49 protein-coding genes, 1 tRNA gene and 1 CRISPR repeat array (1 of these 51 only partly in view) are annotated in these 57,480 nt (G+C 63.9%); of the genes, 37 read left to right on the top strand and 13 right to left on the bottom strand.

From position 1 onward, the window contains the following. Window positions 1–212 carry the 3' portion of a CRISPR-associated endonuclease Cas2 gene (gene cas2, locus HMPREF1316_RS01395; protein ID WP_040650807.1) on the top strand. 97 nt of this gene lie to the left of the window's left edge, so the window shows 212 of its 309 coding nt (coding positions 98–309); its start codon lies off the left edge, out of view; the stop codon is at window positions 210–212. Then, on the top strand, window positions 209–889 hold the full coding sequence (csn2, locus tag HMPREF1316_RS01390) for a type II-A CRISPR-associated protein Csn2 (protein WP_040650778.1): 681 nt from the start codon (window positions 209–211) through the stop codon (window positions 887–889). The genes cas2 and csn2 overlap by 4 nt, the downstream gene beginning before the upstream one ends. Window positions 890–944: 55 nt before the next feature. Then, window positions 945–2,951: direct repeats of the CRISPR family, unit length 36 nt; unit sequence GTTTTGGAGCAGTGTCGTTCTGACTGGTAATCAAAC. Between the two features lie 116 nt (window positions 2,952–3,067). On the opposite strand, the gene HMPREF1316_RS01385 is transcribed toward csn2, so the two are convergent. Together HMPREF1316_RS01385 and HMPREF1316_RS12965 are read right to left on the bottom strand one after the other, a co-directional pair. After that, window positions 3,068–3,154: transfer RNA gene (locus HMPREF1316_RS01385), tRNA-Leu, on the bottom strand. A 75-nt stretch (window positions 3,155–3,229) separates the two neighbouring features. Continuing rightward, complete coding sequence (locus HMPREF1316_RS12965) at window positions 3,230–4,471, bottom strand: minor capsid protein (protein WP_021725075.1); 1,242 nt, start codon at window positions 4,469–4,471, stop codon at window positions 3,230–3,232. A 134-nt stretch (window positions 4,472–4,605) separates the two neighbouring features. Between HMPREF1316_RS12965 and HMPREF1316_RS01375 the strand changes: the two genes are divergently transcribed. After that, window positions 4,606–5,433, top strand: coding sequence for an SDR family NAD(P)-dependent oxidoreductase (locus tag HMPREF1316_RS01375; protein ID WP_021725098.1), 828 nt, complete (start codon window positions 4,606–4,608; stop codon window positions 5,431–5,433). 695 nt (window positions 5,434–6,128) lie between these two features. Here the strand turns inward: HMPREF1316_RS01375 and HMPREF1316_RS01370 are convergent. Then, window positions 6,129–6,836 carry an SDR family NAD(P)-dependent oxidoreductase gene (locus tag HMPREF1316_RS01370; RefSeq protein WP_040650801.1) on the bottom strand — a complete coding sequence of 236 codons (708 nt, stop codon included), beginning with the start codon at window positions 6,834–6,836 and terminating at the stop codon, window positions 6,129–6,131. A gap of 39 nt (window positions 6,837–6,875) precedes the next feature. Continuing rightward, entirely contained in the window at window positions 6,876–7,658 is a 783-nt protein-coding gene (locus HMPREF1316_RS01365) for a VUT family protein (RefSeq protein ID WP_021725102.1), read from the bottom strand. Between the two features lie 245 nt (window positions 7,659–7,903). On the opposite strand from HMPREF1316_RS01365, the gene HMPREF1316_RS01360 reads away from it, so the two are divergent. The 8 genes from HMPREF1316_RS01360 (at window position 7,904) to HMPREF1316_RS01325 (ending at window position 17,346) form a co-directional block, all read left to right on the top strand. Further along, window positions 7,904–9,493: a flotillin family protein gene (locus HMPREF1316_RS01360; protein ID WP_021725072.1), complete on the top strand. Its 1,590-nt coding sequence runs from the start codon at window positions 7,904–7,906 to the stop codon at window positions 9,491–9,493. 385 nt (window positions 9,494–9,878) lie between these two features. After that, a complete protein-coding gene (locus HMPREF1316_RS01355; RefSeq protein ID WP_040650776.1) occupies window positions 9,879–11,084 on the top strand; it encodes an FprA family A-type flavoprotein in 1,206 nt (401 codons plus the stop codon). A gap of 21 nt (window positions 11,085–11,105) precedes the next feature. Continuing rightward, window positions 11,106–11,987 (top strand): HAD family hydrolase, encoded by an 882-nt coding sequence (locus HMPREF1316_RS01350; RefSeq protein ID WP_021725099.1) that lies wholly within the window; start codon window positions 11,106–11,108, stop codon window positions 11,985–11,987. 19 nt (window positions 11,988–12,006) lie between these two features. Then, on the top strand, window positions 12,007–12,519 hold the full coding sequence (locus tag HMPREF1316_RS01345; RefSeq protein ID WP_021725103.1) for a very short patch repair endonuclease: 513 nt from the start codon (window positions 12,007–12,009) through the stop codon (window positions 12,517–12,519). A gap of 131 nt (window positions 12,520–12,650) precedes the next feature. After that, a complete protein-coding gene (locus HMPREF1316_RS01340) occupies window positions 12,651–13,451 on the top strand; it encodes a metallophosphoesterase family protein (RefSeq protein ID WP_040650774.1) in 801 nt (266 codons plus the stop codon). A 2-nt stretch (window positions 13,452–13,453) separates the two neighbouring features. Further along, window positions 13,454–13,984, top strand: coding sequence for a DNA-deoxyinosine glycosylase (locus tag HMPREF1316_RS01335; RefSeq protein ID WP_021725067.1), 531 nt, complete (start codon window positions 13,454–13,456; stop codon window positions 13,982–13,984). Continuing rightward, window positions 13,981–15,888, top strand: coding sequence for a GNAT family N-acetyltransferase (locus tag HMPREF1316_RS01330; protein ID WP_051332862.1), 1,908 nt, complete (start codon window positions 13,981–13,983; stop codon window positions 15,886–15,888). Before HMPREF1316_RS01335 ends, HMPREF1316_RS01330 begins: the two co-directional genes overlap by 4 nt. A gap of 216 nt (window positions 15,889–16,104) precedes the next feature. Next, window positions 16,105–17,346, top strand: coding sequence for a deoxyguanosinetriphosphate triphosphohydrolase family protein (locus HMPREF1316_RS01325; protein ID WP_021725062.1), 1,242 nt, complete (start codon window positions 16,105–16,107; stop codon window positions 17,344–17,346). A gap of 10 nt (window positions 17,347–17,356) precedes the next feature. On the opposite strand, the gene HMPREF1316_RS12960 is transcribed toward HMPREF1316_RS01325, so the two are convergent. Next, entirely contained in the window at window positions 17,357–17,800 is a 444-nt protein-coding gene (locus HMPREF1316_RS12960; protein WP_051332861.1) for a prepilin peptidase, read from the bottom strand. Between the two features lie 223 nt (window positions 17,801–18,023). Here HMPREF1316_RS12960 and HMPREF1316_RS01315 point away from each other — a divergent pair, with 223 nt between their 5' ends. Then, on the top strand, window positions 18,024–19,220 hold the full coding sequence (locus HMPREF1316_RS01315; RefSeq protein WP_040650772.1) for a coiled-coil domain-containing protein: 1,197 nt from the start codon (window positions 18,024–18,026) through the stop codon (window positions 19,218–19,220). A gap of 90 nt (window positions 19,221–19,310) precedes the next feature. On the opposite strand, the gene trhA is transcribed toward HMPREF1316_RS01315, so the two are convergent. Together trhA and HMPREF1316_RS01305 are read right to left on the bottom strand one after the other, a co-directional pair. Further along, window positions 19,311–19,988 carry a PAQR family membrane homeostasis protein TrhA gene (trhA, locus tag HMPREF1316_RS01310; RefSeq protein WP_021725064.1) on the bottom strand — a complete coding sequence of 226 codons (678 nt, stop codon included), beginning with the start codon at window positions 19,986–19,988 and terminating at the stop codon, window positions 19,311–19,313. Window positions 19,989–20,011: 23 nt separating this feature from the next. Then, window positions 20,012–21,556, bottom strand: coding sequence for a C69 family dipeptidase (locus HMPREF1316_RS01305; protein WP_021725080.1), 1,545 nt, complete (start codon window positions 21,554–21,556; stop codon window positions 20,012–20,014). A gap of 240 nt (window positions 21,557–21,796) precedes the next feature. Here HMPREF1316_RS01305 and HMPREF1316_RS01300 point away from each other — a divergent pair, with 240 nt between their 5' ends. Next, window positions 21,797–22,825: a 3-deoxy-7-phosphoheptulonate synthase gene (locus tag HMPREF1316_RS01300; RefSeq protein WP_021725065.1), complete on the top strand. Its 1,029-nt coding sequence runs from the start codon at window positions 21,797–21,799 to the stop codon at window positions 22,823–22,825. A 265-nt stretch (window positions 22,826–23,090) separates the two neighbouring features. Beyond that, complete coding sequence (locus tag HMPREF1316_RS01295; RefSeq protein WP_040650771.1) at window positions 23,091–24,230, top strand: CaiB/BaiF CoA transferase family protein; 1,140 nt, start codon at window positions 23,091–23,093, stop codon at window positions 24,228–24,230. A 79-nt stretch (window positions 24,231–24,309) separates the two neighbouring features. On the opposite strand, the gene HMPREF1316_RS01290 is transcribed toward HMPREF1316_RS01295, so the two are convergent. Next, a complete protein-coding gene (locus HMPREF1316_RS01290; RefSeq protein WP_198009538.1) occupies window positions 24,310–26,307 on the bottom strand; it encodes an acyltransferase family protein in 1,998 nt (665 codons plus the stop codon). Window positions 26,308–26,465: 158 nt separating this feature from the next. On the opposite strand from HMPREF1316_RS01290, the gene HMPREF1316_RS01285 reads away from it, so the two are divergent. The 6 genes from HMPREF1316_RS01285 to HMPREF1316_RS01260 all read left to right on the top strand — a co-directional run bounded on the left by HMPREF1316_RS01285 (window position 26,466) and on the right by HMPREF1316_RS01260 (window position 33,964). Then, a complete protein-coding gene (locus tag HMPREF1316_RS01285) occupies window positions 26,466–29,771 on the top strand; it encodes an ABC transporter ATP-binding protein/permease (RefSeq protein ID WP_021725101.1) in 3,306 nt (1,101 codons plus the stop codon). A gap of 64 nt (window positions 29,772–29,835) precedes the next feature. Then, window positions 29,836–31,215, top strand: a complete 1,380-nt coding sequence (locus HMPREF1316_RS01280; protein WP_021725104.1) for an MATE family efflux transporter — start codon at window positions 29,836–29,838, stop codon at window positions 31,213–31,215. Between the two features lie 77 nt (window positions 31,216–31,292). Continuing rightward, entirely contained in the window at window positions 31,293–31,874 is a 582-nt protein-coding gene (locus HMPREF1316_RS01275; protein ID WP_021725110.1) for a DJ-1 family glyoxalase III, read from the top strand. Window positions 31,875–31,886: 12 nt separating this feature from the next. Next, the gene (locus HMPREF1316_RS01270; RefSeq protein ID WP_040650769.1) at window positions 31,887–33,245 is read left to right on the top strand and encodes a Y-family DNA polymerase; all 1,359 of its coding nucleotides are present in this window, start codon (window positions 31,887–31,889) and stop codon (window positions 33,243–33,245) included. Between the two features lie 22 nt (window positions 33,246–33,267). Then, entirely contained in the window at window positions 33,268–33,597 is a 330-nt protein-coding gene (locus HMPREF1316_RS01265; protein ID WP_198009537.1) for a hypothetical protein, read from the top strand. Window positions 33,598–33,685: 88 nt separating this feature from the next. Then, complete coding sequence (locus tag HMPREF1316_RS01260; protein ID WP_156900961.1) at window positions 33,686–33,964, top strand: hypothetical protein; 279 nt, start codon at window positions 33,686–33,688, stop codon at window positions 33,962–33,964. A gap of 27 nt (window positions 33,965–33,991) precedes the next feature. Here the strand turns inward: HMPREF1316_RS01260 and HMPREF1316_RS01255 are convergent, their stop codons facing one another. Next, on the bottom strand, window positions 33,992–34,783 hold the full coding sequence (locus HMPREF1316_RS01255) for a DUF1295 domain-containing protein (RefSeq protein ID WP_040650768.1): 792 nt from the start codon (window positions 34,781–34,783) through the stop codon (window positions 33,992–33,994). Between the two features lie 108 nt (window positions 34,784–34,891). On the opposite strand from HMPREF1316_RS01255, the gene HMPREF1316_RS01250 reads away from it, so the two are divergent. Continuing rightward, window positions 34,892–35,116 (top strand): hypothetical protein, encoded by a 225-nt coding sequence (locus HMPREF1316_RS01250; protein WP_021725092.1) that lies wholly within the window; start codon window positions 34,892–34,894, stop codon window positions 35,114–35,116. A gap of 102 nt (window positions 35,117–35,218) precedes the next feature. Here HMPREF1316_RS01250 and HMPREF1316_RS01245 read toward each other — a convergent pair whose 3' ends face one another. The 4 genes from HMPREF1316_RS01245 to glgB form a co-directional block, all read right to left on the bottom strand. Continuing rightward, the gene (locus tag HMPREF1316_RS01245; RefSeq protein WP_021725105.1) at window positions 35,219–36,286 is read right to left on the bottom strand and encodes an alpha/beta fold hydrolase; all 1,068 of its coding nucleotides are present in this window, start codon (window positions 36,284–36,286) and stop codon (window positions 35,219–35,221) included. 10 nt (window positions 36,287–36,296) lie between these two features. Then, window positions 36,297–36,740: a hypothetical protein gene (locus HMPREF1316_RS01240; protein WP_021725061.1), complete on the bottom strand. Its 444-nt coding sequence runs from the start codon at window positions 36,738–36,740 to the stop codon at window positions 36,297–36,299. Between the two features lie 10 nt (window positions 36,741–36,750). Continuing rightward, the gene (locus HMPREF1316_RS01235) at window positions 36,751–38,763 is read right to left on the bottom strand and encodes a class I tRNA ligase family protein (RefSeq protein WP_021725106.1); all 2,013 of its coding nucleotides are present in this window, start codon (window positions 38,761–38,763) and stop codon (window positions 36,751–36,753) included. 75 nt (window positions 38,764–38,838) lie between these two features. Continuing rightward, the gene (gene glgB, locus HMPREF1316_RS01230) at window positions 38,839–40,650 is read right to left on the bottom strand and encodes a 1,4-alpha-glucan branching protein GlgB (protein WP_021725111.1); all 1,812 of its coding nucleotides are present in this window, start codon (window positions 40,648–40,650) and stop codon (window positions 38,839–38,841) included. A 336-nt stretch (window positions 40,651–40,986) separates the two neighbouring features. Between glgB and HMPREF1316_RS01225 the strand changes: the two genes are divergently transcribed. The 16 genes from HMPREF1316_RS01225 (at window position 40,987) to HMPREF1316_RS01150 (ending at window position 57,261) form a co-directional block, all read left to right on the top strand. Further along, window positions 40,987–42,402 carry a replication-associated recombination protein A gene (locus tag HMPREF1316_RS01225; RefSeq protein WP_084620796.1) on the top strand — a complete coding sequence of 472 codons (1,416 nt, stop codon included), beginning with the start codon at window positions 40,987–40,989 and terminating at the stop codon, window positions 42,400–42,402. An 85-nt stretch (window positions 42,403–42,487) separates the two neighbouring features. Next, a complete protein-coding gene (locus tag HMPREF1316_RS12955) occupies window positions 42,488–43,090 on the top strand; it encodes a DUF948 domain-containing protein (RefSeq protein ID WP_021725100.1) in 603 nt (200 codons plus the stop codon). A gap of 12 nt (window positions 43,091–43,102) precedes the next feature. Further along, window positions 43,103–43,480: a hypothetical protein gene (locus HMPREF1316_RS01215; protein WP_021725093.1), complete on the top strand. Its 378-nt coding sequence runs from the start codon at window positions 43,103–43,105 to the stop codon at window positions 43,478–43,480. Next, window positions 43,473–44,351, top strand: coding sequence for a SigB/SigF/SigG family RNA polymerase sigma factor (locus HMPREF1316_RS01210; protein WP_084620790.1), 879 nt, complete (start codon window positions 43,473–43,475; stop codon window positions 44,349–44,351). Before HMPREF1316_RS01215 ends, HMPREF1316_RS01210 begins: the two co-directional genes overlap by 8 nt. A gap of 49 nt (window positions 44,352–44,400) precedes the next feature. After that, window positions 44,401–45,783: an AI-2E family transporter gene (locus HMPREF1316_RS01205; protein ID WP_021725107.1), complete on the top strand. Its 1,383-nt coding sequence runs from the start codon at window positions 44,401–44,403 to the stop codon at window positions 45,781–45,783. A gap of 70 nt (window positions 45,784–45,853) precedes the next feature. Next, window positions 45,854–48,508: an alanine--tRNA ligase gene (gene alaS / locus HMPREF1316_RS01200; protein WP_021725076.1), complete on the top strand. Its 2,655-nt coding sequence runs from the start codon at window positions 45,854–45,856 to the stop codon at window positions 48,506–48,508. A gap of 6 nt (window positions 48,509–48,514) precedes the next feature. Then, entirely contained in the window at window positions 48,515–48,940 is a 426-nt protein-coding gene (gene ruvX / locus HMPREF1316_RS01195) for a Holliday junction resolvase RuvX (protein WP_021725089.1), read from the top strand. A 79-nt stretch (window positions 48,941–49,019) separates the two neighbouring features. Beyond that, the gene (mltG, locus tag HMPREF1316_RS01190) at window positions 49,020–50,087 is read left to right on the top strand and encodes an endolytic transglycosylase MltG (protein ID WP_232204386.1); all 1,068 of its coding nucleotides are present in this window, start codon (window positions 49,020–49,022) and stop codon (window positions 50,085–50,087) included. Between the two features lie 9 nt (window positions 50,088–50,096). Beyond that, a complete protein-coding gene (locus HMPREF1316_RS01185) occupies window positions 50,097–50,597 on the top strand; it encodes a YqeG family HAD IIIA-type phosphatase (RefSeq protein ID WP_021725074.1) in 501 nt (166 codons plus the stop codon). Between the two features lie 252 nt (window positions 50,598–50,849). Beyond that, on the top strand, window positions 50,850–51,398 hold the full coding sequence (locus tag HMPREF1316_RS01180; RefSeq protein ID WP_021725078.1) for a shikimate kinase: 549 nt from the start codon (window positions 50,850–50,852) through the stop codon (window positions 51,396–51,398). Then, window positions 51,395–52,555, top strand: coding sequence for a 3-dehydroquinate synthase family phospholyase (locus HMPREF1316_RS01175; protein WP_021725112.1), 1,161 nt, complete (start codon window positions 51,395–51,397; stop codon window positions 52,553–52,555). The genes HMPREF1316_RS01180 and HMPREF1316_RS01175 overlap by 4 nt, the downstream gene beginning before the upstream one ends. 54 nt (window positions 52,556–52,609) lie before the next feature. Continuing rightward, on the top strand, window positions 52,610–53,731 hold the full coding sequence (locus HMPREF1316_RS01170; RefSeq protein WP_021725063.1) for a M24 family metallopeptidase: 1,122 nt from the start codon (window positions 52,610–52,612) through the stop codon (window positions 53,729–53,731). 205 nt (window positions 53,732–53,936) lie between these two features. Beyond that, window positions 53,937–54,944, top strand: a complete 1,008-nt coding sequence (locus HMPREF1316_RS01165; RefSeq protein ID WP_021725077.1) for a PTS sugar transporter subunit IIB — start codon at window positions 53,937–53,939, stop codon at window positions 54,942–54,944. Window positions 54,945–54,959: 15 nt separating this feature from the next. Beyond that, window positions 54,960–55,778 carry a mannose/fructose/sorbose family PTS transporter subunit IIC gene (locus HMPREF1316_RS01160; protein WP_021725073.1) on the top strand — a complete coding sequence of 273 codons (819 nt, stop codon included), beginning with the start codon at window positions 54,960–54,962 and terminating at the stop codon, window positions 55,776–55,778. A gap of 20 nt (window positions 55,779–55,798) precedes the next feature. Beyond that, entirely contained in the window at window positions 55,799–56,713 is a 915-nt protein-coding gene (locus HMPREF1316_RS01155; RefSeq protein WP_021725071.1) for a PTS system mannose/fructose/sorbose family transporter subunit IID, read from the top strand. A gap of 140 nt (window positions 56,714–56,853) precedes the next feature. Beyond that, entirely contained in the window at window positions 56,854–57,261 is a 408-nt protein-coding gene (locus tag HMPREF1316_RS01150) for a DUF956 family protein (protein ID WP_040650766.1), read from the top strand. Window positions 57,262–57,480: the final 219 nt, after the last annotated feature.

Raw genomic sequence — 57,480 nt, 5'->3', positions numbered from 1 at the left:
TAATGCTTCAGGAGTCCGTTTATGCGAAGCTCGTTACGAACGATGGATCTGCTGGTGCCGCTGTGATGCGATTGAGGAAGAACCGTCCATCCAGTGGTTTGGTTCAGGTGCTTAGAGTGACCGAGAGTCAATTTGCCACTATGGAGTACATAACGGGCAATCGAAGTTCATATGACGAGGTAGATACCATGGAAGAGCTTCTGATCATATGAGGTTGTCGTTTTCAGGGCTTGACGACCCTCTGGACATTCCACCCGGTAGGGGCACAACGCTGGAGATTGCGAACGCCGAGCTGTTCTCTCGCATATGTCTTTCCCTGAGAGAAGGTGAAGGGAGGCAGGCGCTTGAACCCTACACACTTTGGGATGACGACAAGGAACTTTCGCCAAAGGATGCGATGATCTTCATCGAGAGTCCTCTAAATCTGCCGTGGAATAGCAAGCCTCTGCTTGGGACAGTGATAAAGAGATTCCAAGCTGCATTGATGGAAGATGAGTCACTGCGCACCTCTATAGAACAGTCGGCGGCTGACATTGTCTCGAAGTACATGTCTTTGGGCATGACGATGCATGCCGAGTATGATTTTGAAATAGAATGGGACATGCAGAGATTCGTTAAAGCGTTTGGCTTTGGCGTTGATCGCAGTTCACAGCAATCGGTCCTTGATAGCTGCATAGATTTTCTTTCGTTATCTCTTGACGCTGGTGTAACTCAGTGCATCGTGTTTGTCAATCTCAAGACATTTCTAACGAAAAGGGGGCTGGAAGTGTTCTTCGAGCACGTCTTTTTTACGAATATTCCAGTACTTCTTCTCGAGAGATGGACGGATGATATGATTTATGATCACGAGAGTAAAAGAGTGATTGACCTGGACTTTATAGAACGTTGAGTGATAGATACTAGCCAGAAGGGCCGTCCCTTGCAGAGGGGATTTCGCTTCAATGGTTTTGGAGCAGTGTCGTTCTGACTGGTAATCAAACGAGGTTTCCGAAGGCATAGAAGTTGTTTATGTTTTGGAGCAGTGTCGTTCTGACTGGTAATCAAACCATCAGGCCATGGTGAGGTCTTTCCAAGCGGTTTTGGAGCAGTGTCGTTCTGACTGGTAATCAAACCCCAGCTAACGATGCCGTGGTAGTGCGGCTGTTTTGGAGCAGTGTCGTTCTGACTGGTAATCAAACAGCGTCCCCGACTGGCTGCGTCATTATGGGTTTTGGAGCAGTGTCGTTCTGACTGGTAATCAAACCAGAATCACATAGGAGCACGTGACGATGAGTTTTGGAGCAGTGTCGTTCTGACTGGTAATCAAACACACACAACGCCACCGAAGCCGAGCTTATAGTTTTGGAGCAGTGTCGTTCTGACTGGTAATCAAACATGACTCGGACACCGTAAGCGCGTCCAAAGGTTTTGGAGCAGTGTCGTTCTGACTGGTAATCAAACTCGATGCCTGGCAATGATTTCGTTCTTCTCGTTTTGGAGCAGTGTCGTTCTGACTGGTAATCAAACTCGACGAGTCCTATCGACCTAAGCTTAACGTTTTGGAGCAGTGTCGTTCTGACTGGTAATCAAACGCAATCCATGGCCGACATCCCGGCGCGCGTGTTTTGGAGCAGTGTCGTTCTGACTGGTAATCAAACCGCCCGATGCGGTTGAGCAGGGTATTATACGTTTTGGAGCAGTGTCGTTCTGACTGGTAATCAAACCTACACTGACGGTAGGTGTGACGGACTAGGGTTTTGGAGCAGTGTCGTTCTGACTGGTAATCAAACCAGATACCGCTGATATCATGGAGATGGACAGTTTTTGGAGCAGTGTCGTTCTGACTGGTAATCAAACTCTGGATCGGTCGACACCATGACCGCCGGGTTTTTGGAGCAGTGTCGTTCTGACTGGTAATCAAACACGCTCAATATGCCACGCAAGGCGATTATGGTTTTGGAGCAGTGTCGTTCTGACTGGTAATCAAACGAGCGTGCGAGCTCGCCGGCGACCCTGTGGGTTTTGGAGCAGTGTCGTTCTGACTGGTAATCAAACCCGACTTGGCACGCTGATAGACAGCATTGGTTTTGGAGCAGTGTCGTTCTGACTGGTAATCAAACACCGAACGTGCTCTCATGGCATGGCCATACGTTTTGGAGCAGTGTCGTTCTGACTGGTAATCAAACCCCACACCTGCACGGCCTCATCATAGCACGGTTTTGGAGCAGTGTCGTTCTGACTGGTAATCAAACCCGACTTGGCACGCTGATAGACCGCATTGGTTTTGGAGCAGTGTCGTTCTGACTGGTAATCAAACTCTTAGTCTTAACGGCATCTACCCATGGCAGTTTTGGAGCGGTGTCGTTCTGACTGGTAATCAAACCTTTTGAAATATCGAAATCCAACCATTCCTGTTTTGGAGCGGTGTCGTTCTGACTGGTAATCAAACGCATCCACAAAGTCCAGTGGGCAGTGGATGTTTTGGAGCGGTGTCGTTCTGACTGGTAATCAAACATCTCGAGTAACCATCTCATAGTTACCCGTGTTTTGGAGCGGTGTCGTTCTGACTGGTAATCAAACACCTTGCGCCCACAGTAGACGAGCGTGTAGGTTTTGGAGCGGTGTCGTTCTGACTGGTAATCAAACTTATAGCCAAGGCACGTAGCCACCGCATCGCGTTTTGGAGCGGTGTCGTTCTGACTGGTAATCAAACTGGCCTGGCTCTCGCTATCGAAGGAATCAGTTTTGGAGCGGTGTCGTTCTGACTGGTAATCAAACTCGACGAGGCGCTCTCCTCTGACATGGCAGTTTTGGAGCGGTGTCGTTCTGACTGGTAATCAAACGTCGAGAAGGGTCAGTGGAACAGCTTCAGTTTTGGAGCGGTGTCGTTCTGACTGGTAATCAAACGTCGTGGGGCCGGACGCGTACGTGCTCGGGTTTTGGAGCGGTGTCGTTCTGACTGGTAATCAAACGTGAGCGGCTCTATGCCCTCGTCCTCGAGCTCGGGAACGAGGTCGCACAGCGTGCCCCTGCACGGTGCGCACCAGCTAGCATGCCAGATGGTGACCGTTGGCATGAGGTCCTCCTATGGTCGGGGCGGCGGGACTCGAACCCGCACGGCCGCACGGCCACGTGCTCCTGGGGCAGGCGCGTATGCCAGTTTCGCCACGCCCCGGAATCGGGTATACTGCCAATGACGCCGAACTCCACCCGGGTTGACTAGTGCCGGGGCAGAGAATCGGCGTCGTTTCTATTTGATAATCTCTACCAATCCGTTGTGCAAGACAATCAGCCCCTTGGTGTCGCGGAGCCTGAGGACAAAGTCCACAAGAGCCTTTTCGTCGTTCTTGCTAAGCGTCTCGAGAGAGAGGTCAATGACGATTCTCTTTGACTGGCTCAGGCCTGACCCGACGCGCTTCTTAGCCTTGGCAAGGCTGCTCGTCTCAATGCGCTTTATCTCCCATGGATTTCCGTCTATCGTCAGGTCTGGATTCTTCGAACCAGGCACGCTTGACTCGCAATTGAACCTCGCCGAGCTGCCATTCGCTGAAAGCCATGTGACTGCTTGTATCTCCTTGGCCTTGGGCTTTGCCTTGTATTCGGCGCTCACATGCCCGTCAGATATCGACGAGAGGTAGGCGTTGACCGTCTCGTCGTAGCCCTTGCGGCTCTTGCCGGAGGCCCTGTAGTCCCTCCAGACGCGCCCGAAGTCGCTATCGATGCGGCCGCATTCGTCCTGGACGGCGCGCGCCCTCTTCGCACGCTCGCCATCATCAGCCATGCGCCTTGCGGCAAGCTCGGCACGCTTGGCGTCCACCTGCTCGCGCGTCCATGCGTCCCAGTCGTCGACGGCCGGCGCTATCTGGCAGCGGCAGTTCGGGTGTATCGGAGGCAGGTTGACGCCGGGCATGGCGTCCTCGACGCGGAACGTCTTGCCCGACAGGCCCGAGCACTCGGAGCACGTGCGCTCGTCGCCTATCGGCTCGACGCGGTACTCCTCGAAGCCCTCGCGGGCGAGCTCCGCGAGCTGGGCCTGGCGCGAGACGTAGGTGCCCTCGGTATAGACCAGGCGCATGACGCTCGACTCGGAGACGCCCACGAACCGCTTTGACACGGCGTCCGCCAGGCGCTGGTATGACTCTCCCCGCGCCAGGGCCTTGGCCATGTCGTCCTGGACGTAGGCGGCCAGCCTGTCCGCGTTGCCCCAGACCCTCTGGCTGTAGCTCTCGCCAGAGCTCCACTTCGTCCCCACGAAGCGGCGGATCGTGTCGTCGTCCATCGAGTGGAACGACCTGCCGTAGCCCATCGCCTCTGCCACCACGTTGGCACCGCGCGCCGCCTGGCGGGCGCAGTGGGCGCCAAGGCCGTCCGTGGCCTGGGCCGTGGCCCGCGCAAGGTGGAGCCTGGCCGACGCCTGCAGCTCCTCGAGCCGGTCCAGCTTGTAAATGCTCTTGCGCTGTTCCCCGCACGCGCGGATCCTTGACAGCGCCAAAGATTATGTATAAAAGATGGAAGCGAGGAATGAGGGCGTTTCTCACACAAGACAAGGGCCACAGAATACTGTTCTGACCAAACCCCATTAGCAGTTTCGAGAGAAGATTATACATATGGAGAAAGGAGTGTCTTATGTCGATTGCAATTGATTTAGCCGGAAAAACAGCGTTAGTAACAGGGGGAGGGCGCGGATTGGGCAAGGCCGTCGCGCTCGCATTCGCAGAAGCAGGAGCAGATGTTTACATCGGAAATAGAAAGAAAGAGGAAGGGAACCAGACCGTCAGTGAGATCGTCAACATGGGACGCCGCTCAGGATTCTCAAGATGTGACGTATCGGTGGATGCGGATGTGAAACATCTTGTCGAAGATGCAGTCGAATTCGGCAGCGGAACGTTGAATTGCCTCGTCAACGTTGCCGGTGTCATTTCGACGGACGATTTCATGCTGACGACCGACGAAGAAATTCGGCGCATTTTCGACATCAACGTCATTGGCACACAGCATGTCCTGAAGTATGGACTGCAGGTTATGCAGAAGCAAGGCTTCGGCAATATCGAGACCTTCTCCTCTATCGCAGGACGCGGCGGAATGGGAATGCTCCCCATGTACTGCGCCACAAAAGCAGCGGTCATTAATATGACACAGAGCGCTGCGAAGAATGCCGCGCCTTACGGCATCCGCGTCAACAGCATTGCACCGGGAATCATCCGCACGAATATGTGGGAAGAAATTCTCGACGGCATGGCAAGCGGCGGCGATCCAAAGAGCAGAAGAAAGGATGTTTCCGAGGAGGAAAGGGAAGCTCTCTGGCAGGATTCGGTCAAGTCGCTCATTCCGCTCGGCAGAGCCCAGAAGCCCGAAGACATCGCCTATGCTGCCGTATTTATTGCATCGGACTTAGCACGAGAAATCACAGGCCAGGTCATTGCCATTGACGGTGGAACCACCATGACGTATTGACAGAGGCCGTATTGAACAGGTAGAAGAAACATCGACAAGAACAGGCATTCGGCCTGTTCTTTTCGTATGGGCTTTCCAAAGATTGGGGTACTGATCCCCGCGCGTGAATGATCCCATAGACCTAGAACGCGGGGGCGAAGGTCAGCTATGGGAGATGAAGAACGTTGGTGATGAAAGGCATTCCATCAAGGGAACCATGCGCAACGCCTACCACAAATGGCTGAGGCTCGGACTTGACGCGGACGCTGACGCCCGCGTGGTTGTCACATCATATGGTGCCAGCAGAGGAAGCGTCGCTAGCCTAGCGTTGTGGAACGTAACGTGTGGGTGTCTTTCTCCTCGATGTGGGTGCCAATCGATTCGTGTGGGTGTCTTTCTCCCGCATGCTGCCCATAAAACAGCAGGTCGCCGGGAGCTCGTCCGGGAAAAAGGCACCCACACGCGGCAGATGGCACCCACACGGGCGGAGAACCGAACCCACAGACGGGGCGCGTCCACCTACAGGTGGGAAGGGACTTCCTACGTCGGCGGGCAGAAGATGAAAGACCCCCAGAACCAGGTATCGTCACGCTCATCGCCTTCGTTCGCGCAACCTCCAAAAAAAGAGACCTTCGCCGCATTCCAGGGACACGATGCTTCGGGGCGCTCGAAGGCCTTAATCATTGTACAACGTGCTTGCCCGAGTCGTCCGCCCGCTACCACACAAACGTGTGGTTGTACATTTCGCCGTTGTCGATGACGATGTCCTGAGCTGTCATGGACTCGTTCCGTAGCGCGACGAACAGGATCCAATCAGCGGCCTCGCGTGCGGACAGCCACTTCCTCAGCGGTGTCATGCGCATGATCTTTGCCCACGTGGCGTCCTCGTACACCCGATCGTTCAGGGGCGTATCCACTCCGCCGAACGAGAGCGAGTTGCAGGTGGCGCGGGGAGCTATCTGCTTGGCGGTCCACTTGGTATATGACAGCACCGCCCCCTTCGAGGCTGTGTAGGCGCCAAGCTCCGCACCGGTGTGGGCCGAGGTGGACGCGAGGTTGACGACGGAGCGTATGCTTGGATTGTGGAGCGCGTAGCGTTCCGTGCAGCGCATGACGCTCATCACGTTGTTGGTCAGGACCTGCCGGTCGTCGCCCTCCTGGATGCCCGCATTGTTGATGAGGGTGGTCACGTCGTCGATGGCCGGCAGCGGATCGACGCTGACGTCAGTGCCCGCGTGTGGCACCAGTCGGAAGCCATCGCTCGCCACGCACAGAGCGGCCGTCTCGTCCAGGTCGCGCCTCATGTCGATGGCGTGTACGACGCACGTGTGGCCTTGGGAGTCCGCGCAGGAAAACAGCTGGGACAGCTGCGCGCAGGTTGCCTGGCCAATGCCCGATGCGGCGCCGGTGACCACGACTGTCATGTTCTGGGCAATCACAAGAGCCCCCTCCCGACGGGTTCGCTATCGAACGAGGTTCTGCCGATACGACTCATGGACATCGTTGCGGAAATACTTCGTGAGGTACTCCGTGCCGATGTCGTTCTTCTCCCAGGATCTCACGATGGCAAAGGCCCACGGCGAGAAGACGACCTCGCAGAGCAGTTCGAAGAGCATGCCGATGAGTGCGCCCCACAGGCACTGTTCGACCGACCATCCAAAGAAGCTGTAGCTGACGATGAAGGCGAAGACGCAGTTGTCAACAAACTGGGAGACGAGTGTCGATCCCCAGGAGCGAACGATGAAGCTGAGGAAGTTGTCGTGCCTGACGACCGTACGCAGGCCCCAGTTGGCGAACGCGTCGACGAAGGACGACACGATGTAGGCGGTGACGGATCCCAGTACGATGAACCACGTGCTGGCGATGGTGGCATTGAGTGCGTCATTGATGGCGGAGGTGGCCTCGGGATGGTCGAGGGACGCCGACCAGGCGCCGGGGATGATGGCTGCCACCGTCATGAGACCTGCGGCAACGAGATTGATGCCCACAGCAAACAGCGATACGAGCACCGAGGCTCGCGGGCCGAAGCGCTTGGCCACCGTGTCCTCGCACAGGGCCTCCTCCCACGAGAGCAAAAAGCCACAGTCCAGGCCGAGCCAGGGCGGAAGGCCGCTGATGGACTTGCTTGCGAACAGGTTCATCAGGACGACCGTGAGGCAGAGGAACGCGATGAGCGTGGAGGGGATGGACCTCAGGAGACAGGCGGTCTCCTTCACTAGGCGCTTTGCCGCTTGATACAAAGACATGGGATTCCCTTCTGCTGTTATTTTTTGTTTATGCGCAGTGGGTGACATGCAGAGGACAAACACTGCGAGCAAGATGCGTTAGCTACCATAGCGCTTGGCGTCGTGGCTTTCTATCGCGACAGATCGCATGCCTCTCTGTCTGCGCAAGGAAGGTGAGGACCTGAGCCTCTCCGGTCGGCCATATGTACCTTCGCTTTGTTCTATGATATGCAGCATTGTTAGCTCACCAGAGAGAAAGGGTAGATATGGGCCTCATGCAGGTGCTCTCTGCCGCTTTGATCATTGCTCTCGTCATCATCGTGCTGGCGATGGGGTACGTCAAGGCGCCACCAGACCACGTCTATATCATTTCGGGCTTTGGCAAGCAGCCGCGCTATCTCATCGGTCGCGCCGGCGTGCGCATCCCATACCTGCAGCGTGTTGACAGGCTGTCACTCAAGATGCTCTCGGTCGACGTTAAGACCACCAAGACCATCCCTACGCTCGACTACATCAACATCATGGTCGACTCGGTTGCCGTGGTGAAGGTCGCGAACACGAGCGAGGCCATCGCCCGCGCCGCCGAGAACTTCCTCAACCGCGACTCCGACTACATCAACGGCATGGTCGTCAACGTGCTTGAGGGCAACCTCCGCGAGATCATCGGTGGCATGCGCTTGGTGGAGATCATGAACGATCGTAAGACCTTTGCGGCCAAGGTGCAGGAGAACGCCAGTGCCGACATGCAGCGCATGGGTCTGGAAATCGTCTCGTTCAACATCCAGAACATCGATGACGCGGGGCTTGGCGTGATCGAGAACCTGGGCATCGCCAATACCGTGGCCATCCAGCAGAACGCCCAGATCTCCAAGGCCAATGCCGAGAAGGAGATCGAGGTTGCCCGGGCCCAGGCCAACAAGGTGGCCAACGATGCCCGCATCGAGTCCGAGACGGCCATCGCCGAGCGGAACAACGCCCTGGCCCTCAAGCAGGCTGCGCTCAAGACCGAGGCGGACACGGCTGCCGCCAAGGCCGACGCCGCCAAGGGCATCGAGGCGCAGCGGCAGCAGAAGGCCATCAACACCGAGCAGGTCAACGCCGAGATCGCCAAGACGGACCGCGAGGCCGAGCTCAAGTCGAAGGAGGTCTCCGTCAGGGAACAGGAGCTTGATGCCACGGTCAAGAAGCAGGCGGATGCCGACCGCTATGCCGTCGAGCAGCGTGCCCAGGCGGATCTCGCCCAGCGCCAGCGCCAGGCGGAGGCCGAGCTCTATACCGCCCAGAAGAAGGCGGAACAGATCAAGGCCCAGGCCGTGGCAGACGCCGAGGCAACCCGCGTGCGCGGTCAGGGCGAGGCGGATGCCGTGCGCGCCAAGGGCGAGGCAGAGGCGGAGGCGGCAAAGGTCAAGGGTCTGGCCGAGGCCGCGGCGGCAAAGGCCAAGGGCATCGCCGAGGCAGAGGCCATGGACAAGAAGGCCGAGGCGCTGCGCAAGTATGGCCAGGCCGCCCTTGCCCAACAGGTCATCGGCCTGCTTCCCGACATCATCTCCGCGGCGTCCAAGCCCGTCGAGGGCATCGACGCCATCAACATCTACTCGACGGTCGGTGGTTCGGGAGAGGGCGAGGGCGCACCCACGTCGGGCGTGACGTCCATCGCACCGCAGTCCATCAAGGCCGCCTTCGACATGGTCAAGTCCGTGACGGGCGTGGACCTTGCCGACGTCATGCGCGCGGACACCTACGATGCCAAGGTGAATCGCAACATCACCATTGGCAGTGAGGAGGCGGACGCCATGGCCGATGCCGCACAGGACGTTGCGAGTGCCGTCAAGGACGCGACCGACACGCAGCGATAGGCCCAGCCCTGCTCCCGGCGCACTGCAGCCGCCCCGTTTCCTGCGAGGCGGCTGCTTGTATGTTCCGTGTGATGCGGGCATGGCCGCGGCATGGGACTGCCGGCTGGAACGAGCTCTCATATCCTGAGGTGGCGCGAGGCCATCTGTGCGGAAACGCGGTTTCCCCCGTCGTGTGCCAGCAGCCGACATGCACGCCTCATCTGGTCACTTATGGACGTAGGGTCCCTATGATGTCCGCACGTGCCTCAGCGTACGAGAGTTCGTCCCGCGCTTGGGCCATGGTGCCCCGACTGGTCTGCGCGCCCCTCGTTCGGCTAAGATATGAGAATGGATGGGTGGCAATGACGTTCAACAGGTCGGCGCGGCCTGCGGAAGGGAAGTGCTCATGTACAACGTTCGCGAGGTAGGCAGGGACATCTGGTGGCTTGGCGCATCCGACAGACGCCTCGAGCTCTTTGAGAATGTCTATCCCCTTCCCGAGGGCATGGCGTACAACGACTATCTCATCATGAGCGAGAAGACCTGCCTTGTGGATGGCGTGGACGCCGCGGTGCGTGACCAGTTTGAGGAGAACCTCACCCACGTGCTTGCCGGCCGTCCGCTCGACTACATGGTGGTCCAGCACATGGAGCCGGACCACTGTGCCATCATCCCAGAGCTCCTGCGCGCACATCCCAAGCTCAAGATCCTTGCCAGTGCGCAGGCCATCAGGATGATGGGCCAGTTCTTTGATGTCGACGTGGCCTCCCGCACGCAGGCCGTCAAGGAGGGTGACACGCTCGATCTGGGCGGCCACGCGCTCTCCTTCGTGTCCGCACCCATGGTGCACTGGCCCGAGGTCATGGTGTCGTTTGACGCCGCTACCGGTGCGCTCTTCTCTGCGGACGCCTTTGGCGCCTTTGGCGCCCTCTCGGGCAACCTCTTTGCCGACGAGGTGGAGTGGGAGCGAGACTACGCCGACGAGGCGCGTCGCTACTATGCCAATATCGTGGGCAAGTACGGTCCCCAGACGACGGCGCTACTCAAGAAGGCCTCCGCCCTGGACATCAGGCTCATCCTGCCACTGCACGGCCATCTCTGGCGCCAGGACTTCGACCAGCTGGTGAACCGCTATGTCAAGTGGGGTAGCTATACCCCCGAGCTGGATTCCGTCTGCATCTTCTATGGCTCCGTCTACGGTCACACGGCTGCGGCGGCGGACATCCTCGCCTCCAGGCTTGCCGAGCGCGGCGTGCACGACGTCCGCGTGTATGACAGCTCCAAGACGCACGTGTCCGAGCTGGTCTCCCGCGCGTTCCAGTACTCCACGCTCGTGTTTGCGTCATCCACGTACAACCTGCAGATTTTTGATGGCATGGACGAGCTCGTGCAGGACCTCGCCAAGCACAACCTGCAGGACCGTACGGTCGCCATCATGGAGAACGGCACGTGGTCGCCGCAGGCGGGGACACTCCTCACGCGACAGCTGGAAGCCATGAGGGGCATGACCCTGCTCGATCCGATGGTCAAGATCTGCTCCGCCGTGAGGAAGGACTCGCTGGCGCAGATCGATGCGTTGGCGGACGCCCTCGTGGCGTCCCTGGGCACGTAGCCCTAAGGAGCGCGACCCCTCTTGATCAAGCTTGTGCTCTCGGACATGGATGGCACGCTCGTGCCGTTTGGCCGTGATGCCATCTCGCGCCGCACGGCCGACGCCATTCGCATGCTGCACATGGCAGGCATCGACTTCGGCCCCGCGACGGGGCGCGAGCCCGTCGACCTCCGGCGCTTCTTTCGGGGAGAGGAGCGGCTGTTCTCCACGGGCATCATGGCCAACGGCAAGCTCGTCTCGTACCGTGGCAGGCTCCTGCGTACCATCTATCTGGATCACGAGGGCCTTCAGCGGCTCGCCGGGCTTGCCTGCGAGCGAGATGACTGCACCCTCAACATCTATGTCCCCTGCAAGGACGAGCGAGGTCGCGCGAGTGCCCACGTGCAGTTTGTGGGCGTGAGCGATGCTGAGCTTGCCAGCGCGCGAGGGGTGACGGGCCTCGCCCTGATGGGGGAGGCCACCGACCGCCTGCCCTCCGTCCCCCTGATCTCGGCTGGCTTCATGTGCCTGGGATCCACGCGGCAGGACGCCGTAAGCCAAGCTCGGGAGATGCGCCCGCAGCTCTACAGGTTGTGCCCCCAGTTTGACTTCCTGCGTCCCTCCCCACCGTTCTTCGATGTGCTTCCTAAGGGATGGAACAAGGCGGCGGCGCTTGGCATTCTGGAGGAGTCGTTGGGCATAGCACGTGACGAGATTGCCTTCTTTGGCGACTCGGAGAACGATGTGGCGATGCTCGAGGCCGTGCCCAACTCGTTTGCCATGGAGAATGCCACGCCAGCCGCTAAGGCGGCGGCGCGCTTTCATATCGGTGATGCGGGGGAGGATGCCGTTGCCCAGGTGATGGAGGCCATTGCCAGTCATGGGGGAGAGCTTGTGATTCCTCCCTCCATCTCGCGCGACTAGCACGGGCGGTCAGGTTCCCATGGCAGAGGTGAGCGTAGCCACCCATCATGTGATGCAGGCCAACAAGAGCAAGGACACCAAGCCCGAGTTGGTGGTTCGTCATGAGCTGCGCGTGCGTGGCCTGTCGGGCTATCGCCTGCACTGGAAGAAGGCGGCGGGCAGGCCCGACATCTGCTATCCGGGGCGTAAGGTCGCCGTCTTCGTGCAGGGCTGCTACTGGCATCGCTGTCCCTACTGCGCCTTGCCCCTGCCCAAGAGCAACGTGGACTTCTGGGAGCGAAAGTTTGCGCGCAATCGGGCGCGCGACGAGCGTGACCAGAGACTCTTGGTCGAGGACGGCTGGACGGTCGCCGTGGTGTGGGAATGCCATCTCAAGCAGGGCCGCCGGGAACGCACCATGGATGACCTCGAGCGGGTCATCCGTACGGCAGGTGATCCCGCCCGCAGGGGAGGCCGTCTGGTCGAGGTGGGGGCATCCGCCCCCTGGAGGCTGCGCATGGTGCGCGAGCGCTTCGCCCGACCGCGGCGCTAGTGCCGGCATGCCCCTGCCGACGGAGGGCGCACGCTTGCCTAGGGGGCACAAAAGCGTCAAGCTAGTGAGGGAATGCAGGATGCGGTTCATATGGCCTTGGGCGATCCATCGTGATCGATGGGGGAGTGATCATGGTAACCTATGTGTTCTCTGATGTGCACGGCCACCTGGCACCACTTCAGAGGTTGTTCGAACGAGTGGCGCCCAGTGCCGATGACACCATCTTCATGTTGGGTGACATGGTCGACCGCGGTCCCGATCCGGTTGGCGTCATGCGGTTCTGTCACGACCTTCCGGGCGCGCACGTCCTCATGGGCAACCACGAGGACCTCATGATGTCCTACATGCATGCGCAGAACGATCCCGTTGCCCGTATGAACTGGGAGATCAACGGAAGCGGCCCCACGATGGCGGGACTCCAGGCGCTCGATGCCATGGTGCGCGACGAGCTGCTCGATTGGGTGGGCTCGCTTCCCGTCAGCGCGCTGGCGCAGGTGGGGGAGAGGTCCTACATCCTGGTGCACGCCGGCATCCGCTCGGAGGGGCTGAAGCCTCGTCCGGCGTGGACGCTCGACGACCTTCGGCAGCTCATCGCCGAGCAGGACATCGAGGACCTGCTGTGGATTCGCGAGGAGTTCTGGGGCGCACCAACGGGCCTGCTCGACAGCGAGGGCAAGGGGCCCATTGTCATTGCGGGCCACACGCCCACGGTGTACCTCGAGGGCATGGCTGACGTGCTCGAACGTTCCCCGCGGGACGAGAACGGCCTCTGCCGCCAGGTGAAGGTGGGCGCGGTTCCGGCGACGTCCATGGTCGCCGACCGTTGGGACATCGATTCTGGTGCGGCGGGTGGTGCGGGCTTTGGCCAGGTGTCCATGGTCCGCCTCGAGGACGGCGAGGAGTTCTACGAGCCCATCCGCGAGGGCGAGTAGCCATGGATCGCCGTCCAGGCGCTGCGTCGGAGCTGGTGGCATCGCCCCTCCCCGCGGTGTTCGACCGCGAGAGTCGCGTCCTCATCCTGGGGACGCTCCCCAGTCCCGCGTCACGGGAGCGCGGCTGCCACTACGGCAATCCACAGAACCGCTTCTGGCGCGTGCTGAGCGCCCTCTGGGACGAGGAGGAGCCCAGGGACAACGAGGGGCGTCGGTCGCTCCTGTGCCGCCGTCACCTGGCCCTGCACGACGTGCTGGCGAGTGCGCGCATCACGGGCGCCTCCGACGCATCCATCCGGGATCCCGTTCCCAACGACCTCGCCCCCCTCCTTGCCACCACGCAGGTCCGTGCCATCTTCTGTACGGGACAGGCTGCAGGCAGGCTCTATCGCACCTACCTCGAGCCGCAGGTGGGCATGACGTGCACCGTGCTGCCCTCGACGAGCCCTGCCAATGCGCGATGGCGCCTCGAGGACCTCGTGCGCGCTTACGCGCCGGTGCGCGAGGCCGCCGAGAGGGGCATGTGCCCATGAGCGGCGGGCGGGTGGCCGGCGGGAGCGGGCCGTCCCATGGGTCCACGCTGGTGCGCCGTCCTGCGGCGGAGCTGCTCCATGGATGCGTTCACATCGAACGCCAGCGTGAGGGGTGGGTACGGCCGTGGCGCCTCACCCCTCATCAGATGCGCGCGCTGGGGAGCTGCCAGGCGTGGCACCCAGGGCTCTTTCGCCAGATGGCAGCGGCGACATCGGGCATCTGCCTGGAGCTTGAGACAGACTCCTCCGAGGTTGCTCTGCAGCTACGACTCGACGAGGAGCCTTCGGGCACCGCGCGTGCGCTTGACTACGTGCCCCAGACCCGGGGCGAGGGGATGCCCGCCCCACACGATGGCCTGAGCGTGGAGGTGGATGGGCGCCGGCTGTCCGCACGCATGCCTGCGGTGGGCGAGTGTGAGGTGCGCCTTGCCCTGGACGATCCCGCCCAGGCGCCCGCTGCAGGGGCCATCATGCAGCTGCCTGGCTTGGGGGGCACCCATCACGTACGCGTGTGGCTACCGCTGTTGCGTGGTTGCTCGCTCAGGGAGGTGCTGGGCAACGGTACCAGCATCGAGCCCGTCCCCCAGCGCAGGCAGCTGCTCGTGCTGGGGGACTCCATCGCGCAGGGATTCGTCGCGGGCGAGCCCGCGCACAGCTGGACGGTGCGTGTCGCAAGGCGCCTGGGGCTCGATCTCGTCAATCAGGGGATCAGTGGGCAGGTGTTCCAACCGGGCACGGTCCTGGGCCTGCAGGGGAGGGTCGACCCCGCCTGCATCGTGGTGGAGCTTGGCGAGAACTACCGCTACGAACCCTGCCGCGCGCGTTTGGTGGCGCGGGACATCCGTTCCTACCTGACGGAGGTCTCGCGGCTCTGGCCACAGGTGCCCACCTTTGCGCTCACGCCGCTGTGGCATGCGGAGGACGCATGGCCCTCGCATGCCATGAGCTGCTGGAAGGAGGTGCCCAGGCTCATCTGCGCCCATGCGTTGCCACACGAGCAGATGCATGTGGTGGATGGTGCCACCCTGCTCGAGGCGCGCACGTCGCTGCTGGCGGATGGCTACGAGCACCCAGGAGCGCAGGGCAACGCGCAGATCGCCTCCCGGCTGGGCGCCTTCATCACGGCGCACACGGAGCGTGACGAGGACCTGCGCGCCCGGGCGGTCCGAGCGCTTGAGGGGGCGCCCCGCAGGACGCTGCCCCTGCGCGAGATGCTGCGCCGCGGGCTGGGAGCCGTCACCTATGCGAGTGCTGGCTGCGTCCTGATGACGACGTCTGATGGCATCCAGACCTTCTGGGCACGCGACCGCGATGAGGGGCGTGACGTCATAGCCACCCTTGTGGACGCTCCCGTGGTGGTGGCGTTGGAGCCCGCGCTCGTGCGTGACATCGAGCTCATACGGGGGCTCACGGAAGTGCGTCCCTATAGCCTCTCGTACTACGAGGACGAGCCGCTGCCCGTGGACGTGCACCATCCCATACGGGTGCTGGACGAGTCACATCTGCCCCAGGTGTGCGAGGAGTACCTTCCGCTGGGCTTTGCCACCGAGGACGAGCTGAGGACGCTGCTGCGTGCCGGTGGGATGCTCGGTGGCTTTGATGGTGGGAGGCTCGTGGGGTTCGTCGGCGAGCATCCTTGCGGCTCGTTGGGCATGCTGCAGGTGCTTAGGCCCTTTCGACGCAGGGGGTGGGGACGCGCCCTCATGGCTGCCAAGATCAACGAGCAGCTCGCGCGGGGCTGGACGCCTTGGAGCGAGACATTCCCAGACAACAAGGCGTCGCTCGCCCTCCAACGCTCACTGGGCCTCCACGTGACTCCTGCCAACGAGCAGTGCTACCTGTCAGCCCCCACCAATCCCACCTCGCCGTCCTGTTCGAGTCGTACGCAATTTGTCGGCGACTGATGACGAGTCGTTCGCAATTCTTGCGAGCGACCATTTCTAAGTTCCCTGCTACATGAGTTGTTGATATCGTATTGTTCGTATTCTCATGCGAGAAAAATGCGAACGACTCCCAGCGAACTCGGGTGGGATTGCATACGACTCGTCAGCACCCACGAGGATTTGTTGTCGCGGGGCTCTGCTAGGCTGGGATCCCACGACCAGAGGGCAGGAGACACCATGAGCAACTTCACCAACCCCTATGCGCCCGACCTCACGGGCACGCTTTCTCCCAAGGCATCCAGGCAGGTGCAGGATCAACGCGCGTCCGGCACGCTTTCGCCCTTTGCCACACGGGACGCCTCCATCATCCGTCGAGACCGCACGCATGACGTGGCCACGCCCCTGCGTCCCGCCTTCGTGCGCGACACCGAGAAGATCATCCACACGCCGGCCTACAACCGCCTCAATGGGAAGACGCAGGTCTTCTCGCTGCGTGCCGACGATGACATCACGCGCCGCAACCTCCACGAGCAGCTCGTGGGCAGGGTTGCGCGCGACATTGGTGCGGCGCTCGGCTTGAACCTCGACCTCATCGAAGCCATCTCCCTGGGGCACGACATCGGCCATACGCCCTTCGGCCATGCGGGCGAGCACTTCCTCAATGACGCCTATCACCGGCGTACGGGTCGCTGGTTCTTCCACAACGTGCAGAGCGTGCGCGTGCTCGACGTGCTCTACGGGCGCAACGTCTCGCTGCAGACGCTCGACGGCGTCATCTGCCACAACGGCGAGTTCGAGCGGCAGGTGCTCAGGACGAGTGGCCTGGCGGATCTTGACGCCTTCGATTGCGTGGTCGAGAGCTGCTGGCAGCATGGGGACGAGACCATCAGCCACCTGAGGCCCATGACGCTCGAGGGCTGCGTGGTGCGCGTGTCGGACATCATCGCCTACGTGGGCAAGGACCGCCAGGACGCCATCCGTGCCGACCTGGTGCAGGAGGACAGCTTCGACGACGGCCTGGGTGGCGCGTACAACGCCTGGGCACTCTCCGCCCTTGTGGCCGACGTGGTGGAGAACAGCGTGGGGAGGGATCGCATAGCGCTGAGCGAAGAAGGGTTTACCGAGCTCAAGCGCGCCAAACGCGAGAACTACGAAAAGATCTACGGCTCGGCGGAGGTCAAGGGAGACGTGCCACGGCAGGTGGCGCATCTCTTCGAGAGGCTCTTCGAGCACGAGCTCGAGGCGCTCCGGGCGGGCGACCGGCAGTCTGCCATCTTCCAGCACCACGTGCTGCCTCTCGAACGCCACCTTTCCCACTATGGCTGCACGTACGACTGGCAGGGCGACCCCAACCAGACGGTGTGCGACTTCATCGCCTCCATGACGGACGCGTACTTCATAGCCACCTGCGGGCAGCTCTTTCCCGAGACGGGCGAGCTCTTCCCCCGCTATGGCTACGTTGATGGCGTGATGGCATAGCACAGGCCATCTAGGGGGCCACGAGTGCGATCATCAGCGAGACGGACAGCGCCGGCCCCCAGGGAAAGGTATGGTCCGCCCGCGCCTGTCCGCGCCACCGCAGCACCAGCCAGGTGGCGATGCCCAGTGCGCTCGCCATCATGAGGGCGCACACGAGCCTGCAGGGATCCAGGCAGAAGGCCATGGCAGCCATCAGCTTGATGTCCCCGCCGCCGAGGGGGCCGGTGCGCGCGTGCCTGCCCAGTAGGGACGAGAGGGCCAAAAGCACGAGGAACAGGCCGCTGGCCCACAGGATGCCCGCTGCCAGTGCCCACACGTTTCGACGGGCCAGGCAGCCTGCGGCATGGATGCCCATGACAAGCAGCACGCAGGCAGTGGGTATGCGCCGGGCCCTCAGGTCGGTGATGCTGAGCCATATGAGCGGCACACACAGGCACGCCACTTCAGGATCCATACATCCTCCCAGCATGCGCGTCACATCGTGCATGGAATGCCACAGCCTATACCACCTGTGGGCACCTGCGGCATATTGGCAAGATTCCAAACCATTTCAGCTAGCGAGACGTGCTACCTGCCACCGCTTGCCTCGATGCTCCTGTCCGTTTGGTGAACTGGGGCACCAAAGTGGGCGAGTGGGTATAGAATTTGGCCACTTGCAGGCAAACGAGGAGACACTTTTGAATCGTAGCAACCTTACGCGCAGGCAGGCACTGAGGCTCACTCTTTCCGCGGGTGCCCTTGCCGCTCTCGTGCCCCAGACTGCGGCATTCGCAGATGCGGCAGACGATCTCGCACAGACCGAGTCGGAGCTTCAGGATGTCCAGAACCAGGTGGATGAGGTCCAGAAGGAACTGGATCAGATTGCCGCCGATTACGAAAAGCTGGCCGAGGAGAACTCACAGACGCGCAACGACATCGATGCCACGCAGAAGGACATCGATGCCAAGGAGGCCGACCTTGCGGAGAAGCGCAAGAGCCTCTCGGATCGCGTGTCCGAGGCGTACAAGTCAGGCGACGATGACATGCTCGCCGTGCTGCTGAGCTCCACGAGCCTGGATGAGCTCAGTTCCAACATCTACTACCTGAGCAAGATCTCCGAGAGCGATCGCAAGCTGATCCAGGACGTCAAGGACGCCATGGATCAGCTCACCCAGAAGAAGAAGGACCTGGATGCGCTCAACGAGACGCAGCAGCAGCAGATGCAGGAGATGGAGAGCAAGCAGGACGAGGCGTCCGACAAGCTCAATAGCCTCACCGACCAGCAGAAGCAGCTGATGGAGCAGCGTGACGAGGAGATGGTCGCCGCCGCGAAGGAGAAGGCCGAGCAGGAGGCCGCCGCGAAGGCTGCCGCCGCAGCGGCGGCAGCCGCCAACAGTAGCTCCAACAGCTCTGACAGTGGCGGCTCGTCGAATGGCGGCGGCTCCAATGGCAGAGGCGGCTCCAACGGGGGCGGTAACGGTGGCTCAGCCAGTGGCGGCGGCAACAACAACAAGAGCGGAAGCCAGCAGCGTGTCGTCAGCGCGTGCTACGCCACGCCCTCGCCGGGCGCGGGCCTCTGTGCCATGTGGGTGAGCCAGGTCTTCCAGAACGCCGGCCTCGGCTATCCCAGCGGCAATGCCTGCGACATGTACAACGCCTGGTGCACCAGCGCCAGCAAGTCGGCCCTCAAGCCCGGCATGATCGTTGCCGTCTCCAGCCACAGCTCTACTCCCATGGGCCGCATCTATGGCCATGTGGGCATCTACGTCGGCGGTGGCATGGTCATGCAGAACATCGGCAGCGTGAACACCCAGAGCCTCGACAGCTGGATTGCCTATTATGGCGACACGGTCACCCCACGCTGGGGTTGGTGCATGGGCATACCACTGACCTAGCAACCCTGCACGTCTACCCCGCGTCGCGCAGGCCCGCCCCATCGCAGCAGCGATGGGGCGGGCCCCTTTGCTTGGGTGCGCTGGGGGAGCCTAGACCACGTACAGCAGGGCGGAGAGCGTGATGCAGGTGGCGCCCGCCACCACGAACAGGTGCCACACGAAGTGCAGGTACGGTACCTTCTTGGCCACATAGAAGCACACGCCCACCGTATAGCAGATGCCGCCCGCCAACAGGAGCCAGAAGCCGGCGGGCGCCATGAGCTCCCAGATGTCGCGGATCTTGAAGATGACGAGCCAGCCCATGACCAGGTAGATGAGGGCAGAGAGCCAGTGTGGCTGCCGCTCGCGCAGAAGCGTCTCGGCCAGTACGCCCACCACGGCGATGACGAGCACCACGATGGCAAGCGTGGTGCCACCACGGTCGGAGAGCGTCACGAGGGCAAAGGGCATGTAGCTGCCGGCAATGAGCAGGTAGATGGAGCTGTGGTCAAGCACACGGAAGACCGACTTGGCCCTGCGCGGCACAAGCGCGTGGTAGAGCGTGGAGCAGAGGAACTCGATGATGAGCGTGATGCCCATAAGCAGCGCTGCGGCCAGGCGTGATCCGCCGCCGTCCGCAACGGCGCGCACGACGAGCAGCACGAGTCCCGCTATGGAGAGCAGCACGCCCACGCCATGCGACACGGAGTTGGCAATCTCCTCGCCCGTCGAGTACTGGCGCGCCTGCTGCTTGCCCGCGTCTGCGGGTATCTGTGCCTTGTCAGCCATGAGAGCCTCCTTAAGCCTGTTTCCTAGCCGTCACTGCGCGAGAAGCCGTTGCGCATGCCCATGCTCGCGGCGTACAGCACGTTCTCGAGCACCTGGTCGGTCTCCGTGCGCAGCATGTCGGCAATGCCCTCGTTGGCCTTCGTGAGGTCGGGGGTCGCATCATCAAAGGTGCGGCCGGCGACCTCCTTGTCCGTGGCGTGTACGAGCGCGGTGCCCTTGGAGCCCACAGCCATCTGGTACCGCTCGATGTGCTGCACGCAGTTGCCATAGTGTGGGTCGGCAAGCGCGGCGATGAGGCGGCTGGACCAGTAGAGGCTGCCGGTGGACACTTGATGCGGCATGGTGTTGGAGAGGTAGTCGGGCAGCTCGTCCACGTTGGCATAGAGCGGGACGAGGGCATTGAACGCGTTGGACCCAAAGGCCATCCACTGCAGCGCCCGGCAGCAGGCGGGCCGATGGGGCCGTATCTGCAACACGGCCAGCTGGCTGGTGCGGTTGATGCCGATGGGGCGGTACCTGCCGCGCGTGGCGGGCGTGCCCGCAGCGCCGTAGGGGTCATAGGGCGTGCCCTGGTAGTGCAGGGAGAGCACGCACTTGACGTCCTCAACGGTGACCTTGCGTTCCGGAACCATGCACCAGGGAAGGTCGTCCGCCTCGGGTCCCCAACCTGTGGAGGGATCGTCCCAGCCGTTGTGCGGTGCCAGGACGCGGTGCATGGACCAGGCACGCGGCGTGTTGTACACGTGGTCGGAGTCGGAGTGGCTGCCGAAGGCATCGCGCGGGTTGAAGACGCGATGCCCGCTGGCATACGCATCGTCCTCGTCGTCAAAGAGGCCGTCGTCCATCGTGAGGTCGAGGTGGTGCTCGTCCATCCACATACCGAGGTCGGGCGAGCACATGAACCCAAGCTGGTCTCCTAGGGCATCGTCGAGGTCAAAGTCATCGATGCCAAGCTGGTTGGGCATGGTCACGTAGCAGTCGTCGGGCACGCGCCGTGCGATCCAGTGGTGGCCCCCCACGGTCTCGAGCCACCAGATCTCGTTGACGTCGGAGAACGCGATGCCGTTCATCTCGTAGGTGCCGTAGCGCTCGAGCAGGCCGCCCAGACGCTCCACCCCCTCGCGGGCGGAGCGGATGTAGGGGAGCACGAGCGTGACCATGTCCTCCTCGCCAATGCCACCGGGCGCCTCGGGCGCGAAGCCATCCGTGCCCTCCTCGCCTTGGGCGTCGACGAGCTCCACCAGCGGGTCCGTCCCGAGCACCCGCTCGTTGGAGGTGATGGTCTCCGTTGCCGTCATGGCGACGTTTGCCGTGTTGATGCCCGCGGCCGCCCAGATGCCTTCGGCATCGTCCGCGTTGGGTACGGAGGTGTAGCGCAGGGGGTCCTCCGGGAGGTCCAGCTCCACGTGGCTAATCTTCGCACGATAGTGGCGCGGCTGGTCGGCGGGATGAATCACCTGCATGCGCTTGCTGTCGAAGCGTCCCGAGGGGGAGTCCTCGTTGCGCGCGATGATGGTCGAGCCGTCGTAGCTTGCGTCCCTTCCAACAAGGATGGTGGTGCAGGACATGGGTGCTCCTTTGGCCGTGATCCGCTTGGGTAACCGCGCACAACTATACGCGTGCGCACCCTAGGTGCGCGAGGAGGACTGGATCCTGCGCATGACTCACAAGAGCGGGCACCCCTGTTGTTTCCGTTTCTGGGCAAGACTGTGCTGACGGCATGGCGCTTCCGCGGGCATGGGATAATCCCAAGTCCTCCCATGCCATGCCGCGTGGCCCTACTGTCGGGTGCGAAAGGATGCCTCATCATGTCCATGACCTTCAGGCGCAGGCTCCCCATCCCCATGGAGATTCGCGACCAGATGCCGCTTTCCCCCCCGCTCGCCCAGCGCAAGGTCGCCTTTGATGCCGCTGTTGCCGCCATCATCAGGGGTGAGGATGCGCGCAAGCTCCTGGTGATCGGGCCCTGCTCTGCCGACCGCGAGGACTCCGTGCTCGAGTACATGGATCGCCTGGCCAGACTGCAGGACGAGGTCAAGGATGTGTTCCTCTTCGTGCCACGCGTGTACACCAACAAGCCGCGCACCAGGGGCACCGGCTACAAGGGACTGCTGCACAACCCCGACCCCGCCGGGGAGCCCGACCTGCTTGAGGGCGTCAAGGCCATCCGCAGCATGCACCTGCACGTGATCGAGCACACGGGCATGTTCACGGCAGACGAGATGCTCTATCCCGAGAACCACCAGGTCCTGCTCGACCTGCTCTCCTATGTGGCAGTGGGTGCCCGTTCCGTGGAGGATCAGGAGCACCGTCTGGTGGCAAGCGGCATCGGCGTGCCGGTGGGCATGAAGAACCCCACGGGCGGCTCGACGGCGGTCATGCTCAACTCCATCCATGCGGCGCAGGCGCCCCAGACCTTCATCTATCGCAACTGGGAGGTGGAGACGACGGGCAACCCGCTCGCCCATGCGCTGCTGCGCGGCTACGTGGGCAAGGACGGCCTCAACTACCCCAACTACCACTACGAGTACCTCGAGCGCCTTGCCGACCAGTACCATGCGGACGACTACGAGCATCCCGCGGTCATCATCGACTGCAACCATGACAACTCCGGCAAGCGTCCGCTCGAGCAGGGGCACATCGCGGAGGAGGTGCTGGACAGCGTGGCGCGCAGCACGCGTATTGCGGGCATGTTCCGTGGCTTCATGATGGAGTCGTACCTGGAGGACGGTAACCAGTCCGTGGACGGTGGCATATACGGCAAGTCCATCACGGATGCCTGCCTGGGCTGGGACAACACCGAGCGTCTGGTGCGCTCACTGGCTGATCGTCTGTAGGTGAGATCTGTCCGTTTGCGCCCTTGTGCCCGACTGGTGTTGGCATGGCGCAAAAGGGTCACACGCGCATGTTGCTCCCACCTGTGATGTAGACTCAAGCGGGGCGTTGACCGTGACAATACAGCGGTGCGCCCTGCGGCGTCTCACGCGCAGAAAGGCGAATAGAGTGTCAATGACTACCGAGAACACTTCCCCTGGCACCCATGTGGGCTCCCGTACCGCAGGCAGACGGGGCCTACGTCCCGAAGACAACCCTCGCCTGGGCATGGACAGGTCCTTTCCGCTGGAGGGCATCCTGGTCATAGACCTCTCGCGCCTGCTGGCAGGGCCGGTGTGCGGGCGCATGCTGGCGGACGGGGGCGCCCGCGTCATCCATGTGGAGCGCACCGGCCGCGGTGACGACTCGCGCATGCTGCCGCCCTTTACCAAGGACAACGTGTCCGAGTACTATCGCATCGCCAACACGGGCAAGGAGTCCGTGACGCTCGACTTCAAGGATCCTGCTGACATGGAGCTGCTCAAGCACATGATCGCCGAGGCGGACGTCCTGCTGGAGAACTTCCGCCCGGGCGTAATGGGGCGTCTAGGGCTCGACCCCGAGGAGCTCGTCGAGTGGCACCCTCGCCTCATTGTCGCCTCCATCTCGGGCTTTGGCCAGTGGGGCCCCATGGCCGAGCAGGCGGCATACGACACCGTGGTGCAGGCCTATTCCGGCATCATGGACCTGACGGGCTATCCGGAGCGCACGGCCGTGCGCGTGGGCACCTCGGTGTCCGACATGGTCGCCGGCCAGCTGGGCTATGCCGGCATCGTGACGGCGCTGTATGCCCGTGAGCGCACGGGCAAGGGGACCACCGTGGACATCTCCATGCTGGATGGCACGTTCACCCTGCTCGAGCAGGGCCTGACCTCACCCGAGGACGAGGGTGCCGTGCTCACGCGCGTGGGCAACCGGCATCCCTTCTGCTATCCCTTCGACCTCTACGAATGCGCGGACTCCCCCATCTACATCTGTACGGCCAACGACCACCTGTGGAGGTCGCTGGCGACGGCACTCGGCCACCCCGAGTGGATCTGCGACCCGCGCCTGAAGGGCAACCCCGACCGTGCGGACAACTGGGAGTACTGCGGGGACCTGATCGGCGCGGTGCTCAAGACCAACACGGCGGCACATTGGCTCAAGGTCATCCAGGAGGCCGGCGTGCCCGTCGCACCCGTGCTCGGCGTTGAGGACACGCGCCGACTCCCCCAGATCGTCGAGCGTGGGATGCTCAAGGAGCTGGGGGATGGCAACGTCGCCATGGGCACGCCCATCAAGTACGGTGCCTGGAACTCCTACGGCTCCACCAAGGATGCGCCCCAGCTCGACGAGGAGGGCGACGCCATCAGGGCGGAGTTCTCGTAGCTGTCACCGTGGGCGCTGCCGGGGAGCCGGGTGGATCAGCGGGAACCGACACCCCGGGGCGGCATCACGGCCGGGCGCGCTATGAGCCCTGCGACGTGTCGCCCGCCGGCGCCTGGCTGTCATCCGAGGCATCGTCCTGCGTGGTGACGGTGCCCCCGGCCGCCGCGAAGTCGTCCTTCACGGAGTTGGCCAGGTAGCTCACGTAGGGATCCTTGCCGGCCTCGCGCAGGTGCACGCCATCGCGATAGAGCCACTCCTCGACGTGATTCTGCGAGTGGGAATACCAATCGATGACCTTGACATTGTCATGGCGCTGGGCGGCGCGCATGATGGCGTCGTTGAACTTCTGCGTGCGCTCCGCGTTGTCCGAACGACAGGTGACCAGGTAGACCATGCGATCGCCACAGGCGTTGACCATGGCGTCCAGGACGTCATCCGAGATGGAGTTGTTGGCAAAGGCCTCGAGGATGACGATGTTGCCCACGACGCCCTGGTCGAGATAGCCTTTGAGGACGCTTGCCATCTGGGTGGGGGAGCGTCCCACGTACGTGTCGAGCAGGCCATTGGGGAAATAGCTCTTGAACTGGTTCTGCGCGTCTCCGGGCACGGAGTCGCCAATCATGAGGGGATCGTAGATGCCTGCGTCCGTCTCGGAGCTCGGGGCGGTGAGTCGGATGCTGCCAGAGGGGATGCCCTCGCCATCGGACGCGCTGTCTTCGGAGACCTGCCGTGCCTGGTCGGCGGCGGCTCCGGTGTTGACGATGTCCTCCGCGGGGACGAGCGTCTCGTCGGGAAGGGTCGCCAGGCCCACGATGGCAACGAGGGCGATGGCGCCAACGGCGGCACCCATGACGGCGCCCCGAGGCGGGTTGGGACGCACGGCAGCCACGCGCCTCGTGCGGTTGTCGTCCGTACGCGCAGTCATGCGTGGTGCGCGAGCGGCTCGCAGCGGCTCTGCAGCGTGCTGGCGCCACCAGGTCACGATCGCACCGCGCTCCACGAGACGATAGGAGCCCTCTGCCATGAGCAGCGACAGGCCGACGCCCACCAGCGCAAGCGGTGTGGAGCCTATGCTCCCGAGCAGCACGAAGAGGGGGAAGTGCCAGAGATAGAGGGCAAACGAGCGCGTTCCCAGCCACGTGAGGGGTCTGCAGGAGAGCATGCGCGCCAGCAGGCCTCCCCCCAACAGCGAGGCCATGATCACGCAGCAGAGGCAGGCCGCCACGAACATGCCACCTCGATACAGCAGCACGGAGGTGTCGGGCATCAGGGCCATGAGCATCACAAGCAGCGCGAGCGATGCCACACCGGCCCACCTCAGACGTCGGCCCTCGAGGGGAAGGCGTGCGTGCGGCCGCCCTCCCAGAGGCCAGGCCATAGCGAGGGCGGATCCCAAAAGCGGGGCGAACGCCCTGGTGTCTGGGCCATAGTACACGCGCGTGGGATCGGCCTCCGGCACGAAGAGCACGGCCATCTCGATGGCAGACGCCACGGCGAGCACGAGGGTCACGATGATGCGCCTGTGGGCATCCCCGACCTTGTCGAGCAGGAGGAGCCCCACCGACCACAGCAGCACGAACTGGAAGTCGAGTCCCAGATACCACAGATGCATGAGCGGCGAGGGACCGCCGATCTGGGCGAAGTACGACCCCCCGCGCACGATGTAGGAGAGGTTGGTCACAAGGAGGAGCGAGGGGAGGACGTCCGGCCTGAGCTTGGTGAGCAGCACGTGGTTGCCCACGACGCAGGCGGCGGCCACCAACACGATCATGGCTGCCATGGACGGCCAGATGCGCTTGATGCGTCTCCACCAGATGCGAGGCAGCGCGCGTGCCCCGCTCGTGTGCGCGCGCCGCAGAACGGAACCGGTGAGCAGGTAGCCCGCAAGCACGAGGAACAGCACGACGCCCAGGTGCCCACTGGGGAGCCAGCTCACCTTGAGGTGATAGAGCACGATGGCGATGATGGCGAGCGCGCGGAGGCCGTCAAGTGCGGCATTGCGCTCGTGGCGTTCCAGGGGCGCCTGGTGGCGGGAGCTCCCCTGTGCGGTGCCGCGATGTGATCTGTCTGTCTGCACGGTGGTGCCTTTGGGTCCCTCTTGATTGATATGGATGGCGGATGGATGCATGCAAAGTATGACTGAAATGCTGCCTTGAGGGTAGTCTTGCTACGTCAATCCCTCGGTGGCGTGGAGAGGCGTCCGTCCACGCGCACCCCTATCATGGATAGTTCCCCATGCTGCAGCTCAAGCACATCCGCAAGTCCTACAAGACCGACTCGTTCACCCAGGTGGCGCTCGATGACGTGTCGGTGACGCTGCGCGACAACGAGTTCGTGGCCGTGCTTGGCCCCTCGGGCTCGGGCAAGACCACGCTGCTCAACATCCTGGGTGGCCTCGACAGGGCGGACTCGGGAAGCATCGTGGTCAGTGGCGTCTCCACCAAGGACTACCGCGCCAAGGACTGGGACACCTATCGCAACCATCGCGTCGGCTTCGTGTTCCAGAGCTACAACCTCATCCCGCACCAGTCCATCCTCTCCAATGTGGAGCTGACGCTCACGCTCTCCGGCGTCGACCGCAGGGAGCGTCGCCTCCGCGCACGGAAGGCGCTGGAGCAGGTGGGCCTCGCCGCGCACATCCATAAGCGCCCTGCCCAGCTCTCCGGTGGGCAGATGCAGCGCGTGGCCATCGCCCGTGCGCTCGTGAACGATCCCGATATCGTCCTGGCTGACGAGCCCACGGGCGCCTTGGACACCGATACGGGCGTCCAGGTGATGGACATCCTTAAGGAGGTGGCCAAGGATCGCCTGGTGGTGATGGTCACGCACAATCCCGAGCTGGCGCAGGAGTATGCCACGCGCATCATCCGCGTGCGCGACGGCCGCCTCGATGGAGACACCCACCCGCCCTCGCTCAGGGAGCGGGTGGTCGCCCGCAGGGAGAAGCCTCCCGCTTCCGAGGGGAGCCGTCGCGCGTCCATGGGTCCCCTCACGGCGCTCGCGCTCTCGTTCAACAACCTCATGATCAAGAAGGGGCGTACGGCCCTCACGGCCGTTGCGGGATCCATCGGCATCATCGGCATCGCCGCCATCCTCGCGCTCTCCAATGGCGTCAACAACTACATCGCCAAGACCGAGGGGGATGCGCTCTCGAGCTATCCCGTGACGATCAACAAGAGCGGCTTCAACGTGGCGAGCCTCCTCGACTCGACGTCAACCACCGCGGACGTGACCGCCGCCGACGATGGCTCCATCCCCCAGCAGCGCGTAGCGGCGGACATGTTCGCGCAGGTGAAGTCCAACGACCTCAGGTCGTTCCGGCAGTACCTCGAGGATAACGGGGGGAGCATCTCGCCCTACGTCACCGCCATCCAGTATGGCTATGGCGTGACGCCGCAGGTCTACGGGTCTGACACCACCAATGGCGTCACGCGTCTCAACCCCTCGTCCGTGGGCCAGCGCATGGGTGCCGCCGCGGGCTCGGCGCTGACGGGAGGTACCACCACCTCGGGCTTCCATGAGCTGGTGGGCAACCAGAGCCTGCTTGACAACCAGATGAACATCGTCGAGGGACGCTGGCCCCAGGCGTCGGACGAGTGCGTGCTCATCCTGGACGAACATGGTGCCATCAGTGACTACACGCTCTACAGCATCGGCTTCTACGATCCGGCCGCGCTCGACCAGATGGTGCAGAGGGTCATCAATGGCGAGGAGGTCCAGGCACCGGACGACGCTCGCCCCTTCACGTATGACGATGCGTTGAACATGACGTTCACGGTGATTCCCCCGAGCGACCTCTACACGAAGAACGAGTCGCAGGGTACGTGGACCGACATGTCCGACAATGACGACTACCTCCGGGAGAAGCTCGCCAACGGCATCCAGCTCAAGGTGGTGGGCGTGGTGAAGGCCAAGGACTCCACCTCCGCCAGCTCCTCGAGTGGGCGCGAGGGCATCGGCTACACCCCCGCCCTCACACAGGAGCTCATCGGTCGCTCCGCAGCCTCCCAGATCGTGCAGGAGCAGCTGACCAACCCCGACGTGGACGTGTTCACGGGCAAGACCTTCGAGGAGCTCCAGAGCGAGCAGGGCTCCTCCTTCGACATGAGCAACATCTTCTCCATTGACGAGGACAAACTCCGCCAGGCGTTCTCGTTTGACGCAAACGCCCTTACGGATGCGGCAGGCAGCGTGGACCTCTCGGGCATCTCGATGGACTCCTCGGGCTTCGACCCCAGCAAGATCAATCTGGACCCAAACGTCGTGAGCTCCCTCTTCAGCTCCGAGACCATGGCACAGATCATGGCGGGCGCACCCAAGTTCGACCTCGAGGACAGCGGCATTCCCGACGTCTCGAAGCTCACGGACGACCAGCGTGCGGCCATCATGCGGGACTCGTCTGCCCTGGCGAGCGGATTTATCGCCTGGATGGAGCAGAACCATCCCGATGAGGTCACGAGCACCGATGCCGACCTGTACGAAAGGCGCTACCAGGAGTATATCGCCACGGACGGTGGCAAGGCGCAGCTGCAGGCGCTGCAGGATGAGCTGGAGCAGGACCTGGGCGTCTCGTCGATGGACGACCTCGTCAGCACGGCCATGCACAACTACCTCGTGAACCAGTTCGCGCCGTACTTCTCCCAGCAGATGCAGAAGCTCATGCAGCAGGCGGCGCAGGCCATCGCGCTCCAGATAGAGGAACAGCTGCAGCAACAGGTGTCGCAGGCCGTCGGCAAGATGGGCAGCCAGCTCTCCTCAATCATATCGAGCCAGCTCCAGAAGCAGATGGGTGCGCTGACCTCTGCCCTCCAGGATGGCTTCAAGGTGGACCCGACCGTCTTCGCGAGCGCCATCACGCTCAACGTGTCCCAGGAGGACCTCACGTCGCTGCTGACCAACTACATGAACGCAGGCGACCTCACCTATGATGGCAACCTCCAGAAGCTGGGCTATGCAGACGAGAGCGACCCAAAGTCCATCCAGATCTACCCCAAGGACTTTGACGCCAAGCAGAGCGTGCTCGACATGATCGGCGACTACAACGCCCAGGTGAGTGCCGCAGGCAAGGAGGACCAGACCATTCAGTATTCCGACATCGCCGGCACGCTCATGGGCGCCGTCACCGACATCGTCGACATGATATCGTTTGTGCTTATCGCCTTCGTGTCCATCTCACTGGTGGTGAGCTCCATCATGATCGGCATCATCACGTACATCAGCGTGCTGGAACGCAGGAAGGAGATTGGCATCCTGCGTGCCATGGGTGCCTCCAGGCTGGGGGTCGCCAACATCTTCAATGCCGAGACGGCGATCGAGGGGCTGTTCTCGGGCGTGTTGGCCATCGCCATCGTGCTGCTCATATCCATACCGGTCAACCAATTCATACTCCAGACGCGCGGCATTGCCAATATCATGGCGCTGACGTTGGCAAATGCCCTCTCGCTCATTGCGGTCTCTGTTATCCTTACGCTCGTCGCGGGTGTCGTGCCAGCCATGAGCGCCGCACGCCGTGATCCTGTGGAGGCACTACGGAGCGAGTAGCACGGGCATGCGACCCCATGCACCCCCAAGGCTCGCATCATCGGAAGGAACCGCTGATCGACCCATGAGCGACCTGATAGCCGATGTCGCCCAGGGCGAGCGCATCGCCGCCGCCCACCGTCTCTTTGCCGAGACGGCGCCACGTCGGCTCTTCTTCAAGGCGGCGCTGCCGGGTTCGCTCAGCATGCTGTGCTCCGCCCTCTATGACATGTCCGATGGCATCCTCGTGGGGCAGCTCCTGGGAGAGTCCGCCTTTGCGGCGGTCGGTCTCGCCATGCCCTTTGTCATCATCGCCTTTGCGTTTGGTGACCTCATCGGTGTGGGCTCGTCGGTTCCCATCGCCATCGCCCTGGGCGAGGGCGACCACGAGCGGGCCAACAACATCTTCACGTGCTCGGCCGTCATGATCGAACTCGCTGCGGTGGTCTTGGGCGGAACCCTGTGGGTGCTGGCGCCCCTCATCATGGCGGCCATGGGGGCGACGGGTGACGTGGCGCGCATGGCCACGCTCTTCCTGCGCGTGTATGCCTTTGCGTCCCCGCTCACGACCATCCTGTTTGCGGCCGACAACTACCTGCGCATCTGCGGTCGCATCAAGACGTCCATGGGCATCAACGTCCTCATGTCCGTCTTGGGCGCGGTGGTCGAGTTCTCGCTTCTGTACTTCACGGACCTGGGTGTGGTCGGCGCCGCCCTGGGATACTGTGTCGCCCTTGCCACGGCATCGATTGTCGCCATGGCCCCCTTTGCGGCAGGTCGCATGCTGCTGCGCTTCGTACGGCTGCGCCTCTCGGCGTCCCTCGTGCGTGAGGTGGTCATCGCTGGCATGCCCGCCTTTCTGGGCAACGTGGCGGGACGCGTGACGTCCATCCTGCTCAATGCCTCCCTGCTCGAGCTGGGAGGGGAGAGGGCCGTCTCGGTGTTTGGCATGCTCATGTACGTGTCGGGCTTCGTGTACTCCCTCATCTATGGCATGTGCGACTCCCTACAGCCGGCCGTGGGCTACAACTGGGGGGCGCATGACTATGGTCGCATGCGATCCCTCGAGCGCTGGTGCTTCTCGGCTGCCGCCCTCGTGGGCGTGGCGCTCTCTGTCGTGCCGTTCCTCCTGCCCGGGGAGGTTACCCACCTCTTCATGGCGCAGGCGCACGGGGAGCTGCTGGCCATGGCAACGGAGGCCTTCCAGATCTTCTCGCTGACCTACGTGTTCCGATGGTTTGCCCTCGCATCCATGAGCTTCCTCACGGCAACCGAGAAGTCGAAGGCGGCCACCATCCTGTCCCTTGCGCAGGCCCTCGTGTGCCCCGTGGTCGTGCTGGTTGCGCTGCGTCCGCTGGGCCTCATGGGGCTCTGGCTTAACGCGCCGGTGTCGGCCCTGGTGACCTCATTGGGAGCCCTCGGTCTGCTCATGGGGCTCAGGCACGAGCTTCATCTCACGGCATGACGCCTGCTAACCGATACGAACACGTGTGCTGGTTTTGAGGTATGCTACAGCAAACGGTCACGGACGAGGGAGGATCCATGTTCAGGCAGACGACGGACAGGCGTGTGGCGGCGTTTTTTGCGGATGGGCTTGAGGAGTGCGAGGCCCTGGTGGTGTGCGACTGCCTCTTTCGGTCAGGCATCCCGGTGGACAAGGTCTCCATCACGGACAGGCGTGCCGTCACGTCGAGCCATGAGGTCACGGTGGTATGCGACCGCTCCATCACGGACGATGACTTCTCGTTTGGCGACTACGACATGCTCTTCCTGCCGGGCGGCATGCCGGGCACCACGAACCTGGGGGAGTGTACGGCCCTCATGGGTGCCGTCAGGGAACAGGTGGTTGCCGGGAGGGATCTGGCCGCCGTATGCGCGGCACCGTCCCTGCTGGCGCGCCTCGGCCTGCTTGAGGGCAGGCACGCCACGAGCAATCCCGACTTCCAGCAGATGCTTACGGATCACGGGGCCACCGTCCTGCAGGATCCGGTGGTCATCGACGGCAACCTCATCACGAGCAAGGGGCTGGGTACCTGCGTCGAGCTGGGACTTGCTCTCGTGCGCCGCATCCTCTCGGACGAGGCGGCCGAGACGCTCAAGGATCAGATAGTCTACCTGCGCTAGCGCGCCCATCCGGTGAGCAGTGTCGTGCGGCGGCAGTACCTCGTCATAGACCTCAAGAGCTTCTACGCCAGCGTGGAATGCGTGGAGCGTGGGCTCGACCCACTCACCACGCGCCTGGTGGTGGCTGACCCCACGCGCACGCAGAAGACCATCTGTCTGGCCGTCTCCCCGGCGCTCAAGGCCCTGGGCGTGCGCAACCGCTGCCGCGTGTTCGAGATACCTCGTACGCTCGACTATCTGATGGCTCCGCCGCGCATGGCGCTCTACATCGAGCGTTCGGCTGACATCTATGCCATCTACCTGCGCTACGTGAGCCCCGAGGACATCCACGTGTACTCCATCGACGAGGCCTTCCTCGATGTGACGGGCTACCTTGGCCTCTACGGCTGCACGGCGCGTGAGCTGGGTGAGCGCATCCGCGAGGACGTGGTTGCCCACACGGGCATACCGGCGACGTGTGGGGTGGGCACCAACCTCTACCTGGCCAAGGTCGCCCTGGACATCACGGCCAAGCACAGCGTGGACTTCTTTGGGGAACTTACGGAGGAGACCTATCGCCAGACGCTCTGGAGCCATACGCCCATCACGGACTTCTGGCGCGTGGGGGGTGGGACGGCGCGTCGCCTTGCGGAGAGGGGCATCCATACGATGGGACAGCTGGCACTTGCTCCCAAGGAGTCCCTGTACCAGGCCTTTGGCGTGGACGCCGAGATTCTCATCGACCACGCCTGGGGCGTAGAGCCCGTGACCATGGCCGACATCAAGGCCTATCGCTCGCAGGGCCAGAGCCTCTCCAATGGCCAGGTGCTGGGGCACGACGTGGGCTTCGAGGCGGGCCTCGTCATCATGAAGGAGATGTGCGACACGCTCTCCCTGGAGCTCGTGGACCGTGGGCTCGTATGCACCTCCGTGGGGCTCATGGTGGGCTATCGTCTGGGCAAGGAGGAGCGGCGTGCGCTCATGGAACAGGTGGGTTCTGGTGGGGATGGCCCTCGGTTCCACGTGCACCGGGGCGAGTGTGCGGACCATGGTTCGGCCGCGCTGCCCTTTGCCACCAGCTCGCTCCACGAGCTCTGGAAGGTGGCGGTGCCGCTCCTCTCGCAGCTGGCGGACGGGCGTCGACGCATCCATCGCCTGTACGTCACCCTTGGTGGCGTGCGGCCCGAGGACGCCGCGGGTGCCCAAGAGAGCCTCTTCAGGGATGCCGAGGAGCTTGCCCGTGAGCGCAGGAAGCTGGAGGCCGTGAGCGCCATCAAACGACGCTTTGGCAAGAACTCGCTGCTCAAGGGTATCGACCTTCTGCCTGAGGCCACGGCGCGCGAGCGTAACGAGCAGATAGGGGGCCATCGCAGTGGAGCGACCGTCCGATGACTTCTATACACGTCATCCGCGCATGGATCTCTCCCTGCGCGCCAAGATCTTCATCCCCTTCGAGCCGCTCAGGGGCTTTCGTGCCGCGCTTGCGGAGCGGGAGCGTCGTGCGGCCACCATGCCGCGCGAGGATCTTTCGCAGGAGCGACGCGAGCGGCTGTCCGCTACGATCCGCCAGCTTGCCCCTGGCGACATGGTGCTCGTACGGCACTATGCGCGTGACCGCTACGAGTGGATGCGGGGCCTGGTGACAAAGGTCAGCGAGGCGGACGCCTGCCTCTGGGTGGCGGGGACGCACATGGCCTTTGGGGACATCGCGGAACTGGAGCGGCTGGAAGGCTCTGCCTCCTGATGCTTCTTTTGCGCAAAGGGGCCTCGGCACAGCTTGGGTGGGGATAATCGTAACCATTGCATCCGATGCACGTGGAATGGGAGAGGGCATGGCACGCACGTTTAGGGACGAGAGGGACTACCGCGACGTCCAGGAGAACGCCCGCGGGTCGTGGGGCCTCACGCTCGCAGGCCTGCTGCTCATGGGTGTCGGGATCTTCGTCTGTGCCACGGGCGACTTGGCACACATCCTCGTGCTGATGCTGGTCGTGGTGCTCCTGCTGGGTGGCGTGGCCCTGCTCTATGTGGGCTCGTCACTGCGCAGGGATGCTCGCAACGCCCTCCTGCGCCATCAGGAGATGGAGGATCCTTGGGGGTCGGGGAAGTGACTCCCCGAGTGCCCAGCTACCGGTTTCCTAGCCCTTGAGCCCGGTGGCGCCCCTCACGCTGTAGAGCGGCACGAAGGGCAGCAGGATGGGCGTCGAGCGCACGTAGGCCTGGCAGGCGGGGTCGCCACCATAGCTCCTGCCCTGCCTGAGCTCCAGGCGACGCGCGCCGCCAAACATGACATAGACGATGGCGACATATCCCACGAGCGCGCAGGCCCACTGGGAGACGTCCGCATACACTGCGGCGCCCGAGACGAACACCCCCGTCCACATGAGCACCTCGCCCAGGTAGTTGGGACAGCGCACGAAGGAGTACAGCCCACGGTCACAGAAGCGCCCCGGCCTCGTGCGCTTCTGTACGGACTTCTGCAGGTCGGCGATGCTCTCAAGTACGATGCCCCCACACATGAGCGCCAGGCCAACGAGGGAGGGGGCATCCGCGGGAGAGCCCGCCTGGAGCCTGGAGAGCACGGGCGATGCCTGGCAGGCACACATGACGGCACACGCGACCCAGATGACCATCTGGATGGGCAGTCCCAGATCCGAGCCATCATTGACCTGCGTGGCCGCCACGTGGCGGTACGCTGCCGAGCGACGTTCGCGCACGAGCAGGTAGATGGCTAGACGCGGCCCATAGGCCATCAGCAGCAGACACATGAGGACGCTGGCGGGGCCGAGGGACGCATGGAACCATGCCAGCAGGAGCATGCACCCTGCGGCAATGGAGAGGCCATATCCCAGCGAGATGAACCACACGAACCTATGAAAGCCGATGGAGCTGACCACCAGGCTCAGGATGACGAGTGTCGCGACGCCCATGAGGCCTCCCGATCGTTCCATTCCCGTTGGCAACCTCCGTAGCGTAGCCAGTTTTGGCCATCACTCAATGAGCCAAATATACCGTGAGGATGGGGGAGAACCACAAGGATGGATGACAGGGGGGACCTTCCCCCAGGGCTCATCGTGGGGCTTGCCGTCGTTGATGCCGTGCCTGTGCTGTTGTTCTGCGGCAGCCCCCTCGCGCTTGTGGGCCATGTGGGCAGCGTCGCCTTCGTGCTGGGTGCCGTGCTGGTGGCAGTGGGTGGGGTGGGCAAGGTCGCCTGGAAGTTCGCGACTGCCTGTGCCAGGGAGAACGTGCCCCTGCTTTCGTGACGGATGCACGTCACCATGCCCATCGGCTTCCTGCTCATGACGGCCGGCGTCCTCGCAGCGGGCGACAGGTCCGTCGCCGTGGCGGCAAGGCTTTCCGTGGCGTCATGGGCGCTGCTGGTGGCGCGGCTTGCCTGCATGGTCGCGATGGGGGCTCTCGCGGTGCGAGCACGTCAGCGCGACGCTGCCAGCAACTGGGCCGAGCAGCCGGTGAACATCGCTGGGCGGGCAGCGCTGCTCGGTGCCATCATCGTCGCGTAGCCCGCCCGGGTGCGGACGGGCTACCTCGTCGTGCTCCGCGCACCCGATGAGTTCGAGGAGCTCCGAGGTCACCGCCTCCGGCGCCTCCTTGGGAAGGCTGTGGCCGGCATCGGGCACGACCATCTTGCGGACACGTGCCCCACCCGCACGCACACCGCACACGATGGCATCGGTCTCTGCGGGGACGATGCAGTCGAACTCGCCGACCATCACGGTGGTGGGGCAGACGATGGCTGCGAGCGAGACGGCATCGACATGGGGCTCGTCCAGCATGAGTTGCAGCAGGTCGGCTGTCATCTGTGCCTCGCCTGCCGTGGGGGTCAGGAGTGCGGGGTCAAGGATGCCGTCTGCAGGAAGCTCCTGCGCCCACCTCGCCCAGGCGCGCCGCGTGGCGATGGTGCCCCTGATGTCCCACCCGTCCTCCTCCATGACGCCCTCGGGCGTGAGGTTGGCACCTATGGAGAGGAGCGACGCCGCTGTCCTTGGGTGGTCGCGGGCGATGAGGAGCGCCTCGATGGCGCCGTCGGAGAAGCCCACGAGATGGGCTCGCTCGATGCCGAGCGCATCCAGGCAGGCGAGGGCATCGGCAGCCATGAGCTCGTAGGTGAGCGGTGCCGTGCCGCGGGTTGACTTTCCCTGCGCGCGCGAGTCGATGGCGATGGCAACGTGTCCGGAGGCGACCACGGCATCGATCTGGGGACCAAAGATGCCGTGCTCCTCGCCATTGCCGTGGAGGAAGAGCGTGGGCGTCCGTGCGCCCGAGCAGGTGCCATAGACGAAGGCGGCGACGCCTGCGCCGTCGGGCCTGCGCACGAGGCGCGCGGCCGTCGGCGTCGTCTGCGGTCGCTGGTACGAGCCGGGGAAGTGCGGCTGTGGTGGGACGGGAGGCATGCTCGTGGCAGGTGTGGGCATGAGCCTCCCCTCAGTCCTTGAGGCGTGGCTGCATGAGCCCCTGTTGGGCAGTCCACGCCTGTGCATTAGGGTCGACACTGCATATGATGGAGCGAATGGCGCTCAGGGCATAATGCCGGGTGCTCTTGAGGCCGGTTGTGGAGTTGGTGGTTGTGGATGCCCTCACGATCGTATAGGCATCCGTCTCACTTGCGCGTATGGTTGCGACGCAGTCGTCTCTCGTTTCCATTCGATATGGCAGGGCGTTGTACTGTGGCAGCAGGAGGCAGAATGTGCCGACGCTGACGCGAGACTGGTCATCCACATCGAGCGCGATCTCATGGGCACATGGGTGGGAGCCGCCCCTCACACTGAAGGCGTCAACGAGACGTTCCATAAGCTCATGCCGATCGACATGGCAGAAGAACGTGAGCTGAGGCTGCAGAACATTGCCGTGGATGCGATGATTCGACATGCGTCCCTCCCTATATGGACTTGGCGAAGAAGTCCGTGCGGGGCGGGAGTTCCACGAGGGCATGGCCTGCGGCCGTCTCGCCTAGGGCCTCGGCCAGCCGCAGGGGCGTCCTGAAGGCGTTCTCCCAGCTGAAGAACGCCTCGTGTGGGAAGGCAAGGTGGTCGCAGATCCGCTCGCAGCCCCATGGTGCGGCGGCATGCATGAGCAGCGTCACGGTGCGCAGGGCGGCGAAGACATTGGCGAGCGCATGCTCGTAGGCGGCATCGTTGCCCTTGGCAGCCTTGGACTCGTCCGTCCAGCGCCGGTTGGCAGCGCGGCAGAAGGCCTCCGCCACGGCAAGGGCGCCATGGGCGTCAAAGCCGTACGCGCGGCGCTCGAAGTCGAGCGTGGCCTCGGCGCAGGCGTCCACGACCTCCTCGTCCGCCTCGACGGTGGGCAGGTGCCCCTCGCACACGTTCTGTGCGCCATAGAAGCAGCTGCGGGCCAGCCGGTTGAAGATGTTCGTGAGGAAGGCCGACTCCTTGAGCGCTGGGTCCGCGACGCGCGGGTCATCCCTCACCAGCACCTCCCTGCCGGTCCTCTTGTCCGTGTGGCTCACGCTCGTGTCATAGGGCTTGGGCGCGAACGAGACGGCCTTCTGGTCGAGCGCCAGGTTGAGCCAGTGGCAGCGCAGCTGCTCGGCGGTGTAGTGCCCCAGCAGCTCGGCGGCCAGGGGCGGCTGCGTGGCGCCCGAGCTGGATGCCTTCTTGCTCATGAACAGGATGTGATGGTTGGCCACGGGAATGTCCTGGCTGAGCCCCCAGTCGAGCGCCTTCCAGAGCGCGGGTTGCGCCACGCAGTAGAAGTAGATGTTGTCTTGGCCAATGAACTGGTAGACTTCGGCATCGTCGGCGCACCACCAGTCGCGCCAGTCGTTGCTGGAATAGCGGCCGTCCTCGGCCGTGGCGAGCACGACCTGCGTAAAGGAGATGGGCGCCCATAGGCTCTCGGGCCAGCACCATACCGTAAGGCCGCTCGTGCCTTCGAGCTTTGGTGCGGGCACACCCCAATCGATGTTGCCCGTGATGCGCAGGGGCAGCAGCGTCTTGCCCGTGCGGAAGCGCACGCCTGCCGCCTCCAGCGTCCCGCGCGCCTCATCGCGATCTCGCCAGTTCCCGAACTCCACGGAGAAGGATTGCTGGTTGCCCTCGGCCTCATGCAGGGTGTGGACGGGAAGCTTCCCCTCTATGGCCTCGAAGTCCGTGCGGAACTTGCTTTGGATGTAGATGACCGGCGCCACGAGCGACTCGCGCACGGTCTTGGTGACGATGGGTCTCACCTGTGGGTTCACGTCCCACTCGTCCATGAGGGCCTTGAGGGTGCACTCGAAGGCGGGCAGGTCGAAGTACCAGTTGTCCACCGGGCGCAGCTCGGGCGTGGTGCCGGTGAGCTGCGAGACGGGGGCGATGAGCTCCTCGGGGTCGAACTGGTGACCCAATTCGCACTCGTCGGCATAGGCCTTCTCGCTCCTGCAGCCGCGCACGGGGCAGCGGCCGATGACCTGGCGCCCGTTGAGGAACTGCCCGGCTGCGACGTCATAGAACTGGCGGGTGCTCATCCTGTGCAGGTAGCCCCGCTCGTACAGGCGCATGACGAGCGCTGCGGAGAGTCGCGCGTGAAAGTCGCGCGCGGGCTCCAGGCCCGAGCCGGCAAAGAGGTCCAGGCTGATGCCATAGGCGTCGAGGGCCCCCTTCTGAAGGTCGTGGTTCTCGCGCACGTAGTCGGTGATGGTGCCGGTGTAGCCCCTGCCCTCGCAGCGCTTGCGGTAACCCTCCATGATGGGGGAGCCGTAGCAGTCCGTGCCCGAGACGAAGAGCACGTTCTCGGCCCCGATGCGGTCGCGCAGGAAGCGCGCGAAGAAGTCCGCTGGTACGAAGACGCCACCGACATGGCCAAAGTGCAGGCTCTTGTTGCCGTAGGGCATGCCGCCGGTGACAACGGCGCGGCGGGGGAAGTGGGGGCGGTTCGTGATGTCTGGTGCCATGTGCGATCCTTCATGTGCATGCTGGGATGGGCCTGGGGGCGATTATCCCACAACGGGCACCATGGTCCCCGCTGGCTACAGGAGCATCACGAGCAGGCCCGAGAAGGTCGGGAGGCGGCGCGCCGTGAGCGTCTGCGTCGAACCGTCATAGTAGAGCTCCTCGGAGCCCTCGGGGGTGGAGCCACCGTAGCGCTGCCAGTCGGTATGCATGAGCACACGAAAGCTCGAGACGTCCGGCACCCTCACCTCGTAGTCGTCCTGGTCGATGCCCGAGAGGTTGAGCAGGCAGAGCACGCGCTCGTTCGCTCCGTCCGTCCGCTCGAAGGCATAGCAGCTGCGCTCCATGCTCGAGACGTCGCGCCACACGAAGCCATCATCTGCGTAGTCATGCCGCCACAGGGCGGGGTGATCAAGGTAGACATGGTTGAGGTCACGACAGAAGTGCCAGTAGGCCTCATGCGTGGGGATATCTCGCATGAACCAGTCCTGCTCGCGACGCTCGTCCCACTCGCGCAGCTGTCCCACCTCCGAGCCCATGAAGGAGAGCTTCTTGCCGGGATGTGCCAGCTGGTAGAGGTAGAGGGTGCGCGCCTGGGGGAACTTGTCGTCGAGCTCGCCCCACATCTTCTGCAGGATGGTGCCCTTGCCATGCACCACCTCGTCGTGGCTGAGCGGCAGGAGGTAGCGCTCGGTTGCGAAGTACATCATCGAGAAGCTCAGCTTATGGTAGCTCCCACCACGGAAGAGCGGATCCATCTGGAAGAGCTCCAGCGTGTCATGCATCCAACCCATGTCCCACTTGTAGTCAAAGCCCAGGCCACCAACGCTCGTGCTGGCTGTGGTGCCCCTGAAGTCCGTGGAGTCCTCGGCAACGAGGAGGCAGCCGGGATGGCGCCGTTTGAGGCCACCGTTCATGCGCTTGAGGAAGTCGAGGGCGTTGCCGTTGACCCCGCGGCTCTCATCTCCCTGCCAGTAGATGATGCGGCTGATGGCGTCCATGCGCAGGCCGTCGAAGTGGTAGTCGGCAAGCCACATGTTGGCGCTCGATTGCATGAAGCTGCAGCTCTCGCCACGGGAGTACATGAAGTTGTGGCTGCCCCACTCGGAGACGCCCACGGCATCGTTAGGGTACTCGAAGAGCGGCGTGCCGTCGTAGTCGGCCAGGCCATAGGCATCCGTGGCAAAGTGCACGGGAACGATGTCCAGGATGCAGCCGATGCCCGCCTGGTGAAGCGTGTCTATGAGGAACATGAGCTGGTCGGGAGTGCCAAAGCGGCTCGTGGGGGCAAAGTAGCCGGTGGGCTGATAGCCCCACGAGCCATCAAAGGGATGCTCGTTCAGGGGCATGAACTCCACATGGGTGTAACCCATGTCACGTACGTAGCTGGCCAGGGGTTGGGCTACCTCGTCGTAGCGATACCAGTCGGCGGGGTCATCGGAGGGCTGGTCGCCTGAGCGCTTGCGCCATGAGCCCAGGTTGAGCTCGTAGATGTTCAGGGGTCGGTCGCGGCGATCCGTGCGTGCGGCCATCCATGCCTGGTCGCTCCAGGCATATGAGGGATTGCAGATGATGGAGCGGTGGGCGGGACGCAGCTCCATCTGGCGGCCATAGGGGTCGGCGTGATCCGTGAGGCTGCCGCCGTGATGGATGCGGAACTCGTAGTGGTCGCCCTCATGGGCGCCCGCAACCTCCACCTCCCAGAAGTTGCTGTCATGGGCCTTGTGCAGATCGATCTCGCGCACGCCTCCACCGCCGTCCAGGAGCAGCTGGATGCGCGAGGCTGCGGGCGCAAAGGTCCTGAAGACGACGCCCGTGGGCGTGAGATGCGCCCCCAGGAAGTCCTGTGCCTGGAATTCCGTGCCCATATAGAAGCCGTGTAGGTCCATGAGAGCCGCCTTTGGTGTGAGGCCGAACGTTGCAGGTCATGCGAGGGGTATGGCTCCACCCCACGTTATAGCCCCTTTGGGCGTCCCCTTCCATAGGTCGCGGGCGCCTACCCCTCCTGTGGGCGCCTTTCTCCCGCGTGCGACCATCGTGTGGGTGCCTTCTGCTGCAAGTGGGTGCGGCTCCCCATCCACACGGTGTCACGAAGGGTACCTACGCAAGGCACCCTCACGCCGCCATACGAGCCGACCGCGCGAGGGGCCCGTGGCGTGATGGCTGTGAAAAGTGGCTGCGGGAGGAGACCATGAGGGATGTCAGTGGCGGGTACAATGACAGGCATGGACACTCTCTTCTCAAGCGTCGAGCGCCACAGGCGCACCGCCAATGCGCCGCTGGCCGCGCGCATGCGCCCCCAGACCCTCGATGGCTACGTGGGCCAGGCACAGGCCGTTGGCGAGGGTTCGTGGCTGCGTCGCGCCATCGAGCACGACACGCTCTCGTCCGTCATCCTCTACGGGCCGGCCGGCACGGGCAAGACCACGCTTGCGCGCATCATTGCCAACACCACGCATGCGGAGTTCGTGGAGGTCTCGGCCGTCACGGGTACGGTCAAGGACCTCCGACGCGAGGTGGACGCCGCCGAGCAGCGACTGCTCATGCAGGGTCGGCGCACGATACTCTTCGTGGACGAGATCCACCGCTTCAACCGCTCGCAGCAGGATGCCCTGCTGCATGCCGTGGAGGATCGCACCGTGGTGCTCGTCGGGGCGACCACCGAGAACCCCTACTTCGAGGTCAACTCGGCCCTCATCAGCCGCTCGCGCGTGGTGGAGCTGGTCCCCCTCGACGACGGGTCGCTCCGCACGCTGGTGCGCCGGGCCCTCGCCGACGAGCTTGGCCTCAAGGGCGCCTTCACCATCACGGACGAGGCCCTGGACGAGGTCATCATCCTGGCCGGGGGAGACGCGCGCGCCGCCCTCACGTCCCTGGAGCTTGCCAGCCAGATGGCCGCTCCGGGCGGCAACGTCGATGCTGCCAGTCCTGAGTCACCCGTCGCCATCGGGCTCGAGCATGTGCACGAGGCCAACCCCCGTCGTGGCCTCTCGTACGACAGGGCCGGCGACATGCACTACGACGTCATCTCCGCCTTCATCAAGTCCATGCGGGGCAGCGATCCGGACGCCGTGCTCTACTGGCTGGCCCGCATGATCGATGCGGGGGAGGACCCCAAGTTCATCGCCCGGCGCATCCTCATCCAGGCATCCGAGGACGTGGGCAATGCCGACCCGCAGGCGCTGCTTGTGGCGGAGGCCGCCTTTCGGGCGGCTGAGGTCATCGGCTACCCGGAGTGCCGCATCAACCTGGCGCAGGCCGCTCTCTACGTGGCCCTCGCGCCCAAGTCCAATGCCGCCGAGGCGGGCATCGACGCGGCCCTCCAGGAGGTGCGCGAGGGACCTCGCCGCGAGGTTCCCAACCACCTGCGCGACCGTCATCGTCCCGGCTCCGAAGCCTATGGCACCTATCTCTATCCGCACGACTATCCCGAGGGGTGGGTGCCCCAGCAGTACCTGCCGGACGGTCTGGAGAGGGGTGCGTTCTACCATGCGAGCCCACGTGGCTGGGAATCATGGCGCATCGATGCGACGGCGCGTGACCGAGCCGATGAGCCTGCCGGCGAGCGTGGTGGCGCCATCCCGTCGGACGGCCGGTCCGATGAGGTGACTGCCTTGGATACTCCCCCGCCGGCATCCTAGAGACTCCCGCTTGGGTAGAATGGGCACAGAGGCGCTTGCGCCAGCAAGTCAGACAGCCGCATGACGCGGCGGAAATGGGGACATCATGCAGCTCGATCCTCTGCAGATAGTACTTGTCGTTCTCGTGCTTGCGGCCGTCTGGGCGGTGGTGGAGCTTGCGCTTACCCTGCGGCATGCGCGCGCCTCCGTGGATGAGGTCACCCGTACGGCCAACGAGACCATCGAGCAGGTCCAACCCGTGATCGCCAAGCTCGACGGTGTCATGGATGACCTCCAGCCCGCCATCAAGCAGGTCGACCCCCTGGTCGAGCGTGTTGGCGACGCCGTGGACAGTGCCAACGAGAGCCTGGGGAGGGTGAATGGCATCCTAGGTGACGTCTCGAGCGTCTCGAGCACGGCCGCGGATGTCACGGACATGGTGAACGGCGTGGCGACCAGTGCCGCCGCCGGTGTGACCAACGTCATCAACCGCATCTCTGGCAAGGATGGCGGCGCGGGCAGGCATGCCGCCCGGCTGAGGGGCGAGGGCGCGTCTGTGGAGGATGTGGACGCGCAGGGCGGTGGCGGCCAGCCTGCCCATACCGTGCGATACGTTACCTACGGACAGGACACGGGCGGCCAGGCCCCTCATGCCGCCGCATCGAGCGACACGGACGCGTCCGCGGACCCAACCAAGAGCCAAGCATAAGGAGCTGTACCAATGCAAGAGAAGACCGTTCGCCTCTCGGTCCCTGCAGAGGCGGGATATGCGCGCGCCGTCCGTATGATGGCGTCCAACCTGGCCGTCGTCTGCTGCATGAGTGTGGATGACGTGGAGGATGTGCGCATGGCCGCGGAGGAGGGCTTCGTCTACAGCTGCGCCACGGCCCCCGCGGTCTGTGACATCACGTTCACGCTGTCAGAGGGCTCCGTTGCCATGGACTTTGCCCTGGGTGATGCCGAGCCGGAGGTCATCGAGGCCGCCGGTGTGGACCTCACCCTCGCGGAGCTCCTGCTGCAGGCCGTGTGCGACGACTTTGCCGTCACAGGCGGGGGCGTGCTTCACCTTGAGAAGACGGTAGGCGCCGCCCATGCCTAACGAGTGGGAACAGACAACGGTGGATGCGTCCACCGCTGGCGAGGAGTCCGCGCGCGCGGAGCGCGCGCGGCGGCGCAGCCTCACACGCCGGGTGCCCAAGGGCAAGCTCGCCTGGGACAAGGGGCGCACGCACGAGCTCTTCCGCCGCTACAAGGAGGAGGGAGACGAGGACGCACGCCAGCAGCTCATCGTGAGCCACCTCAACCTCGTCCGCTTCCTTGCCTCCAAGTTCAAGAACAGGGGGGAGTCGCTCGACGACCTCATCCAGGTGGGCACCATCGGCCTCATCAAGGCCATCGACCGCTTCGACATCTCGCGTGGCCTGGAGTTCACCACCTTTGCCACGCCCACCATCATGGGTGAGATCCGTCGCCACTTCCGCGACAAGGGCTGGTCGGTGCGCGTGCCGCGTCGGCTGCAGGAGCTCTCGGCCAAGGTCAACCAGATGACGGACGAGCTGACGAAGCGCCTGCAGCGCAGCCCCACCGTGGAGGAGATCGCCCAGGAGCTCGACACCTCGGTGGACGAGGTGCTGGAGGCCATGGAATCCTCGAGCGCCTACAGCTCCGTGCCGCTCGAGGCGGGTGGCGCCGCCGATGACGAGGCGCCCTCGATACTCGACCGCTACGTCTCCGAGGACAGGGACCTTGCCGCCTCCGACGACCGCATGGCCATCGAGGAGGCCGTGCGGGACTTCTCCCCACGCGAGCAGGACATCATCCGCATGCGCTTCATCGAGGGACTCACCCAGGTGGAGATCGCCGATAAGTTGGGCATCTCGCAGGTGCAGGTATCGCGCCTGCTGAGGCGCACGCTCAAGAAGCTGCAGGAGAGGATTGACCCAGAGATCGTGGGCGGCGTCACGTCCTAGCAGCGCCGCCGCTTCGTCGTGCCCTCATGCGGCACGGGAGAGGGGAGACGTGAACGACACAGAGGGAGACGAGCGCTTGGGGCGGGCGCGCCTGGTGGGCATGCGCACATGGGCGGCCCTGGGCTGCTGCGGCCTCATCGGCGTCGCCCTGCTGGTGCTGGGGCGCATCGTCCCCGCCCTCGAGCTGCTGCTGGTGGGCGTGGTCATTGGGTTTGTCTGCAGTCCCATCACCAACGCGCTGGAGCGACGGGGCGTCGGCCGTGCGCTGGGCGCCTTCATAGCGCTGCTGGTGTTCCTGGTCGTGCTTGTGGCCGCAGCCGTGCTCATCTTCCCGCCCTTCGTGAGCCAGCTCATCGAGGTGCTCCAGCATGTGCCCGCCTACGTGGGGCAGTTCCGCAGCGCCTTCAACGACTTCTGGCGGCAGCACGGCACGTCCGAGACGGCCAACCTCCAGCAGGGCCTCAGCCAGTACCTCAACACCTTTGCGGGCGCGGGCACCACCGCCGCCTCGAGCCTGGCGGAGGGCATCACCAATGGCATCGTGAACAACGTCATCGTCACGGCGAACAACATCTTCACGTTCTTTCTGGGTCTCGTGGTGGCCTACTGGCTGGCCAAGGACTATCCCACCATCGCCCGTGAGCTCTCTGTCATTGCGGGGCCAAGGCACGAGGGCGAGCTCTCCGTGATGCTGGCCGTCATGAGCCGTGCGATGGGCGGCTACATGCGCGGCATCGTCATCACGTCCGCCATTGCGGGCGTGCTGTCCTTCCTGGGCTTTGCCGCCATCGGACATCCCTACGCGAGCCTCATGGGCATCACCATGGGGGTGCTCCACTTCATCCCGGTCATCGGTCCCTGGGTCGCCGCGGCCCTCACCGCCCTGCTGGCGCTCTTCGTGTCGCCGCTGCTGTCCCTCGCCTCCATCCTGGTGTCGGTCGTCGTGCTCAACGTGACGGACAATCTCATCTCGCCGCTCGTCATGCGCTCGGCCGTCAAGATCCATCCGGTGCTCTCGTTGCTCGGCATCGTGATCGGCAGCGCGGTCGGCGGCGTCCTGGGCATGATGCTTGCCATACCGCTCACAGCCGCCGTGAGGTCGCTGTTCGTGTACTACTTCGAGCGGCACACGAACCGCCAGCTCGTGAGCTACGACGGCGCGCTCTTCCAGTCCACGCCCTTCCGGGATGACCACGGCGCCATCCAGCCCTCCTTCGATGCGCTCGACGACGACAAGTTCTTCGAGTCGACGCTTTTGGTCAATCCCGACAAGCCACCGGTGGCCGTGGCTGCGGAGCGGCCGCACGGCACGCATCGCTCGCTGGGCGAGCACCTCGCGGACCTGGTGGCTGCCGCACGGCGCCACGGTGGTCCCAAGGGCGGCGACACCCATGGTGATTCAGAGCAGGCGCCGCCTCCCCCTGCGCCGTGAGCTTCCTTTTTCCTCGCGGGAGTCTATCCTTATGGCGTTTGAACGCACGGGACGGCACGCGAGGAGAACCATGACCAGCGCTGACTACAAGACCATGACCACAGCTGAGGTCCGCGAGGACTTCCTCGCGTTCTTCGAGGGCAAGGGCTGCAGGCTCTATCCCTCCTCCTCGCTCGTCCCCGAGGATCCGTCGCTCCTGCTCGCCAACGCCGGCATGAACCAGTTCAAGGAATACTACCAGGGCCTCAGGACCATGCGGGAGATCGGGGCCACCTCCTGCCAGAAGTGCCTGCGCACCAACGACATCGAGAACATCGGTGACGCCAGCCACCTCTCCTTCTTTGAGATGTTGGGCAACTTCTCGTTCGGCGGCTACACCAAGGCCGATGCCATCGCCTGGGCCTGGGAGTTCATCTCGAGCCCCGAACATCTGGGCCTGCCCAAGGACCGCCTGTACATGACCGTCTTCGAGGATGATGACGAGGCCGTGGAGCTCTGGCATGCCCAGGGCGTGGCGTACGACCACATATCCCGTCTGGGTGCCGACGACAACTTCTGGGCCGCGGGCCCCTGCGGCCCCTGCGGCCCCTGCTCCGAGATCTACTTCGACCTGGGGCCAGAGTTTGCGGGGGAGCGACCTGGCGACGATGGTCCGCGCTTCCTGGAGTTCTGGAACCTCGTGTTCACGCAGTACGATCGCCAGGAGGACGGCTCCCTGCAGGAGCTGCCCCACCGCAACATCGACACGGGCATGGGGCTGGAGCGCATCGCCGCCATCATGCAGCATCAGGCCTCCAACTACGAGGGTGACATCCTGCGCTCGCTCATCGCCGTGGGAGAGGGGCTCGCGGACGTGCGCTACCACGACTCCGCCGCCACGGACAGGAGCCTGCGCATCCTGGCCGACCACTCCCGTGCCGTCACCTTCATGATCGGCGACGGCATCCTGCCCTCCAACGAGGGCCGCGGCTACGTGCTGCGCCGTCTGCTGCGCCGCGCGGTGTACCATGGCCGCCTCATGGGCATCAGGGGCGGCTTCCTCACCACCTACTCCGCCGAGGTCATGCGCCTCATGGCCGACGTGTACCCGGCGCTCACCGAGAACAGGGCGCTCATCGAAGGCATCATCACCGCCGAGGAGGAGCGCTTCGGCGCCACGCTCGATGCGGGCGAGGCCAGCCTTACCGAGGAACTCAGCCGCCTGGGCACGGGTGAGGCCCTCTCCGGTGACATGGCCTTCAAGCTGCATGACACCTATGGCTTCCCCATCGACCTCACCTGCGAGATCGCCCAGGGCGCGGGCCACGGCGTGGACATGGCCGCCTTTGATGCCCGGATGGAGGCCCAGAAGGAGCGCGCCCGCGCGAGCGCCAACCGTGACGCCTGGGGAAAGGCCGCCAGCGTGTGGGTGGCCCTCTCCGATCGTGTGCCCGAGACGCAGTTCGAGGGGTACGACTCCGACGAGCTCGCGGGTGCGCATGTACTGGCCATCGTGGACGCCAACGGCCAGGAGGTCTCGGTCGCCCATGTGGGCGATAGGGTGGACGTGGTGCTCGACCGCACGAGCTTCTACGGCGAGATGGGTGGCCAGGTGGGTGACACCGGCAAGCTCGTGGGCGATGCCGTGACCCTCGCCGTGAGCGACACCAGGCACCACGAGGGCGGGCTGGTGGCCCATGTGGCCGAGGTCACGGCTGGCGAGCTCATGGTGGGTGACATGGTGCGCTGCGTGGTGGACCACGGCCGCCGCGAGCTCATCCGCCGCAACCATACCGCCACGCACCTGCTGGACGCAGCCCTCAAGCAGGTCCTGGGGGAGCACGTGAGCCAGGCGGGCTCCCTGGTCGCCCCCGACCACCTGCGCTTCGACTTCACGCACTTCGAGGCCATGACGCCCGAGGAGATCGAGCGCGTCGAGGGGCTCGTGAACGCGGAGGTCTTCGCCGCCGAGCCAATCGTGACCCAGGTCATGGGCATCGATGAGGCCAAGGCATCCGGTGCCGTGGCCCTCTTTGGCGAGAAGTATGGCGACATGGTGCGCGTCGTCTCCACGGGAGACGCGGATGCGCCCTTCTCGCGCGAGCTCTGTGGCGGCACCCATGCGCATAACACCGCCGAGCTCGGGTTCTTCAAGATCGTCTCGGAGGGATCCGTGGGCTCCAACGCCCGCCGCATCGATGCCGTCACCTCGGCGGGCGCCCTGCAGTACGTGGACGAGCGCCTGGGCCTGCTTGCTGGGGTGGCCCAGAGCCTCAAGTGTCGCCCTGCCGATGTCGCCGCCCGCGTGGCTGCGCTCGAGCAGGAGCTGCGCGACACCAGGCGACAGCTCGAGGACGTCACGACGGGCGCTTCCACGGGCCAGCTTGCCGACGCCCTTGCCCATGCCTCCCAGCTCGAGGGCTATCGCTGCGTCTTTGCCAAGCTCAAGGGTCCCTCGGGCAAGGAGCTCAGGAGCGTGTGGGACGCCATCCGCGACGGCGCGGGCGAAGGGCCGGTGGCCTGCGTGGTGGCCTCCTCCACGCCCGATGGCAAGGTCGCGCTGCTCGCGGCCGCAACCGATGCGGCCGTCTCGGCGGGCTTCCATGCCGGTGACGTCATCAGGTACATCGCCGACAAGGTCGATGGTCGCGGCGGTGGCAGGCCCACCATGGCGCAGGCCGGCGGTGCAGACGCCTCCGGCATCGACGCCGCCCTCGCCGCCGCCCGCGAGCTTCTGGGCGCCTGAGGTCCCATGAGGGCGTTGGCGCTCGACATAGGGGATGCGCGCATCGGGATTGCCGCCACGGACGCGGGCGGCACGGTCGCCTCGCCCGTGAAGGTGCTGCCTGCCGCCGAGGTGCTCTCCCATGCCGCGAGCTTCCGGCGCATCCTTGAGGACGTCGAGCCCGACGTCCTCGTGTGCGGCCGGCCTCGGACGCTCTCGGGTGAGGATGGCCCCCAGGCTCGGAAGGCCATGGAGCAGGGACGCGCCATCGCCGAGCGGGCGGGGCTGCCCGTGGAGTTTGTGGACGAACGCCTGAGCTCTGCCGAAGCCAAGCGCATCCTGCGTGCGGAAGGCCTGAGCGAACGGAAGATGCGCGGGCGCGTTGACATGGTGGCCGCCTCGCTCTTTCTTCAGACCTGGCTCGACGCACGAACCGACGATCAGCAAAGGTAGGGTTATGGCAACCAAGCACATGAGGTCCAGCGCACATACCCGGACAAGGCGTCCTTTGGGTACGGCACCGTCTCCCCGCGTGGCACGCGCACGCACGCATCGCGCCCGGCGCGAGCGCCGCACGAGGTCGCCTCTGCCCAAGCTCATCCTCGTCCTGGTGGCGCTCGCCCTCGTGGGCGTTGGCGGCTGCCAGGCGTGGCAGCGGCTCTTCCCGCCCGAGGAGGTCGGCGACGTCACGCCGGGCCAGGTGGTCACGGTGACCATCCCCGATGGCTCAGGCACGCAGGATATCGCCAATATCCTCTTTGAGGGTGGCATCATTGCCAAGCGGAGCGACTTCACGGGCGAGGTCAAGCGTCAGGATGCCGGTGCCAGCATGAAGAGCGGCACGTACGACATCGTGACGGGCGCCAACGTCGCCGATATCGTGCGCCTGCTGGTCTCCGGCCCCAACTCCAACGCCAAGAAGCTCACCGTGCCCGAGGGGCTCACCGTGTCGCAAACGGCCACGGCGGTGCAGACGGCCCTAGGCATCTCGACCGATGACTTCCTGGCCCAGGCAAAGGCGTCCAACTATGTGGATGACTACCCCTTCCTGTCCTCTGCGCAGAACGACTCGCTCGAGGGCTTCCTCTATCCCAAGACCTATGACCTCAGCGCCACGGACGGCTCGGCCGACGCGGTCATCCGCGCCATGCTTGACCAGTATCAGAGCGAGGTGATGTCCCTTGACCTCGCCAGTGCCGAGACGGGCATCGAGAGTGCCTACGGCATCACGATGAGCGACTATGACATCATCAACATGGCCTCCATCATCGAGAAGGAGGCGCACAGCGACGATGATCGACCCAAGATGGCCTCGGTGATGTGCAACCGCATGAAGGCTGGCATGCGCCTGCAGAGCGATGTGACCATCATGTATGTGACGGGCCGAGAGCCGACGAAGGACGACCTCGCCTCGCAGAGCCCCTACAACACCTACGTCAGCCAGGGGTTGCCGCCCACACCCATCTGTAGTCCCAGCATGGCGAGCATCAAGGCCGCCATGGCACCTGCCAGCACGAATTACCTCTATTGGTATTGGAATGGCTCCGAGACCGTGTTCTCCGAGACGTTCGAGCAGCACCAGCAGGCCCAGGGCAGCTAGGAGCGTGTCATGAGCATCCTGCATCCCAGCCGCTGCGTGGCCTCCATCGACCTCCTCGGCGTGGACGACCTCGTGCGCGATGGCGTACGGTGCGTGCTCTTTGACCGTGACAACACCTGCGTGCCACGCGATACAAGGCAGGCGCCGCCCGCGGTGGCCGCCTGGTTCCGTCGGGTGCACGAGGCGGGGATCTCCACGTGCATGGTGTCCAACAACATTCATACGCGGGCGGTCGAGGACTCGGCACGGGAGCTTGCGAGCCTGGTGGTGCACCATGCGCTCAAGCCCCTTCCCTGTGCCGTGCGAGCTGCCCTCAGACGCATGGGCGTCTCGGCGGCGGAGGCCGTCATGGTGGGCGACCAGGTGTTCACTGACGTCCTCGCGGGCAATCTCGCGGGCGTGCGCACCATCCTCGTGCGGCCACAGTCCGCGTGCGACCTCCCACACATGCGACTGGTGCGCCTCCTCGAGCACCGCGTCATTGGGGAGCGTCCCTTCGAGGGCGAATAGCGTCCCTCTCCGAGTCGTATGCAATTCTGCGCAGGGCTCTTCCGAGTCGTTCGCAATTGCGAACGACTCGCCACCGACAAAACCGCAGATAAAAATGTTATCTCATCATTGTATGGCAGTCAGTTCGCCCGATAAATTGCATACGACTCGGTGGGGAAGCGGAGAGAATTGCGAACGACTCGGGGCCATCCATTCCCGTTTGCTAGAATCAAGGCCGATAAGCATCAAGAGACGCACGGGGTCATCAACCACATGAGCGAACAGGACACGGGCTACGTGGTCCATAAGGGCTGCGACCATATCTTCTTTGTGGGCTTCCTGGGGGCGGGCAAGTCGACGCTTGCGCGCAACCTCGGTGGCCTCTTCAACCGTGACTTTGTGGACACGGACAAGCTCGTGGAGCGCGCGCGTCACATGAGCGTCTGCCAGATCTTCGAGTGCGACGGTGAGCGGCGCTTTCGCGACTATGAGGTCGAGGCGCTCGGTAAGCTTCGGAGCCGCAAGTCGCTGCTGGTGAGCTGCGGCGGAGGCATCGTGGAGGACGGCCGCTCCTGTGCCATCATGCACGAGATGGGCAAGGTCGTCTTTCTTGATGGGGATCTCGTGGACTCCCTGCGCCAGATCCGTCATCCTGAGCTACGGCCTGACTTTGGCTGCGTCGAGGATGCGCGCAAGCTGTACCAGGCACGTCGTCCCCTCTATCAGGGCGCCGCCGACATTACGATAGATATCAGGGGAAAGTCGTTCGAGCAGGTCTGCTCCCTTGCGGGGTGCGTGCTCTGGGAGGAGGGCCTGCTATGAGCAGGGCCATGCAGACGGTCAGGCAGTGGGTGCCTGCGTTGGGAGGAGCCTGCGAGGCGCGCATCGGCCACGGCACCATCGCGGAGTGCGAGGCCGTGTTCAAGGGTGCCGTGGGCACGCCCCAACGGGCCGAGCTTATGGTTGGCAGCGGGACAAACGAGATGACCGAGGAGCTCGTGCGCCGCGAGTTGACGTCCGCGGGCTTCGTGGTCGAGCGGACGGAGGTGCCCTCAGGTTCCACGGCGCGTCAGCTCCAGGAAGCGTCTCGCCTTGTGGGGAGGCTCGACGCCCACCATGTGACCGCAGACGACCTCGTCGTGGCCATCGGCGACGCCGATGTGCTCTCGGTTGCCTCCAACGTCTGCGTCGCCTGGTGTGGCGGCGTGCAGATGGCTGCCATCCCCCTGGACCTCACGGCGCTCGTGGAGGTGGCACCCGCGCCGCGGGGCATCGACCTCGCCGCGCATGCCCAGGTGCTCTCGCCACGTCCCGCTTGCCGCTACCTGGTGGCCGACCTCGACCTTATGGACGTGTCGCCTACGGGTGAGACGACGCTTTGCGCGCGCGCCCTCATGGCGCAGGCGGCCATGGTGGACTCCGAGCAGTCCTTCTCACGCCTCTGGGACAGGAGCCTCGAGGTGGCGCAGGGTCCCGACGCCGCGGAGGCGGACTCCGACGTGGATGCCGAGATCGATGCTGCTGTCGACGTTGCCTCCGACACGCTTGCGGAGCAGGCGGCCGACACGCTCAAGACGCGTGGGAGGATCGCGTCGTCCTCCGCCCTGGCCGTGCGCCAGGGCCTGCGTTACGGACGGGAGTTGGCGTATGCGCTGGGCGCCCTCACGGAGCTGCCCCTATCCACGCGCCTTGCCGAGGGGCTGCGCTTCTCGGCCCGCGTCTCGGCGGGCCTGGGCGTCCTGGGTGTGGATGACGTCCTTGCGCAGGACGAGCTGCTCGAGCGGCTTGGCCTGCCTCTGGCGGTCGCGCAGGTGGATGCCGCCGCCCTGCTCGAGCGCCTCAAGGCGGACGCGTTCCTGCACAGCAACCGCTTCCAGCTGGCCCTCCCACAGAGGATCGGCCGCGTGCGCCTGTCCAACGTGGATGACGCGCTGCTTGAGGAGCACCTTGACGCCTGGTGTGCCGCGCGAGGTCGGTAGGGACCAGGACGCCCGTCACGGTACCATGGTCGCATGACCGGAAGGAGTGGTCGCATGACAGTCGCATCCCTGTGCGCACAGAGGGTGGCGCGCTTTCGCGCACTCATGGAGGAGCGCGGGTACGATGCCGTCATCCTGCGCAACAACCCCGATCTGCGCTGGCTGACCGGTGTGGAGCGGGTGTTCGACTCCGAGCAGGCGCACACTGCCTTCCTCACGCAGGATGGCCTCTGGCTTCACACGGACTCCCGCTACTACAACAGCTTCGTCGAACGCATGGGTACGGACGGCGTCTGGCAGCTCGACGGGGATGCCGTCGATGCCGTGGCCTGGGCTGCCGGGCGCGTCCTCAAGGCGCGCGCCCGCGTGGCGGCCGTCGAGGACACCTGCCCCCTCTCGTTCTTTGACGGTCTGCAGGCGGAGCTTGCCGCCCGCTCCATGAGCTGTCTGCTGCCGCGCCTGCACGGGGATCTTGTACGCCTGCGCATCGTCAAGGACCGGGAGGAGCTTGGCCTGCTCGCCAGGGCGCAGGAGGTTACCGATGACGCCTTCGACCATATCCGTGGCTACATCAAGGCGGGCCTCACCGAGCGGCAGATTCGTGCCGAACTCGAGCACTACATGCTCATGCATGGTGCGGATGCCCTCTCGTTTGACACCATCGTCGCCGCGGGCCCCAATGGTGCCAACCCCCATGCCAAGCCCAGCGACTACGTGGTGCGCGAGGGCGACCTGATCGTGATGGACTACGGCGCCGCCTACCACGACTATCATGCCGACATGACGCGAACGGTCTGCGTGGGGGAGCCCTCCGAGGAGCAACGCCACGTGTACGATGTGGTGCGCGAGGCCAACGAGGCCTGCGAGGCCGCCGCCAAGCCGGGCTGCATCGGTCGGGATATCCATGATCTGGCCGCGAAGGTCATCTCGGACGCGGGCTATGGACCGTACTTCGGCCATGGCCTTGGCCATGGTGTGGGCATCGAGATCCATGAGAGCCCGCACCTCAGCCGCCTCTATGGCGATGAGGTGCCGGTGGGGTCCGTGATTACCATCGAACCAGGCATCTATCTGCCTGGCAGGTTTGGCATCCGCCTTGAGGACTGTGGCCACATGGCCGAGGACGGCTACCATCCCTTCGGCCGCTCCGCCCACGACCTGCTCAGAGTGGGGTAGCATCCGCACCCTTCCAATGAGGCACAGAGGGACGGTCGACCATCCCTTTGACGGATTTCCATCATGTTGTGACTGATGCAAACATTCCCTTGTCGTATACTGCAGGATGTGTGTAGCATTCATGGAGCGATTGCGTACAAATCGTGATTCATCATGCAATGCATCCGTATCTGTTGGCAGATGAAGCAAGTAAGGAGGAAGTTGGATGGTCGGTATTGTCCTAGCGAGCCACGGTGCGTTTGCCGAGGGAATCAAAGAGTCTGGTCAGATGATCTTTGGCCCCCAGGAGAACGTGGCCACGGCAGTCCTCACCCCCGACATGGGGCCTGATGACATGTACCAGAAGCTGCACGACGCCGTCGCCACCTTCGACGATCAGGAGCATGTGCTGTTCTTGGTCGATCTGTGGGGCGGCACCCCGTTCAACCAGGTGTCTCGCATCGTCGATGGGGGAGACCACGAGGACTGGGTGGCTGTCACGGGTCTGAGCCTGCCCATGCTCGTCTCGGCCTATGGAGCGCGCATGGGCGCCGAGACGGCCGCAGACGTCGCCAAGGAGATCTATGCCGAGGCGCGTGATGGCGTCAAGGTCAAGCCCGAGAGCCTGCAGCCTGTCGAGGCCGCCCCTGCCGCCGCAGCCGCGGTGGTGGCCACGACACCGACGGGCTCCATCCCAGAGGGCACGGTCCTTGGCGACGGCCACCTCAAGATCGTGCTTGCCCGTGTGGACACGCGCCTGCTGCACGGCCAGGTGGCAACCACCTGGACCAAGATGACCGGTCCCGATCGCATCATCGTGTGCTCCGATGCCGTCGCCCACGACGAGCTGCGCAAGTCCATGATCGAGCAGGCGGCACCTCCCGGGGTCAAGGCCCATGTGGTGCCCATCTCCAAGATCATCCAGATTGCCAAGGATCCGCGCTTCGGTGCCACCAAGGTGATGCTCCTCTTCGAGACGCCACAGGATCTGCTGCGCGCCCTCGAGGGCGGTGTGGACATCAAGAAGGTCAACCTTGGCTCCATGGCCCACTCCGCAGGCAAGGTCGTGGTCACCAATGCCATCGCCATGGGTGAGGACGACGTGAAGACCCTCGAGGCCCTCAAGGACAAGGGCGTGACGTTCGACGTGCGCAAGGTGCCCGCCGATGCGCCAGAGTCCTTCGACGGCATGCTGAAGAAGGCAAAGTCCGAGCTCGCCGCTCAGAACGCATAGAGAAAGGGAGGGAACATGAACCCAATCACCATCGTGCTTGTCATTCTCGTGGCTTTCTTGGCAGGCATGGAGGGCATCCTGGACGAGTGGCAATTCCACCAGCCCCTGGTCGCCTGTACGCTCATCGGCCTCGTCTGTGGCCATCCCGTCGAGGGCATCATTCTGGGTGGCTCACTGCAGATGATCGCCTTGGGCTGGGCCAACATCGGTGCCGCCGTCGCACCTGACGCAGCCCTCGCCTCCGTGGCCTCGTCCATCATCATGATGCTCGCGCTCAGTGGAGGAAGCGCCAGCTCGCAGGACGCTATCGCCACGTCCATCGCCGTTGCCGTGCCCCTTTCCGTGGCCGGCCTCTTCCTCACGATGATCGTGCGCACCATTGCGACGGCACTGGTCCATGCCATGGATGCCGCGGCCGATCATGCCAATTTTGCCGCTATCGAGGGGTGGCAGGTCTTTGCCATCTGCCTTCAGGGCATCCGCATCGCCGTGCCGGCAGCCGCCCTGTGCTTCATCCCTGCCGAGGCAGTCACCAGCACGCTCAACATGATGCCCCCCTGGCTCTCCGGGGGCATGGCCGTTGGCGGTGGCATGGTTGCCGCAGTCGGCTACTCCATGGTCGTCAACATGATGGCCACCAAGGAGACCTGGCCCTTCTTTGCCCTTGGCTTCGTCATTGCGGCCATCAAGGAGCTCACGCTCATCGCCCTCGGTATCATCGGCGTCGTGTTCGCCCTCATCTACCTCACCCTCAAGGGCCTGGCCAAGCAGGGTGGTGGTGGCGGCACCGGTTCCGGTGATCCGCTGGGGGACATCATCAACGACTACGAGTAGGAAGGGGAGTGTGAGCACACATGGCAGACATCAAGCTTACCAAGACTGACCGGCGCAAGGTCGCATGGCGTCACCAGTTCCTGCAGGGCTCGTGGAACTACGAGCGCATGCAGAACGGTGGCTGGTGCTATGCAATGATCCCGGCCATCAAGAAGCTCTATTCCGACAAGGATCAGCGAGCGGCGGCCCTCAAGCGTCACCTCGAGTTCTACAACACGCATCCGTACGTCTCCGCACCAATCATCGGTGTCACCCTCGCCCTCGAGGAGGAGCGTGCCAATGGCGCACCCGTCGATGACACCGCCATTCAGGGCGTCAAGGTTGGCATGATGGGTCCGCTCGCCGGCGTGGGCGATCCCGTCTTCTGGTTCACGATCCGCCCGATCCTAGGCGCCCTTGGCGCCTCGCTCGCGCTGAGCGGCTCCATCGTGGGCCCCATCCTGTTCTTTGTGGCGTGGAACGTCATTCGCCTCGCCTTCCTGTGGTACACCCAGGAGTTCGGCTATAACGTGGGCACCTCCATTGCCAAGGACCTCTCGGGCGGCATGCTCGGTCAGATCACCGAGGGAGCCTCCATACTGGGCATGTTCATCATTGGTGCCCTGGTGGAGCGCTGGGTCTCCATATCCTTCACCCCGGTCGTCTCCACGATCCCACAGCAGGAGGGTGCCTATATCGACTGGGCCAACCTGCCTTCCGGTGCCGAGGGCATCAAGCAGGCGCTCACGCAGTACTCCACGCTGGGACCCACTGGCCTCGACGCCAACAAGGTCACTACGCTCCAGCAGAATCTCGACCAGCTCATTCCCGGCCTGGCGGCGGTTGGTCTCACGCTGCTCTGCTGCAAGCTCCTCAGGAAGAACGTCTCGCCCATCGTCATCATCCTGGCGCTCTTCGTCATCGGTGTGATCGGACGCTTCTTCCAGTTCATGTAAGGCAGCGACCGCACTCGTGCGACAGGGCCGCATCCGATGGGTGCGGCCCTGTCGTGTGGCCATACTCCTATACTCTTTCACGTGGTGTTGGCACATCCAAGGAGGGAACCATGCCCTTGCGCCCGCATACAGCCGCAAAGATGGACTATACGCCGCTCAACAGGCAGATCGAGCTTCGGAGCAAGGCCACGTCCTTTCTGGGCATCGGCTCCTATGGCGAGCTTACGGTGGGCTCAGGTGGCATAGAGTACGTCTCTGACGCCAACAAGCGAGACTACATCCAGATTCCCTGGGCAGAGGTCGATCGCGTGTCCGCGCCCGTCATGTTCAAGGGCAGGTACCTTCCCCGCTTTACCGTCATGACGCGTGCGAGCGGCGAGTTCGCCTTCTCCACGCGCGACAACAAGCGCACGCTGCGGGCGATTCGGGAGCATATCGGGGCCGAGCGCCTCGTGAGGGCACCGAGCATGTCGAGCAGCATTGCGGGTGGCATCAAGGGCCTTGTCTCACGCCTTGTGGGCAGGCACGGCGACATGCCACAGAGGTAAGCCTCACCCGTCCATGCACCTGGGCCTTCGTATCATCGAGGGCGGACGAGGCGAAGACCATCACAGCCCCAGAGGCGCTGTTACACCAACTTTCACGACGCGATCCGTGCGAACTCCAATCCGGACCTTCCAAGGTCCAACTTTTTGTCCGCATCCCCTTGAGTAACAAAAAACAGCAAACCATTCGATTTACTGTTTCTCAAATTATTTATATACATT

It is taken from the genome of Olsenella profusa F0195 (genome assembly GCF_000468755.1).
GTDB classification, from domain to species: Bacteria; Actinomycetota; Coriobacteriia; order Coriobacteriales; family Atopobiaceae; genus Olsenella_F; species Olsenella_F profusa.
Note: the sequence above shows the minus strand (reverse complement) of the source record. Positions and strands in the feature narration are given on the sequence as shown.

What these genes read in the sequence shown, in the direction of transcription:
- csn2 (WP_040650778.1), top strand. Translation starts at nt 209, where the DNA reads ATGAGGTTGTCGTTTTCAGGGCTTGACGACCCTCTGGACATTCCACCC.
- HMPREF1316_RS01375 (WP_021725098.1), top strand. Translation starts at nt 4,606, where the DNA reads ATGTCGATTGCAATTGATTTAGCCGGAAAAACAGCGTTAGTAACAGGG.
- HMPREF1316_RS01370 (WP_040650801.1), bottom strand. Translation starts at nt 6,836, where the DNA reads ATGACAGTCGTGGTCACCGGCGCCGCATCGGGCATTGGCCAGGCAACC.
- HMPREF1316_RS01365 (WP_021725102.1), bottom strand. Translation starts at nt 7,658, where the DNA reads ATGTCTTTGTATCAAGCGGCAAAGCGCCTAGTGAAGGAGACCGCCTGT.
- HMPREF1316_RS01360 (WP_021725072.1), top strand. Translation starts at nt 7,904, where the DNA reads ATGGGCCTCATGCAGGTGCTCTCTGCCGCTTTGATCATTGCTCTCGTC.
- HMPREF1316_RS01355 (WP_040650776.1), top strand. Translation starts at nt 9,879, where the DNA reads ATGTACAACGTTCGCGAGGTAGGCAGGGACATCTGGTGGCTTGGCGCA.
- HMPREF1316_RS01345 (WP_021725103.1), top strand. Translation starts at nt 12,007, where the DNA reads ATGGCAGAGGTGAGCGTAGCCACCCATCATGTGATGCAGGCCAACAAG.
- HMPREF1316_RS01340 (WP_040650774.1), top strand. Translation starts at nt 12,651, where the DNA reads ATGGTAACCTATGTGTTCTCTGATGTGCACGGCCACCTGGCACCACTT.
- HMPREF1316_RS01335 (WP_021725067.1), top strand. Translation starts at nt 13,454, where the DNA reads ATGGATCGCCGTCCAGGCGCTGCGTCGGAGCTGGTGGCATCGCCCCTC.
- HMPREF1316_RS01330 (WP_051332862.1), top strand. Translation starts at nt 13,981, where the DNA reads ATGAGCGGCGGGCGGGTGGCCGGCGGGAGCGGGCCGTCCCATGGGTCC.
- HMPREF1316_RS01325 (WP_021725062.1), top strand. Translation starts at nt 16,105, where the DNA reads ATGAGCAACTTCACCAACCCCTATGCGCCCGACCTCACGGGCACGCTT.
- HMPREF1316_RS12960 (WP_051332861.1), bottom strand. Translation starts at nt 17,800, where the DNA reads ATGGATCCTGAAGTGGCGTGCCTGTGTGTGCCGCTCATATGGCTCAGC.
- trhA (WP_021725064.1), bottom strand. Translation starts at nt 19,988, where the DNA reads ATGGCTGACAAGGCACAGATACCCGCAGACGCGGGCAAGCAGCAGGCG.
- HMPREF1316_RS01305 (WP_021725080.1), bottom strand. Translation starts at nt 21,556, where the DNA reads ATGTCCTGCACCACCATCCTTGTTGGAAGGGACGCAAGCTACGACGGC.
- HMPREF1316_RS01300 (WP_021725065.1), top strand. Translation starts at nt 21,797, where the DNA reads ATGTCCATGACCTTCAGGCGCAGGCTCCCCATCCCCATGGAGATTCGC.
- HMPREF1316_RS01295 (WP_040650771.1), top strand. Translation starts at nt 23,091, where the DNA reads ATGGACAGGTCCTTTCCGCTGGAGGGCATCCTGGTCATAGACCTCTCG.
- HMPREF1316_RS01285 (WP_021725101.1), top strand. Translation starts at nt 26,466, where the DNA reads ATGCTGCAGCTCAAGCACATCCGCAAGTCCTACAAGACCGACTCGTTC.
- HMPREF1316_RS01280 (WP_021725104.1), top strand. Translation starts at nt 29,836, where the DNA reads ATGAGCGACCTGATAGCCGATGTCGCCCAGGGCGAGCGCATCGCCGCC.
- HMPREF1316_RS01275 (WP_021725110.1), top strand. Translation starts at nt 31,293, where the DNA reads ATGTTCAGGCAGACGACGGACAGGCGTGTGGCGGCGTTTTTTGCGGAT.
- HMPREF1316_RS01265 (WP_198009537.1), top strand. Translation starts at nt 33,268, where the DNA reads ATGGATCTCTCCCTGCGCGCCAAGATCTTCATCCCCTTCGAGCCGCTC.
- HMPREF1316_RS01260 (WP_156900961.1), top strand. Translation starts at nt 33,686, where the DNA reads ATGGCACGCACGTTTAGGGACGAGAGGGACTACCGCGACGTCCAGGAG.
- HMPREF1316_RS01255 (WP_040650768.1), bottom strand. Translation starts at nt 34,783, where the DNA reads ATGGGCGTCGCGACACTCGTCATCCTGAGCCTGGTGGTCAGCTCCATC.
- HMPREF1316_RS01250 (WP_021725092.1), top strand. Translation starts at nt 34,892, where the DNA reads ATGGATGACAGGGGGGACCTTCCCCCAGGGCTCATCGTGGGGCTTGCC.
- HMPREF1316_RS01245 (WP_021725105.1), bottom strand. Translation starts at nt 36,286, where the DNA reads ATGCCCACACCTGCCACGAGCATGCCTCCCGTCCCACCACAGCCGCAC.
- HMPREF1316_RS01240 (WP_021725061.1), bottom strand. Translation starts at nt 36,740, where the DNA reads ATGTCGAATCATCGCATCCACGGCAATGTTCTGCAGCCTCAGCTCACG.
- HMPREF1316_RS01235 (WP_021725106.1), bottom strand. Translation starts at nt 38,763, where the DNA reads ATGGCACCAGACATCACGAACCGCCCCCACTTCCCCCGCCGCGCCGTT.
- glgB (WP_021725111.1), bottom strand. Translation starts at nt 40,650, where the DNA reads ATGGACCTACACGGCTTCTATATGGGCACGGAATTCCAGGCACAGGAC.
- HMPREF1316_RS01225 (WP_084620796.1), top strand. Translation starts at nt 40,987, where the DNA reads ATGGACACTCTCTTCTCAAGCGTCGAGCGCCACAGGCGCACCGCCAAT.
- HMPREF1316_RS12955 (WP_021725100.1), top strand. Translation starts at nt 42,488, where the DNA reads ATGCAGCTCGATCCTCTGCAGATAGTACTTGTCGTTCTCGTGCTTGCG.
- HMPREF1316_RS01215 (WP_021725093.1), top strand. Translation starts at nt 43,103, where the DNA reads ATGCAAGAGAAGACCGTTCGCCTCTCGGTCCCTGCAGAGGCGGGATAT.
- HMPREF1316_RS01210 (WP_084620790.1), top strand. Translation starts at nt 43,473, where the DNA reads ATGCCTAACGAGTGGGAACAGACAACGGTGGATGCGTCCACCGCTGGC.
- alaS (WP_021725076.1), top strand. Translation starts at nt 45,854, where the DNA reads ATGACCAGCGCTGACTACAAGACCATGACCACAGCTGAGGTCCGCGAG.
- ruvX (WP_021725089.1), top strand. Translation starts at nt 48,515, where the DNA reads ATGAGGGCGTTGGCGCTCGACATAGGGGATGCGCGCATCGGGATTGCC.
- HMPREF1316_RS01185 (WP_021725074.1), top strand. Translation starts at nt 50,097, where the DNA reads ATGAGCATCCTGCATCCCAGCCGCTGCGTGGCCTCCATCGACCTCCTC.
- HMPREF1316_RS01180 (WP_021725078.1), top strand. Translation starts at nt 50,850, where the DNA reads ATGAGCGAACAGGACACGGGCTACGTGGTCCATAAGGGCTGCGACCAT.
- HMPREF1316_RS01175 (WP_021725112.1), top strand. Translation starts at nt 51,395, where the DNA reads ATGAGCAGGGCCATGCAGACGGTCAGGCAGTGGGTGCCTGCGTTGGGA.
- HMPREF1316_RS01170 (WP_021725063.1), top strand. Translation starts at nt 52,610, where the DNA reads ATGACAGTCGCATCCCTGTGCGCACAGAGGGTGGCGCGCTTTCGCGCA.
- HMPREF1316_RS01165 (WP_021725077.1), top strand. Translation starts at nt 53,937, where the DNA reads ATGGTCGGTATTGTCCTAGCGAGCCACGGTGCGTTTGCCGAGGGAATC.
- HMPREF1316_RS01160 (WP_021725073.1), top strand. Translation starts at nt 54,960, where the DNA reads ATGAACCCAATCACCATCGTGCTTGTCATTCTCGTGGCTTTCTTGGCA.
- HMPREF1316_RS01155 (WP_021725071.1), top strand. Translation starts at nt 55,799, where the DNA reads ATGGCAGACATCAAGCTTACCAAGACTGACCGGCGCAAGGTCGCATGG.
- HMPREF1316_RS01150 (WP_040650766.1), top strand. Translation starts at nt 56,854, where the DNA reads ATGGACTATACGCCGCTCAACAGGCAGATCGAGCTTCGGAGCAAGGCC.